Consider the following 56477-nt stretch of genomic DNA (forward strand, 5'->3'; position numbering starts at 1 on the left):
GGGCGGGTAGCGCGACCGCCGCCGCAAGGGTTGAGCCGGGATGGCATGCCCCCGCCACCTGTTTCCGGCCAGGCGGTTTGCCTCTGTTGCCCGATTGTTGCCCGATCTTGGGGAGGCGCCGTCGACGGCCGCCCGTCCGTACAGCCAACCGGATGTGACAGAAGGCCGGTACAAGGGGAAGACTGCTCGACGTGACGTCTCGGAATCCGCGCGACCGTGATGCCCCGCTCCCTCCGACGATCGGTACTGGTGCGACGGTGACCCGTCTCCCCGGTACGGCCCACCGGCCCGCCGCCGGCAAGCCGGGCGGGGCCGGGGTACCCCGCCGACGAGGGCCCGCTGCGGCGCCCGGTCGGGGGAGGGTTCCCGTACCGGAGGGCTTCCCCGCGCCGGCCGAGCTGGCGCCGCTGGCCCGCCGGATGCTGGTGGACGCCGTCCGGATCGCCCGCTGGGCGGGGGACCTGGAAGAGGTCGACAAGCGGGGCGAGCTGCTGCCCGACGACGCCCGTGCGGCGGGTCGGGCGCTGGCCATGACGGTCGGCGCCGCCGCCAAGGCGTGGGGGCAGGCACTGCTGGTCGGCCTGGTGGAGGCCAGGGACGGCGGTGCGGTCCCGGGCTGGCGCCTGCACGCCTGGGAGCACGACGACGAGGCGGTGGTCCGCGGCTGGTCGGCGCTGTTCGACGCCTGGACGCTGCTGGCCCCGGTGCCGCCGGCCGCTCTGCGGGGCGTGTTCGCGGTGCTGGCCGGCCAGGCGGTGGACCAGGCGCCTCAGTTGCTGTCGTTCCTGCACCTGGTGGCCGGTCCGGTGTCGGACGGCGAACTGCTGGAGCTGCTGCGCCGGGGTCTGGACGAGCGCCGGGTGGGTGGCACGGACGGTTCGGGCCTGTCGCCCGTGCCGCACGCCGCCTCGGCGGTGTCGGCGGTCCGCGGCACGTGCCGGGAGCCGCAGATCGACACCCCGCCGTCGCCGGCCGACGTGGCCGCGGTCCTGGACTGGATGCTGGACGGCCTGGCGGCCGTCGGGGCCGTGGTCCGCAGGGACGAGGCCGCCGAGCTGTCGCCGCTGGGCCACTGGGCGGTGCGGGCGAAGCTGGAGGAGATCTGCACGGTCGCGCAGACCGCGGCCGGGCACATCGAGCAGAGTGCCTTCGAGCTGCTGAACGCCTGCGCGGACTATTCGCCGGGCCCGGCGCGGGCCGAGTTCCGCGCCTGGGTGGCGGCCCGTCCGGCCGATCGGGCGGTGGCGGAGCTGCTGGACGCGGCGCAGGGGGACGACGCGCTGGTGCGCGGGCTGGCCTTCGAGGCGCTGCGGGTGGCCGGCGGCCCGGCGGAGCAGGCGGTGCGGGGGTCGGTGGACGAGCCGGTGCTGCGCCCGTACGCGCTGCTGTGGCTGGCGGAGCGCTCGGACGAGGGGGTTTCGCCGGCGGACGTGCTGGGGGCGGAGGACGCGGCCTGGCTGTGGGTGGACACGGCGGCGGCGGTGCTGGACCACGGCGAGACGGAGCTGCTGGTGGGCCACGTCGAGGGCGCCGCGGCGGGCGATCCGGTGCGGCTGTTCGCCCGGGCCCGGCAGTCGGGGCACCCGCGGGCGGCCTCGGTGCTGTCGGCGGTCTCGAGCGTGCATCCGGATCCGGGCGTGGCGCGGGCGGCCCGCCGCTCGGCGTTCAGCGTGCACACCGGCGGTGCCTAGCGGCGCCCGTCGGCGCCTAGGGCGTGTCTTCAAACTCCCGCCTGCGCGCCGGCGTTGGGGCACGCACCTCGCCGCGTTGTCGTCAGTCGCCGATGCTCCGCATGGACTCCCTCCTCCGCCTTGCGATGCACGCACCCCAACGCCGCCACGCCCGCCCTCCGGGCGGACGACGGGAGTTTGAAGACACGCCCTAGCAGCGCCCGCCGAAGAGCGAGCACAACGAAGAGGGGCCCGGATCCGACTGGATCCGGGCCCCTCTCGCGTACGGGAACGACTAGCCGAGGCGGGATTCCGCCCGCCTGGCGCGGACGTCGCCGACCTTCTGTCCGACCTTGCGCCGGATGACCAGCAGTGGGGCCATCGCGGCGAGCGTGATCTGGGCGAAGGCGCCGACGTGCATCAGGGCGTCGCCGCCGGGCAGGCCGGTCGCCCAGGCCGCGAGGCAGCCGATGGAGACGACGATCCAGCACAGCGTGGCGGTGGCCAGCAGCCCCTGGGGCTTGGGGTACTCGATCCGGCTGACCATGAGGTACGCGGCGCCGAAGATGGCGAGCAGACCGGGCAGGAACGGCGGGTCGAGCAGCACGATGGCGATCACCGTCATCGCGCCCATCGGGCAGGGCATGCCCTGGAACACCCCGGGTCGCATCTTGACGGCGGAGAAGCGGGCGAGCCGCAGGACGACCGCGAGCAGGACGGTGATCGCGATGAGCGCCGAGAGCTTGCTGTTGGAGCCCTGGGAGACCATGCCCCAGACGGCGACGAAGTAGGCCGGCGCGATGCCGAAGCTGATCAGGTCGGCCAGGTTGTCCAGTTCCGCTCCGAGGGCGGAGGAGCGGAGCTTGCGCGCCACCAGCCCGTCGAAGAGGTCGCACATGGAGCCGATGAGCAGCAGCGTGACCGCGGTGGCGGCGCTGTGCCGGTCGGGTGCGGCGTCCGGGTTGGTGATGTGCGGGACGAGGACCCCGGTGGTGATCGAGTAGATCGCCAGGAAGCCGCAGACGGCGTTCCCCAGGGTCAGGAAGTCGGCGGTGGACAGGTGCTGGGGAGAGCGCGGGGCGCGCAGCTCGCGGTCGCGCGCCCAGCGGCGACGGCGCAGGGCCGTCTCCTCGTCGTCCAGGCCGACGATTGTCTCAGGATCAGTCACGGTCAAGGCGCGTCACCCCGGCTGTGGTCTTCTGGCCGACCTCGACGCCGACCTCGACGCCGGCCGGCAGGTAGGTGTCGACCCGGGAGCCGAACCGGATCAGACCGATCCGGTCGCCCTGCTCGACCTTGGTACCGGCGGCGATGTACGGCACGATGCGACGGGCCACGGCCCCCGCGATCTGCACCATCTCGATGTCGCCGAGCTCGGTGTCGAAGTGCCAGACGACCCGCTCGTTCTGGTCGCTGTCCTTGTTGAACGCGGGGACGAAGCCGCCCGCGACGTGCTCGACCGACGTCACCGTGCCGGGCAGGGGCGCACGGTTGACGTGGACGTTGAGCGGGCTCATGAAGATCGCGACCCGGGTGCGGCCGTCCGGCCAGGCGTCGATGCTCTGCACCACGCCGTCGGCGGGGGAGATCACTCTGCCCGCGCCGATCTCACGCTCGGGGTCGCGGAAGAACCACAGCATGCCCGCGCTGAGCGCACAGGCGGGTACCGCTGCCAGGGCCCACTTGCCGCTGCGCCGGGTGAGGGCGGTGGTCACGGCGGCCGTGGCGAGGGTGGGGACGAACCAGGGGGTGGCTCCGCGCGCGATGGTCACGCGGGGTCGCCGACCGGCCGTCGTGGCTGCGAGGGCATCGCGGTCCGTGACGGAGGTGTGAGGGGACGGGCTGATGGGCATCGAAGACCTTTGTCGCGGGGGATCATGGCCGCTGGACGGGGGCCACCGCGGGATCGGGTAATAGAGGGACGGCTTGCTGTCCCGGTGGATGCTATCGGGAGCACACGGTGGGTGGGCAACCCGCCTGCTCGTTCACGTGTCCGGTGGAAGCGCGTGTGCGCGTCCCACCTCTACGACCGTAGCTCGCCCCGGTCCGGTTCCCAAGGGACCGGACGGGGCTGGTGACACTTGTCTCAACAGGCCCGTCGGCGGAACCCGGTGGGCGGAACGGGCCGTTCGCGGTCCGCCGGGGGCGCGGGACACGGCCTGTCGAGGGTGTGCGGAAGCGGCCGCGGGGCGTGTCGTTGCAGCTGTACGCCCTGCGGCCGCTCCCGGAGGGCCGTGCCGGACCCAGGCGGACCAGGCCGGGGTCGTGATGGGCACGGCGGGTGGCCGGGACGGGCCCGCACGCCCGTCGACCGGCGGTTCGGAAGGGGTCGTCCAGCCGGCCCGGAGCGCCCCGGGGGCCGCTCGTCGAGCCGGGTGACCCGGTGCTCACTCCGCGATCCGGTACTCCTCCAGGAGCCGGCGTCCGACGATCATCTTCTGGATCTCCGCAGTTCCTTCACCGATGAGCAGCATCGGGGCCTCGCGGTAGAGCCGTTCGATCTCGTACTCCTTGGAGAAGCCGTAGCCGCCGTGGATGCGGAAGGCGTCCTCGACGACCTCCTTGCAGTACTCGGAGGCGAGGTACTTGGCCATGCCGGCTTCGAGGTCGTTGCGCTCGCCGCCGTCCTTCTTGCGGGCGGCCATGACCATCATCTGGTGGGCGGCCTCGACCTTGGTGGCCATCTCGGCGAGCTTGAACTGGATGGCCTGGTGCTCGGCGATCTTCTTGCCGAAGGTGGAGCGCTGCTGGGCGTAGGAGATGCCGAGTTCGAAGGCGCGGCGGGCGACGCCGCAGCCGCGGGCGGCGACGTTGACGCGGCCGACCTCGACGCCGTCCATCATCTGGTAGAAGCCGCGCCCGGGGACGCCGCCGAGGATGCGGTCGGCCGGGATCCGGACGTCCTGGAGGACCAGTTCGGTGGTGTCGACGCCCTTGTAGCCCATCTTCTCGATCTTCCCGGGCACGGTGAGGCCGGGGACGGTCGGGTTCGGGCCGAATCCGGGGGTCTTCTCGATCAGGAAGGTGGTCATGTTCTTGTACGGGGTGCTGCCGCCCTCGTCGGTCTTGCACAGGACCGCGACGAGGGTGGAGGTGCCGCCGTTGGTGAGCCACATCTTCTGGCCGTTGAGGACGTAGAACTCCCCGTCCTTGACGCCCTTGGTGGAGATGGCCGAAACGTCGGAGCCGAGGCCGGGCTCGGACATCGAGAACGCGCCGCGGATTTCCCCGGCGGCCATCTTCGGCAGGAAGTGGTCCTTCTGTTCCTGGGTGCCGTGGGCGTTGATCATGTGCGCCACGATGAAGTGGGTGTTGACGATGCCGGACACGCTCATCCAGCCGCGGGCGATCTCCTCGACCACCAGGGCGTAGGTGAGCAGCGACTCGCCGAGGCCGCCGTACTCCTCGGGGATGGTGAGGCCGAAGAGGCCGAGCTGCTTCATCCCCTCGACGATGGCGGTCGGGTACTCGTCCTTGTGTTCCAGCTCGGTCGCGACCGGAATGATCTCCTTGTCGACGAAATCCCGCACGGTGGCGAGGATGTCCCGCTGGATCTCGGTGAGGCCGTCGGTCTGTGCCAGGCGTCCCATCGTGCGGCTCCGAAAGGTTTGAGGGGGCGGGGGGGGGATTGCCGGGGGCCCTGCCGGCGTGGCTGCGGCAGCAGGGCCCCCGTTCCGGGTGGGGGTCGGCCGATGACGGCGGCCGGCCCCTCCGGGGTCTGGGGAGATCCGGGGTCCCAGGAAAGGGGTCCTAGGAAAGGGGGGTCGGGCGGCCGGGCTGCTCGCCGCCGCGCTCCTTGATGTACGTCTCGGTCGGCACCATCACCTTGCGGCGGAAGATGCAGACGACCGTGCCGTCCTGCTTGTACCCCTTGGTCTCGACGTACACGATGCCGCGGTCGTCCTTGGACTTGGACGGCCACTTGTCGAGCACGGTGGTCTCGCCGTAGAGGGTGTCGCCGTGGAAGGTCGGCGCGACGTGCCGCAGCGACTCGATCTCCAGGTTGGCGATGGCCTTGCCGGAGACGTCCGGGACGGACATGCCCAGCAGCAGCGAGTAGATGTAGTTGCCCACCACCACGTTCCTGCCGAAGTCCGTCGTCCGCTCGGCGTAGTTGGTGTCCAGGTGGAGCGGGTGGTGGTTCATGGTGAGCAGGCAGAAGAGGTGGTCGTCGTACTCGGTGACGGTCTTGCCGGGCCAGTGCTTGTAGACCGCGCCGACCTCGAACTCCTCGTAGGTGCGTCCGAACTGCATCGCGGCGGGCCTCAGCTTTCCGGGATCTCGAACTTGGTGGTGCGCTCCAGGCCGGCGGCCCGGCCCTTGCCGGCGATGACCAGGGCCATCTTGCGGCTGGCCTCGTCGATCATCTCGTCGCCGAGCATCGCGGAGCCCTTGGCGCCGCCCGCCTCGGAGGTGCACCAGTCGTAGGCGTCGAGGATCAGCTCGGCGTGGTCGTAGTCCTCCTGGGAGGGCGAGAAGATCTCGTTCGCGGCGCCGACCTGGTCGGGGTGGAGCACCCACTTGCCGTCGAAGCCGAGGGCGGCGGCGCGCCGGGCGACCTCGCGGTAGCCCTCCTGGTTGCGGATCTGCAGGTACGGGCCGTCGATGGCCTGGAGGTCGTTGGCGCGGGCGGCCATCAGGATGCGCATCAGGATGTAGTGGTAGGCGTCGGCCGGGTAGCCGGCCGGCTGCTCGCCGACCACCAGGGACTTCATGTTGATGGAGGCCATGAAGTCGGCGGGGCCGAAGATGATGGTCTCCAGCCGGGGCGAGGCCTCGGCGATGGCGTCGACGTTGACCAGGCCCTTGGCGTTCTCGATCTGCGCCTCGATGCCGATCCGGCCGACCTCGAAGCCCATGGTCTTCTCGATCTGGGTGAGCAGCAGGTCGAGCGCCTTGACCTGCTCGGCGTCCTGGACCTTGGGCAGCATGATGCAGTCGAGGTTGGGGCCGGCGCCCTCGACGACGGTGATCACGTCGCGGTAGGTCCAGTGGGTGGTCCAGTCGTTGACCCGGACGACGCGGGTCTTGCCGCCCCAGTCGCCGTTGTTGAGCGCGTCGACGATGTGGTGGCGGGCGCCCTCCTTGGCCAGGGGGGCGCAGGCGTCCTCCAGGTCGAGGAAGACCTGGTCGGCGGGGAGGCCCTGGGCCTTCTCCAGGAAGCGCGGGTTGCTGCCGGGCACGGCGAGGCAGGAGCGGCGCGGGCGCAGACGGTTGACGGTAGCCATGAGGGTGGGTCGGTTCCTTCCCAGTGGTCAGCTGGTGGGCGCGGGTGCGGGCGTCCAGGGCTGGAGCTTGTTGGCGAGCCGGATCTCGTCCACGATCCGGCCGATGATGGTGGTGATGCCGAAGTCCTTCGGGGTGAACACGGCGGCGACGCCGGCGGCCTTGAGGGCCTCGCCGTCCGCTGCCGGGATGATGCCACCCACGATCACCGGGACATCCTGCACCCCGGCCCGGCGTAGCCGGCGCAGGACGTCGGGCACCAGCTCGCAGTGGGCGCCGGAGAGGATCGACAGGCCCACGCAGTGCACGTCCTCCGCGACGGCGGCGGAGACGATCTGCTCGGGGGTCAGCCGGATGCCCTGGTAGACCACCTCGAACCCGGCGTCGCGGGCCCGGACGGCGATCTGCTCGGCGCCGTTGGAGTGCCCGTCCAGGCCGGGCTTGCCGACCAGCAGGCGCAGTTTGCCGGAGCCCAGTTCCTCGGCGGTGGCGGCGACGGCGGCGCGCACCGCGGCCAGTTCCCCGCCGGGTTCGGCGGCCACCGCGACCGGGGCGCCGCCGACGCCGGTGGGCGCGCGGTACTCGCCGAAGACCTCGCGCAGGGCGAAGGCCCACTCGCCGGTGGTGACGCCGGCCCGGGCGCAGGCGAGCGTGGCCGGCACCAGGTTGGCGTCGGTGGCCGCGGTGGCCTTGAGCTCGGCCAGCGCGGTCTGGACGGCGGCCTCGTCGCGCTGTCCGCGCCAGGCCTCCAGGGCGGCGAGCACGGACTGCTCGGAGGCCGGGTCGACGACCATGATGGCGGTGTCGAGGTCGGCCGTGAGCGGGCTCTCCTCGGTGGTGTCGAAGCAGTTGACGCCGACGATCTTGTCCTCGCCGGACTCGATCCGGGCCCGCCGGGCGGCGTGCGAGGAGACCAGGTTGGACTTCAGGTAGCCGGACTCCACGGCGGGAATGACCCCGCCCATCGCCAGTACCTTGGCGATCTCCGCCTCGGCGCCGGCCAGCAGGTCGGCGGTCTTGGCCTCGATCACCTCGGAGCCGTTGAAGAGGTCGCCGTACTCCAGCAGGTCCGACTCGTAGGCCAGCACCTGCTGGATCCGCAGCGACCACTGCTGGTCCCAGGGCCGGGGCAGGCCCAGCGCCTCGTTCCAGGCGGGCAGTTGGACGGCGCGGGCGCGGGCGTCCTTGGAGAGGGTGACGGCCAGCATCTCCAGGACGATCCGCTGGACGTTGTTCTCCGGCTGGGCCTCGGTCAGGCCGAGCGAGTTGACCTGGACGCCGTAGCGGAAGCGGCGCTGCTTCGGGTCCTGGACGCCGTAGCGCTCCAGCGTGACCTTCTCCCACAGCTGGGCGAAGGCGCGCATCTTGCACATCTCCTCGACGAAGCGCACGCCGGCGTTGACGAAGAAGGAGATCCGGGCGACCACCTCGCCCATCCGCTCGGCCGGCACCTGGCCGGAGTCGCGGACGGCGTCGAGCACCGAGATGGCGGTGCACATCGCGTAGGCGATCTCCTGGACGGGCGTGGCCCCGGCCTCCTGCAGGTGGTAGCTGCAGATGTTGATCGGGTTCCACTTGGGGATGCGGCCGACGGTGTAGGCGATCATGTCGGTGATCAGGCGCACCGAGGGGCCGGGCGGGAAGACGTGCGTCCCGCGCGACAGGTACTCCTTGACGATGTCGTTCTGGGTGGTGCCGGTGAGCTTGGCGATGTCGGCGCCCTGCTCCTCGGCGACCACCTGGTAGAGCGCCAGCAGCCACATCGCGGTGGCGTTGATCGTCATGGAGGTGTTGGTCTGTTCGAGCGGGATGCCGTCGAACAGGGTGCGCATGTCGCCGACGTGGCCGACCGGGACGCCGACCCGGCCCACCTCGCCGCGGGCGAGGAGGTGGTCGGAGTCGTAGCCGGTCTGGGTCGGCAGGTCGAAGGCGACGGACAGGCCCGTCTGGCCCTTCGCCAGGTTCCGCCGGTAGAGCGCGTTGGAGTCGCTCGCGGTGGAGTGCCCGGCGTAGGTGCGCATCAGCCAGGGGCGGTCGCGCTCGTGCTGATCGGTCATCGGATCTGCCTCAGACGTTCCGGAAGCGGTTGATCGCCGGCAGGTGCAGCTCGCGCAGCGCGTGGTCGCGCACGCCCAGGCCCTCCTCCGGCGCCAGGCAGAGCACGCCGACCTTGCCCTGGTGCTTGTTGTGGTGCACGTCGAGGGCGGCCTGGCCGGTCTCCTCCAGGGAGTAGACCTTGGACAGGGTCGGGTGGATCTTGCCCTTGGCGATCAGGCGGTTGGCCTCGAAGGCCTCGCGGTAGTTGGCGAAGTGCGAGCCGACGATGCGCTTGAGCGACATCCACAGGTAGCGGTTGTCGTACTGGTGCATGAAGCCGGAGGTGGAGGCGCAGGTGACGATGGTGCCGCCCTTGCGGGTGACGTACACCGAGGCGCCGAAGGTCTCCCGGCCCGGGTGCTCGAAGACGATGTCGACGTCCTCGCCGCCGGTGAACTCGCGGATCTTCGCGCCCAGGCGCTTCCACTCGCGCGGGTCCTGGGTGTGCTCGTCCTTCCAGAACTTGTAGCCCTCGGCGGAGCGGTCGATGATCGCCTCGGCGCCCATGGCGCGGCAGATCCCGGCCTTCTGGTCGTTGGAGACCACGCAGATCGGGGTGGCGCCGCCGGCCAGCGCGTACTGGGTGGCGTACGAGCCGAGGCCGCCGCTGGCGCCCCAGATCAGCACGTTGTCGCCCTGCTTCATGCCGGCGCCGTTGCGCGAGACCAGCTGGCGGTACGCGGTGGAGTTGACCAGGCCGGGGGAGGCGGCCTCCTCCCAGGTGAGGTGCTTGGGCTTGGGCAGCAGCTGGTTGGTCTTCACCAGGGCGATCTGGGCCAGCCCGCCGAAGTTGGTCTCGAAGCCCCAGATGCGCTGCTCCGGGTCCATCATCGTGTCGTTGTGGCCGTCCGGGGACTCCAGCTCGACGGAGAGGCAGTGCGCGACGACCTCGTCGCCGGGCTTCCAGGCGTTGACGCCGGCGCCGGTGCGCAGCACCACGCCCGCGAGGTCGGAGCCGAGGACGTGGTACGGCAGGTCGTGGCGCTTGGTGAGCGGCGACAGCCGGCCGTAGCGCTCCAGGAAGGAGAAGGTGGAGACCGGCTCGAAGATCGAGCTCCAGACGGTGTTGTAGTTCACCGCGCTGGCCATGACGGCGACCAGGGCCTCGCCGGGGCCCAGCTCGGGCAGGGCGACCTCGTCGAGGTGAAGGGACTTGCGGGGGTCCTTGTCGCGGCTGTCGAGGCCCGCGAACAGCTGCTCCTCGTCCTTGTGGAGCGTCACCGCTCGGTAGGACTCGGGAAGCTTGACGGCGGCGAAGTCCTCCGACGTGGCGTCGTTGCTGAGGATCGCGTCGAGGATTTCCTGCATGGCTGCCTCCGAAGGCGTACCTGTGTGAGGGCACAGGGCGTCTGGGGTAGCCGGGAGCGGACACCGGCTTCGCTGAGGTGGGTGGTGGGTGGTCGGGCTGGGCGCCCGGGGTGGACCGGGTCGAACGCGCACTGCTCCCGGGGTGTGGGAACGCCGGACGACGGCGCGCCGAGGTGGGGAGCCGCGGCGCCGCGACTGGTGAGTAACAAGGTAGTGGCACCCTGTGCCACTCGTAAAGACACCGGGTGTCACGAATTCCGGCGCCCTGGAGCGGCCCTCGAACGCGCTGCGGCGGACGCCGAAAGGGCCCGCGCCGACTGCTCGACGCGGGCCCTCGATATCGCTCTGACCTGGCTAGATGGTGACCTCAGGACTCCCTGGCGCCACTCAGTGCGGCCCGGATGCTGTCCACCACCACGTCCAGCGGGGCGTCCGTCCGGGCGACTGTGATGAGCACCTCACCTCCAGGGCTGGCACTCAGTGCGCTCTCGGCCAGCACGTCACCGGGAGCCCCATTGGCACCCGGTGCCACCAGGGAGCCGCGGCGTCTGGCACCCGGCGTGCTGGCGGCCCAGAAGGTCCGCCGGATCACCTCGAAGGAGTGGTCCAGCTGCGCCTCCACGTCCCCGCGCCCGCCGGCCCGCAGCCAGCGCCGCAGCACGTGGTTGTGTGCCGCGACGACCGCCGCCGCCGACACCTCGGCCAGCATCGAGTCGTCCTCGCCGCCGCGCTGCCAGCCCGACGGGATGGACTCGCCGGTGTCGAAGCGGCCCAGCAGGTACCGGGTGAACAGCCGCTCGTACCGGGCCACCACGGCGATCTCCCGCTCGCGCAGCGCCGGGACCTGACGGATCAGCTGGTACCGCGCGACCGACACCCCCGGCGTCGAGGCGTACATCCGCAGCACCTCCTTGATGCCGCGGCAGACCACGTCCAGCGGGTGCTCCTCCGGCTCGGCGCTGGCCAGCAGGTCGGCCACCCGGACGAGGGTGTCGTCGTGGTCCGGGAAGATCGCCTCCTCCTTCGACCGGAAGTACCGGAAGAAGGTCCGCCGGGCCACCCCGGCGGCGGCCGCGATCTGGTCGACCGTGGTCTCCTCGTAGCCCTGCGAGGAGAACAGCTCCATCGCGGCGGTGGCCAGGTCCTGACGCATCTGCTGGCGCTGCGCCGCCGCCCGGCGGCTGCCCGGCCCCCCTTCCGGCCCGGTGCCCCCGGTCGAGGGGGTCGTCCGGTCGGCGCCGCGCGGTCCGGCGGAGTGCTGCGGGGTGGCTGACTGAACCCGATCCATGTCCGGAACGCTACACGGCCCCGGCGGTTCGGCCGCGGCCCTTCCCCGACGGACCGGTGCGACCGGGCCGGTGACGGCCGGTCTGGGCCAGCGCGCGGACACCGTCCCCGGGCTCCAGCCCGGTCTGACCGGGCCCGACCCGGTCGCGGACGGCCCGGCCCCGGGCGGCGCCGCCTCGCGCGCGGCGGCGCCCCCGGCAGCTGGCGTGGTCACCGGCGCGCGTGGTCGCGGAAGCCGCGGCCGGTCTTGCGGCCCAGGCAGCCGGCGGCGACCAGGTGCTCCAGCAGCGGTGCGGCCGCCAGGCCCGGCTCGCGGAACTCCTGGTGCAGCACCTGCTCGATGGTCAGCGAGACGTCCAGGCCGACCACGTCCAACAGCTCGAACGGGCCCATCGGGTAGCCGCAGCCCAGCTTCATCGCGGTGTCGATGTCGTCCACCGTCGCGTAGTGCTCCTGGAGCATCCGCACCGCGTCGTTCAGGTAGGGGAAGAGCAGCGCGTTGACGATGAAGCCGGCCCGGTCGCCGCACTCCACCGGGTGCTTGCGGACCGCGGCGGTCAGCTCCAGCACGGTCGCGGTGACGTCCGGAGCGGTCAGCACGGTGGAGACCACCTCGACCAGCTTCATGGCCGGCGCCGGGTTGAAGAAGTGCATGCCGATCACGTCCTGCGGCCGCGAGGTGGCGGTCGCGCAGCTGATCACCGGCAGCGAGGAGGTGGTGGTGGCGAGCACCGCGCCCGGCCTGACGATCTTGTCCAGGGCGGCGAACAGCTCGCGCTTGACCGTCAGGTCCTCGGCCACCGCCTCGATCACCAGGTCCACGTCGGCCAGTTCGGCGTACTGGCCGACCGGGGTGACCAGCGCTAGCGCGGCGTCCCGCGCCTGCGCGCTCAGCCGGCCCCGGTCGACCGCGCGCGCCAGCGACTTCGCCAGCTGCGCCTTGGCCCGGTCGGCCTTCTCCTGGCTGCGGGCGGCCAGCAGCACCGGGCGGCCGGCCTTGGCGAAGACCTCGGCGATGCCGGTCGCCATGGTGCCCGAGCCGCAGACGCCGACCGTGCGGACCTCCCGGCCCGCCACCGCGGCCCGCGCCGGGCCGGTCGCCGCGTCCACGGCCCTGGACGAGCCGGGCGCCTCGTAGGTGTAGAAGCCGCGGCCGGACTTGCGGCCCAGCAGCCCGGCCGCGACCAGCTGGCCGAGGATCGGGGCGGGCGCGTGCAGGCGGTCCCGGGACTGCTCGTACATCGCCTCCAGGACGGTCCGCGCGGTGTCCACGCCGATCAGGTCGAGCAGCGCCAGCGGGCCCATCGGCAGGCCGCAGCCGAGCCGCATCGCGGCGTCGATGTCCTCCCGGGAGGCGTACTTGGACTCGTACATCGCGGCGGCCTGGTTCAGGTACGCGAACAGCAGGCCGTTGACCACGAAGCCGGCCCGGTCGCCGGCCGCCACCGGCTCCTTGCCGAGGTCCCGGGCGAACGCGGCGGCGTCCTCGGCGACCTGCGGGGAGGTCAGCACCGTGCGGACCACCTCGACCAGCTTCATGCTGTGCACCGGGTTGAAGAAGTGCAGGCCCAGCACCCGCTCCGGGCGGGCGGTCGCGGCGGCGATCCGGGTCACCGAGAGCGCGGTGGTGCCGGTGGCCAGCACCGTCCCCGCCGGGCAGATCCGGTCCAGCTCGGCGAAGAGCTCCCGCTTCAGCTCCAGCTGCTCGGGCACCTCCTCGATCACCAGCTCGGCCCCGGCGGCGGCCGACAGCTCGTGGCCGACCGAGATCAGCGCCAGCAGCGCGGTGCGCTCCCCGGCGGTGATCCGCTCCCGGTCGACCGCGTGCGCGGTCGCCTCCTCGATCCGGGCCAGTGCCCGGGCGGCAGAGTCCTCGGTGGCCTCGATGCCGATCACCCGGCGGCCGCTCCTGGCGACGGCCACCGCGACACCGGCACCCATCGTGCCGAGGCCGACGACGGCGACCGTGGAAAAGGGACGCTCCATCTGTCCTGACTCCTAGTCCTGAAGGGCCCGCGCACGCCCCGGCGGGCAGGCCGCCGCGCCCGCGCGTGCGGCGGGGGCGGCCGCCGCCGGGGGAGGGTCCGCGCGCGGGGCTGGGGAGATGACGGGTTCCGGCACACGGCCCCGGCGGCCGGTCCGCTCCGGCCGAACTGAGGGGTGTGCCGTGGTGCTCAGGCGCTCAAGGGTGAAAGGAAGCGGCTCTGATACGAGGAAGGAGACCCGGCCCGCCGCGGTTCGCGGCGCCGGCCGGTGAATGACGCACCGCGCGCCCGCCGTGGACACGGCGACCGCAGGCCCCCGCCGGTGCGGCTCCCGTAGCCCGGCGGTGGTGCGTCCGGCCACTGTAGCGAAGCTACCTGCGAGTAGGAAGGGGTGTGGGCGTCACAAAAGGCATCCGGACGGCGGGGCGGGGTCCGGCGGCGGCCCGAACGGGTGAACGGGCGGACGGGCGTCCACCGGGACCACCCGATAGGGGAGTTACCCGGCCGCGGCGGGCGGGGCAGCATGGGGGCATGACCCTCGGAACCGCCGCCGGCCCCGCCGCGTCCGCCTCCGGCTCCACCGGCCCGGCCGGAGGCCTCGGTGGGCACCTCGCCGCCGTCACGCTGCCCCCGAGCGCCGCGCGCGTCGAACAGGCAGAGGCCGCCGTCGACCGGCTGCGCACCGCCGCCGTCGACGCGGTGGCCGTCACCTGGGTGGACAACGCGGGCATCACCCGGGTCAAGGCCGTCCCGCTGGGCGCCCTGGTGCACGCCGCGCAGTGGGGCGTCGGTACCGCACCCTGCTTCGACGTCTTCCTCGCCGACGACGGCATCACCACCAGCCCGAGCGCCGGCGGCCCCACCGGGGACCTGCGGCTCTACCCCGACCTCGACCGGGTCGTCCCGCTGGCCGCCCAGCCCGGCTGGGCCTGGGCCCCGGGGGACCGGCACACCCAGGCCGGCACCCCGCACCCCGGCTGCCAGCGGCTGTTCGCCCGCCGGATGGAGGCCGCGGCCGCCGAGCGCGGGCTGACCCTGCGGGCCGGCATCGAGGTCGAGTGGGTGGTCGCCCTCGCCGGCGGCCCGCAGGACGAGCCGCAGTACCCGACGCACGGCCCCGCGTACGGGATGCACCGGCTCACCGACCTCACCGACTATCTGCGGGACGTCCTGCGCGCCCTCGGCGAGCAGGGGCTGACCGTCCTGCAGATCCACCCCGAGTACGCCCCGGGCCAGTTCGAGGTCTCGGTGGCCCCCGAGGGTCCGGTCGGCGCCGCCGACACCTCCGTCCTGGTCCGGCACACCGTGCGGGCCGTCTCCGCCCGGCACGGCCTGCGGGTCTCCTTCGCCCCCGTGGTCGAGCCCGGCGCGGTCGGCAACGGCGGGCACCTGCACCTGAGCCTCTGGCGGGACGGCCGCAACCTCGGCCACGGCGGCCCCGGCCCGCACGGCCTGACCGCCGAGGCCGAGGGCTTCCTCGCCGGGGTGCTCGGCGCGCTGCCCGAACTCCTGGTGCTGGGCTGCTCCAGCCCCGCCGGCTACCTGCGGCTGGTGCCCTCGCACTGGGCCGGCGCCTACCAGTGCTGGGGCCTGGAGAACCGCGAGGCCGCGCTGCGCCTGGTGACGGGCTCCACGGGGGAGCGGGCCGACGCCGCCAACGCCGAGGTCAAGTGCTTCGACGCCAGCGCCAATCCGTACCTGGCGGTCGGCGCGGTGCTCGCCGCCGGTCTCGCCGGCCTCGACCAACACCGGGAGCTGCCACCGGAGTTCACCGGCGACCCGGCCGCCGCCGAGCCCGGCGCGGTGCCCCGGCTGCCGACCGGTCCGGCGCAGGCGCTGGCCGCGTACGAGCGCTCGGCGGTGCTGCGCGAGGCGCTCGGCGGGCCGCTGTACGAGGCGGTGCTGGCGGTGCGCCGGGCGGAGGGCGAGCAGTACGCCGCCGCCACCCCCGAGCAGTTGGTCGCCGCCACCCGCTGGCGGTACTGACCGGTGCACGCCGGGGCCCCGGCGGTGCCCGCGCTGGTCGACCACCACTGCCACAGCGTGGTGGCGGCCGACCTCGCCGACGACGCCCTGGCCGGGCTGCTCACCGAGTCCGACCGGCCGCCCGCGCCCGGCTGTTCGCCCTTCGACAGTGCGCTCGGCCTGGCCGTCCGGCGCTGGTGCCCGCCCGTCCTCGGCCTGCCCGCGCACGCCCCGGCCGCCGACTACCTGGCCCGGCGGCGGGAGCTGGGCGGCGCCGAGGCCACCCGCCGGCTGCTGGCCGCGGCCGGGCTGGACACCTGCCTGGTGGACACCGGGCTGACCGCCGCCGCGGGCCTTCCGTTGCTGCCGCTCGGCGAACTGGCCGCGGCCGCCGGGGCGGTGGTGCACGAGGTGGTCCGGCTGGAGTCGGTGGCCGAAACGGTGGCGGGCCAGGCCGAGTCCTGGCCGCAGGCCGTCGGGGAGGCGCTGGCGGCGGCCGCCGCGGATGCGGTCGCGGTCAAGTCGGTGCTCGCCTACCGGCACGGCCTGGCCGCCCCCGCCGAACGGCCCGCGCGGGCGGCCGTGGTGGCCGCGGCCGGCACCTGGCTGCGCGGCGGGCGGGGCCGGCTGGCCGATCCGGTGCTGCTGCACCACCTGCTCTGGACGGCCGTGGACGTCTGTGCCGGGCTGGGCCTGCCGCTCCAACTCCACACCGGCTTCGGCGATCCCGACCTCACCCTGCACCGGGCCGATCCGTCGCTGCTGACCGGTTTCGTGCGCGCCGCCGAGCCGAGCGGCGTCCCGCTGGTGCTGCTGCACTGCTACCCGTACCACCGCCAGGCCGGGTGGCTGGCCCAGGCCTTCCCGACGGTGTACACCGACCTCGGGCTGACCGCCTCCTACACCGGCCCGCGGGTGGCTGCGGTGCTGGGCGAGATGCTGGAACTGACGCCGTTCGGCAAGCTGTTGTTCTCCACCGACGCGTACGGGCTGCCCGAGTTGTACCTGGTGGGCGCCGCCCAGTTCCGGTACGGACTGGGGGCGGTGCTGGCCGACTGGCAGGCGGGTGGCGCCTGTTCGGCGGCGGACGCGCAGCGGCTGGCCCGGTTGGTCGCCGCCGACAACGCCCGGACGCTGTACTCACTGCCCGGCGCACCGTAGCACGTCGACGGACCATCACTTTTTAACACTCTTCAATTCTGTTGACATGTTGGGCCTCCGGACTCCTCGGTTCCGATGTTGGCCAACATGTGACGATTAGATGACTACCTCTTGCGCTTATCAGCGAATATTCATTAGCGTCCCGATCATTCCAGGCGCACCTGCCACACCGCAGCTGCCGCATGACGACTCGGGAGGGCCAACCCCTATGAGAGTTCCTCGGATCAGCCGGACCCGGTTCGCGGCGGTGGGCCTCGTGCTCGCCACCGCCGGCGCCCTCGCGCTCCCGGCCGGCACCGCCGTCGCGGCCCCCTCGGCGGGCTCGACGACCGGTCCGCTGCTCAGCTACGTCGTCAACACCAAGGCCAACCACGGCCAGGTGCAGAAGGTCGAGAAGGCGATCACCGCCCTCGGCGGCTCGGTGGTGTACTCGTACGAGCAGATCGGCGTCGTCATCGCCCGCTCGGACGACACCGCGTTCGCGCAGAAGCTGCGTCAGGCCAAGGGCGTCGACTCCGTCGGTGCCAGCCGCACCAAGGGCATCACCGCCGCCGACCAGGCCAAGGCCGACGTCGCCGCCGAGCCCTCCGCCGCGCCCGCCGCCGGTCAGGAGCCGTACGAGGCCAACCAGTGGGACATGCGCCAGATCGGTGTCGACAAGGCGCACAAGCTCTCGCTCGGCAGCCGCAACGTCACCGTCGGCGTGCTGGACTCCGGCATCGACGCGACGCACGAGGACCTGGCCGCCAACGTGGACGCCTCGCAGTCGGTCTCCTGCATCGACGGCGGCAAGCCGAACACCGACTGGAAGTCCTGGCAGCCCACCACCAGCGACCACGGCACCCACGTGGCCGGCACGATCGGCGCCGCCAAGAACGGCAAGGGCGTCGTCGGCATCGCCCCGAACGTGAAGCTGGCCGCGGTCAAGGTCGTCGACGACGGCGGGTTCATCTACCCCGAGTACGCGATCTGCGGCTTCGTGTGGGCCGGTGAGCACCAGTTCAAGGTGACCAACAACAGCTACTACGTCGACCCGTGGATGTTCAACTGCCCGAACGACAAGGACCAGGCCGCGATCAGCGCCGCCGTCCGCAAGGCGGTCTCGTTCTCGCAGCGCAAGGGCGTCCTCAACGTCGCCGCGGCGGGCAACGAGAACATCGACCTGGCGCACAAGACCGTTGACGTCTCCAGCCCGGACGACACCACCAAGGTGACCCGCCCGGTCACCAACGACTGCCTGTCGCTGCCGACCGAGCTGCCCGGTGTCATCGCCGTCTCCTCGGTGGGCGTCAAGGGCGACAAGGCGTACTACTCCAGCTACGGCAAGGGCGTCGTGACCGTCGCCGCGCCGGGTGGCGACCGCCGCTACCAGCTCCCGGACACCCCGGACAAGGACGGTCGGATCCTCTCCACCATCCCGGGCAACAAGTACGGCTACATGCAGGGCACCTCGATGGCCACCCCGCACGTCGTCGGCGTGGTCGCGCTGCTCGCCAGCACCTTCCCGTGGGCCAACCCGGACGAGCTGACCGAGCTGCTCACCAACCAGGCGGAGTCGCACCCCTGCCCGACCGGCGAGTACAACCCGGGCGGCACCGGCGCGTACAAGGCCACCTGCGAGGGCGGCGCGGACGACAACGGCTTCTACGGCGCGGGCATCATCAACGCCGAGAAGGCGGTCCAGTGGTGGCGCTGACGCGCTGACCACGGCGACACCTGAACACTGAGTCGGGGAGCGGGCCCATCCGGGTCCGCTCCCCGGTCGTTTCCGGGCCACCGTGCCCGGGCCCTGCCCGGCCCGCGCCCGGCCGACTTCCACGGGCGGGCCCCGGCCCACTCACTCGACGTGCTGGTCCCAGCCCGTCTCCACCGACGGCTTGCCGTGCAGGTCCGGGACTTCCTGGAGCCAGGCGGGCCGGCCGGCCCGCGTCCGGGCCTCCCGGCGGCGTTCGGCCTCGCGCAGCTGCTCGGGGGTGGCGAAGCCCTCCGGGAGCCACTGCGCGGAGAGCACCACCCGGGCGGCCAGGTGGGTCACGTAGGCGTGCCGGACGGCGGCCACCGAGTCGAAGCCGGGCTCGTCGGCCAGCCACTCGTCCGGGACGAGCGCCAGCACCTCCTCCAGCAGGCCGACGGTGACCAGCGGGCCGAGCTCCTCGTCGGCCAGCCGGACGTCCGGGGCCGCGCCGCCCAGCGCGTGCGCGCTGAGGTCGTAGCGCTTGCCGACCGCCGCCTCGGCGGTGGCCCAGCGGTGGTGGAAGATCAGCGCGGCGCCGTTGTCGATCAGCCAGAGCCGTCCGTGCCAGACCACCAGGTTGGGGTTGTGGACGGTGCGGTCGACGTTGCCGGTGAGGGCGTCCAGCCAGACCACCCGCCCGGCCTCGGCGGAGTCCACCGGGATCATGCCCGGCCGGTAGTCCCGCGCGCCGGGCAGCAGGTCCATCCCGAGGTTGAGGCCGCCGCTGGCCTTGAGCATGTCCTGGATCTCGGTGTCGGGCTCGTCCGCGGCGACGGCCGGATCGAAGTCCACCAGCCGCAGCTCGGGGACGCGCAGGCCGAGCCGCCGGGCCAGCTCGCCGACGATCACCTCCGCGACCAGCGCCTTGCGGCCCTGCGCGGCGCCGGTGAACTTGACCACGTAGGTTCCCAGGTCGTCGGTCTCCACCACACCGGGGACGGAACCGCCGGACCGCAGCGGGTCGACGTAGCGCACTGCTGTCACCAGATCGAGCACACCGGCCACCCTATCCCGCCGCCCCGCCACCTCTGCGGGCCGTCCGGTAGGCCTGCGCCCCCGGCGCTGTGATTGGCTTGCCGGTGACAATCGGAAGACCAAACGGACGAGGAGAGCAAGGCCATGGGACAGGTGCAGGCCACCACCGAGCGGGACTACGACGCCGCCCCCGAGCGGGTGTACGAGGCGCTGGCCGACTACCAGGTGACCCGCCCGAAGCTGCTGCCCCCGCAGTACAGCGAGTACGAGGTCCGGGTCGGCGGCACCGGCGCCGGCACCCAGGTGCACTGGAAGCTGCAGGCCACCGAGAAGCGCGTGCGGGACTGCCTGTTCACCGTCTCGGCGCCCTCGCCCGACCAACTGGTGGAGAAGGACGCCAACTCCAGCATGGTGATCACCTGGACCGTCTCGGCGGCCGGCGAGGGCCGGTCGAAGGTCACCGTCTCGGCCACCTGGCAGGGCGCGAGCGGCATCGGCGGCTTCTTCGAGCGCACCTTCGCCCCGAAGGGCCTGAACCGGATCCACGACCAGGTGCTGGCCAACCTGGCCGCCGAGGTCCGCTGAGTCCGCGGAGTTCACCGAGTTTACCGGGTTCACCGGGTTCACCGGGTTCACCTTTCCGCGGAAATTCGCCCGGGAATTCGAGCGGCCCGTCCACCCGTACGAGCGGAAAGCCGTACGGGTGGACGGCCCGCCACCTGCGGGTGACGAGGGCCGCCCGGCGCGGGGGAGCCACCCTAGGCTCGCCGCCGTGCATATGACGATCCTTCACATTTCACAGCCCGTGGACGGCGGAGTCGCCCGCGTCGTCGCCGATCTGGTCCGGGGGCAGCGCGAGGCCGGTCACCGGGTGCTGGTCGCCTGCCCGGGCGGCGGCCGGCTGGCCGAGGAGGCCGCCGCCGTGGGCGCGCTGGTCCATGACTGGCCCGCCGGGCGCTCGCCGGGCCCGGGCACCGCCGCCGAGGCGTGGCGGCTGCGCCGGATCGTCCGGGCGGCCGCGCCCGACGTGGTCCACCTGCACAGCGCCAAGGCCGGGCTGGCCGGCCGGCTGGCGGTACGCGGCGCGGTGCCGACCGTCTTCCAGCCGCACGCCTGGTCCTTCGCCGCCGTCGAGGGCCCGCTGGCCACCGCCACCCTGCACTGGGAGCGCTTCGCGAGCCGCTGGGCGCACCGCCTGCTCTGTGTCAGCGTCCAGGAGCGGGCCGACGGCGTCGCCGCCGGGGTGAGCGCGGACTGGGCGGTGGTGCCCAACGGCGTGGACGTCCGCCACTACGCACCCGCCGACCGCCGGGCGGCCCGGATCGCGCTGGGCCTGGACCTGGACGCGCCGCTCGCGGTCTGCGTCGGCCGGCTGTGCCGGCAGAAGGGGCAGGACGTGCTGCTGGCGGCCTGGCCGGAGGTGCTGCGGGCGGTGCCGCAGGCCCGGCTGGCGCTGGTGGGCGGCGGCCCCGAGGAGAACCGGCTGGCGGATCTGGTCCGGGAGTCGGCCGAGCCGTCCCGGGTCCGGCTGGTCGGGGACGTGCCGGATCCGAGGCCGTGGCTGGCGGCGGCCGACCTGGTGGTGCTGCCCTCGCGCTGGGAGGGCATGGCGCTGGCCCCGCTGGAGGCGATGGCGGTGGCCCGTCCGGTGCTGCTGACCGACGTGCCGGGCGCCCGGGAGTGCCTGCCCCAGGCCGAGCGGGAGCGGGCGGTGGTGCCGCCCGAGGACGTGACCGCGCTCGCCACCCGAATGGCGGAAGCGCTGTCCGATTCGATCGAGTGTGAGCGGCGCGGGGCGCGGCTGCGCGATCACGTGGTTGCCCGGCATGACGTCCGCACGGTGGTCGAACAGGTGGACGCGCTGTACCGCCATCTGCTGGGTGCCGGTCCGGCGGCCGGGCGGCGCCGGGCCCGTGTCCCAGAGCGGATCTGATCGTTTCACATGCCGTGAATGCCCGCCGATCCGGCGCCGTCGTATTCGCACCCTCAACCGGATAGGGACGAGGCGTCAAATCCGAAATACCTATTAATGGGCGGCTGGAATGAAACGGCAAGTCAACTTCCAGCCTGCGCAGCCCGGTTATGTATTGTCGGATTTCGCCTGCTTCGTTTCGATTTCACGCCGGGAATTCGCGACTGAGCCCTTCATGGCCGCGCCCCGCGCGGCCGGGCCCGGTGCGAGAGGACCGAAAGCCGCCAGCGGTAGCAGGTGCTGTCAGGACCGCGCCCACCGGGCCGGGACGGCCGCTCCGCGCCATCCGGTGCCGGGGCGCCGTCACCCCGGGCACACAGCAGGGGAGTTCGTGCGCTGATGACCATTGACCACGACAGCGTGCCGCGAGCGGGTCGGTCCCTGTCCGGCCCCCGGCGGCCCGGCACCGGGCTGCTCGACCGTCCGGCCGGATCCGCCCGGACCCGGACGGTGCCGCCGCCCCGCCGGCCCCGCGGGGCGGTCCGTTCCCGGCTCGCCCTGCCGCTCGCGCTGGTCCAGGTCGACGCGATCGCGCTGTGCACCGCCACCGGCCTCGCCAACCGGGCCGTCGACCCGGCCGTCCCGCTCGCGCCGTTGCTCGGTGCCGCCGCCGTCCTGCCCCTGCTGCTCGTGCTCAACCTGGTCGGCGGCCTCTACCGCACCCGGCTCACCCTCTCCGTCCTGGACGAACTGCCCGCGCTGGCCGTCCGGGCCGTCGTCGCCACGGCCTTCGCCGTCACCCTGGCCGGCTGTCTGGACGGCCGCTGGCCCGACTGCGGCCCGGCCACCCCGGCCCGGCTCACCGTCCTGCTCGGCGTCCAGCTGCTGATCGCCGCCGTCGGCCGCGCCGTGCTCTACCACCTGGTCCGGCGGATCCGCCGCAGCCGCCCCAACCCCGTCCTGGTGCTCGGCGCCGGCCGGCTCGGCCGCCGGGTCGCCGCCGCCCTCAGCGAGCGCGGCGAGTACGGGATGCGCCCGGTCGGCTTCCTCGACGCCGACCCGCCGCTGCTCGCCGGCGACACCGACCTGCCCGTCCTCGGCGGCCGCGAGGTGCTGGAGCGCGAGGTCCGCCGGCACCGGATCCACCACGTGGTCGCCACCGCCGGCGCCGCCGACGAGGCCGAGACCGCCGCCGCCCTGCGCGACGCCGCCCGGCTCGGCTGCCAGGTCTGGCTGGTGCCCGCGCTGCGCGAGCACGGCTCGCTGCCCGCCGGCCCGCTGGCCGGAGCCGACCACCTGTGGGGCTTCCCCTGCCTGCGGGTCGGCGGCCCGGCGATGCGCCGCCCCGGCTGGGCCGCCAAGCGCGCCCTGGACGTCACCGCCGCCGGGCTCGGCCTGCTGCTGCTCGCCCCCGTCCTGGTGCTCTGCGCGCTGGCCGTCCGCTTCGACACCGGCCCCGGCGTGCTCTTCCGCCAGCAGCGCACCGGGCTGGACGGCAAGGTCTTCACCGTCCTCAAGTTCCGCACCCTGCGCCCGAGCAACGAACACGAGTCGGCGACCCGTTGGAACATCTCCCAGGACCACCGGATGGGCGCCGTCGGCCGGCTGCTGCGCCGCAGCTCGCTGGACGAGCTGCCGCAGCTGTGGAACGTGCTGTGCGGCGACATGAGCCTGGTCGGCCCGCGCCCGGAACGCCCCTACTTCGTCATGCGGTTCGGCCAGGCCTACCCCGAGTACGCCGACCGCCACCGCGTCCCGGTCGGCCTGACCGGCCTCGCCCAGGTCAACGGGCTGCGCGGGGACACCTCGATCGAGGACCGGGCCCGGTTCGACAACCGCTACATCGAGAGCTGGAGCCTCTGGCAGGACGTCAAGATCCTGTGCCGCACCGCGGTCCTGATGCTCCACCCGGACGGGAGCTGACCCGCGTGGCCCTGACCCTTCCCGCCGTCCCCCGGCTCGCGTTACGCAAGGCGCTGCCCGCGCTCGCGGACCGGCCCAGCCTGCTCGCCGCGGCGACCGTCCTGCTGGTCTGCGTGCCCACCGGCGAGAAGGACGTCGCCGCCGCCGTCCACGTCACCGCCGCCGACGTGGCCTCGCTGGCCCTGGTCGCGCTCACCGCGCTCAACCTGCTGCGCGGGCGGCTGCCCGCCGTCAGCCGCGCCACCTGCGTGCTGTTCGGCGGCATCGTGGCCGCCGCCGCCGTCGCCACCGTCGGCTCGATCGACCCGGCCACCAGCCTCACCGGCTTCGTCCGGCTCACCCAGGTGTTCGTCCTGGTGCCGGCCGGGGTGCTCTGCTCGCTGCGCGACCGCGTCGACCAGCGGCTGGTCCTCGGCTCCTTCGTGCTCGCCGCGCTGATCCAGGGCGTGGTCGGCGCGCACCAGTACCTCACCCGGACCGGCGCCTCCTACACCGGCCAGCCGATCCGGGCCGTCGGCACCTTCGGCGCCCTCGACATCATGGCGATGTCCACGGTCGTCAGCTACGGGCTGCTCGCCGCCCTGGCCCTGGCGCTCGCCGAGCGCCGCCCCGGCGGCGACGTCCGGCTGCGCCGCGCCATGTTCGCGGCCGCCGCCTTCCTGGCCTTCCCGCTCGCCGTCTCGTTCAGCCGCGGCAGCTGGATCGCCACCGCCGCCGCGGCCACCGTGCTGCTGCTGCGCGCCGACGCCCGGCTCGCCGTCCGCGGCGCCGTCCTCGGCCTGGCCGGCGCGGTCGTCCTGGTCGGCGGCCTCGGCCTCGGCGCCTCCGGCGTCACCGCGCGGCTCGGCTCGATCGGCTCCGTCTCCGCGGCCCCCGACCAGTCCGTCTCCGACCGCTACGACCTGTGGTCCACCGCCGGGCGGATCTGGCAGGACCACCCCGTCCACGGCGCCGGCCCCAAGGCCTTCCAGCAACTGCGTGACAGCCACGCCCCGCTGCGGCTCTCCTCCGGCAGCGACGCCGCCGACTCCACCATCGGCTTCCAGCGCGAACCGCTGCTCTCCCCGCACAACATGTACTTCCTGGTGCTCAGCGAGCAGGGTCTGATCGGCATCGTCGCCTACGCCGCGCTCTTCCTCGGCCTGCTGCTCGGCTGCCTGCGCCACTCCCGCGGCCCGGCCCTCGCCGCCCTGGCCCTGCTCACCTGGGTGCTGGTCGACTACCTGTACGCGGACATCGGCGGCACCACCACCGTGCTGACCTCCGTCGTCCTCGGTCTCGCGGCCCGGGCCTGCGTCGCGGAGGCCGACCCGCGATGACCACCGACCAGCCGGCCCTCGCCTCCGCCGTGCCCGCCCCGCGCGGCGTCCGCGCCGGCGGCCGGCCGCCCGGGCCCGATCCGGCCCCCCGGCGCGGCTTCCTCGCCAAGGCCTTCGGCATCACCGCCGTCCTCAGCGCCGCCGGCTCCGGCCTCGGCCTGCTGCGCGACCTCCTGCTGGCCCGCTACTTCGGCGCCAACCAGGGCACCGACGCCTTCCTGGTCGCCTGGACCGTCCCGGAGACGGCCGCGCCGCTGCTGATCGAGGACGCCATGTCCTTCCTCATGGTGCCCGCCTTCGCGCTCGCCCTGGTGCTGCGCGAGGAGGACCCGGACGCCCCCGACCCGGTCCGCCAACTGGTCCGCGCCACCCTGCCCTGGCTGCTGCTCGCGCTCAGCGGGCTCGCGCTGGCCACCGCCCTCGGTGCCCCGCAGCTGGTCGAGCTGCTCGCCCCCGGCCTGGCCAACCCCGGCCTCGCCGTCACCTGCACCCGGATCACCGCGATCACCGTGCTGCCGTTCGGCGTGGCCGGCTACCTCGCCGCCGCGCTGCGCGCCCACCACTGCTTCACCGCGCCGGCCGGCATCTACGTCGCCTACAACGTCGGCATCCTCGCCGTGCTGCTCGGCTGCCAGTCCTTCCTGGGCGTGCGCTCCGCCGCCCTCGGCGTCGCGCTCGGCAGCCTGCTGATGGCCGGCCTGCTGGTCGCCCCGTTCCTGCGCCGGCTGCGCCAGGGTGCGGGCCCGGGATCGCACCCGGGCGCGGGCCGCTCCCGCCGCTCCCGCAAGGCGCTGGTGCTGATGCCGTTCGCCCTGCTGCCGGTGGCCGCGTTCACCCTGACCCGGCAGTCGCAGGTCTTCGTCGAGCGCTACCTCGGCTCGGCGCTGCCGCCCGGCACCATCTCGCACCTCAACTACGCCGCCAAGGTCTCCCAACTGGCCATGACGGCAGGCATCCTGATCTGCACCGTCACCTTCCCGCTGGTCGCCCGGGCGCTGGCGGCCGGGGACCTCACCGCCGCCCGGGACCGGGTCGAGAAGGACCTCGGCCAGGCCGCGGCGGTCGTCCTGGTCGGCACCGCCTTCCTGATGGCCTGCGCCCCCTCGGTGGTCTCGCTGCTCTTCCAGCGCGGTGCCTTCGGCCCGCGGGATACCGCCGCCACCGCCGCCGTCATCCGGGTCTACAGCTTCGGCCTGCCCGCCCAGGCGCTGATCGGCGTGATGATCCGCCCGTACTTCTCGCTGCGCCCGGTGGTCCGCCGGGCCGACGATCCGGGCACCGAGGACGGCGGCCGCCGGCTGCTGGACTGGTTCCCGGTCGCCGCGATGCTGCTCGGCCTCGGCGTCACCGTCGTGGTCAGCCTGCTCGCCACCCCCCGCTTCGGCGCACTCGGGCTCGCCGCCGGGAACGCGGCCGGCATCACCGCCGCCGCCGCGCTGCTGCTGCACGGCCTGGTGCTGCGCGGCATCCCGCTGCGGCTGCGCCGGGTGCTCGGCGGCCACGCCCGGCTGCTGGCCGCCGCCGGTGGCGCCACCGCCCTCGGCGCCGCCGTCGCCGGGCTGGCCACCGGCCCCCTGCTCTCGACCCTCCTCGGGGGCCTCACCGTGGCGTTGGCCTTCGCCGTCCTCGGCACCGGCCTCGGCGCGCGTGAGGTGCGCGGTCCGGTCCTCGCCGTGGCCCGGGCCCTGAACCCGCCAACCGTCGCCGATGAAGGGAAGCTTCCCCATGGACAATGAACGGGGAACCGTCCGTTCGACCCAGGCGGGCGTCCGCCGCCAGGCCGTACCGGCCGCAGCCGCACCACGTGGCGACCTCCCGTACACCGACTCCGCCGGACCGAAGGCGCGGCTGTCCAGGAGCCGCCGCCCGCTCGGCGAACCGTCCGGCCCCGGTTCCTCCTCGCCGTGGATCCTGATGTACCACTCGGTGGCGGTCGAGAAGGAGGACCCGTACCAGCTGACCGTCAGCCCCGAGCGGTTCGCCGAGCAGGTCGCCTGGCTGCACCGGCGCGGGCGGCGCGGCGTCTCCGTGCGCGAGCTGATGCGGGCCCGGGCCGCCGGCCGGGACGACAAACTGGTCGGGCTGAGCTTCGACGACGGCTACGCGGACTTCGCGCGCCACGCCGTGCCGATCCTCCAGGCGTACGGCTTCACCGCCACCGCGTACGTGGTCGCCGACCTGCTCGGCCGGGACAACGGCTGGGACGCCGAGGGGCCGCGCAAGCAGCTGCTCACCGTCCAGGAGGTCACCGAACTCGCCGCCGCCGGTTGGGAGATCGGCTCGCACGGCCTCGGCCACCAGGCGCTGCCCGGCCTGCCGGCCGACGTCCTGGCGGTGCAGACCCGGGAGAGCCGGCGCCTCCTGGAAGAGGTGGTCGGCGGCCCGGTCACCGGCTTCTGCTACCCGTACGGCGCCGTCGACCTGCCCGCCACCGAGGCCGTGCGCGACGCCGGCTACGACTACGCCTGCGCCATCGCGCACTCCCCGCTCACCGGCCGCTTCGCGCTGCCCCGCTGCTACGTCGGCGACCGCGACGGCGCCTGGCGGCTGCGCGCCAAACGCGGCCGGCAGCGGCTGCGCGACACCGTCACCGAGCTGCGCCGAAGCCCCCTGGTCGCCCGGCGGGGGGCCCGGCCGTGAGGGTTCTGCACATCGTCACCGGCCTCGCCTCGGGCGGCGCCGAGCGCCAACTCCAGTTGCTGCTGCGGCACTTGCCCGCACACCAGCAGTGCGAGGTGGTCGCACTGACCAACCCCGGCACGGTCGCCGCCGCGCTGCGCGGCGACGGGGTGACCGTCCACCACCTCGGCATGCGCGGCAACCGCGACCTGGGCGCGCTGCCCCGGCTGGTCCGGCTGGTCCGCTCCGGCCGCTACGACCTGGTGCACACCCACCTGTACCGGGCGCAACTGTACGGCCGGCTGGCGGCCCGGCTCGCCGGGGTCCGCGCGGTGGTCTCCACCGAGCACTCGCTGCACGCCGGGGTGATCGAGGGCCGCCCGGTCACCCGCGGCGTCAAGGGCCTCTACCTGGCGGCCGAACGGCTCGGCAGCACCACCGTCGCGGTCTCCCGGCAGGTCGCCCAGACGCTGCACTCCTGGGGCGTCCCACCGGCCCGGGTCGAGCTGATCCCCAACGGCATCGACACCGCCCGCTACCGCCGCCCGGCCGCCGACCGGGCCGCCACCCGCCGCCGGCTGCGGGCCGAACTCGGCCTGCCGGAGGGGAGCTGGGTGGTCGGCGGAGTCGGCCGGCTGGTCCCCGGCAAGCGCTTCGAGGTGCTGCTGGAGGCCCTCGCCGCACTCGACCCGGCCGCCCGGTTGGTGCTTGTCGGCGCGGGCCCGGAGCGCGCCGCGCTGGAGCACCGGGCCGCCGAACTCGGCGTCCGGGAACGGCTGGTGCTCACCGGCGAGCGCGACGACGTGCCCGACCTGCTGACCGCCCTGGACGTGCTGGCCGCCCCCTCCACCGCGGAGACCTTCGGCCTCGGCATCCTGGAGGGCCTCGCGGCCGGCCTGCCGGTGCGGCACAGTGCCTGCCCGGCGCTCGACGAACTGCCGCCCAGTGCCGCCCCGCAGGCCCGCCGGATCCCCTCCGAGGGCGCCGCGTACGCCGCCGCGCTGCGCGACCTGCGGCACCTGAACGACCACAACGCCGACCCGCTGCCGCACCCCCCGGCGGTCGGTCACTACGACATCGCCCGGGTCGCCGCCGACCTGGGCGCCCTCTACGACCGGCTGGCCCGCGCTTGACCGCCCGCCGCCACCGGAACCGCCGTCACATACCCAAGGAGTCAAACCCATGACCACACCGCGCCGAAGGGCCCGCCACCTGGTCCGCCGCTGGTGGCCGGTGGCGCTCGCGGTGCCGCTGGGCGCCGCGGCCGGCGCCGGGTACGCCGTCGTCTCGCACCCCTCGTACGCCGCCAGCGCCTACGTCCTCGTGGTGCCGCAGAATCCGGGGGAGGCCGCCACCGCGACCAACTTCGCGCAGGCGTACGGGCGGTTGGCGGGCCAGCCGCAGGTGCTCGCGGTGGCGGCCGTCGAGACCGGCCACACCCGTGCCCAGCTGGAGTCCCTGGTGCACGGGACCACCTCCCCGGACGCCCCGATGATCGAGATCACCGGCACCGGGACGCGCCCCCAGGAGGCGGCCCAGACCGCCGACGCGGTGGCCCGCTCGCTGGTCTCCTTCGCCAACACGAGCAGCAAGGACACCAGCGTCCGGCTGGTGACGCTGGCGCCGGCCGCCGAGCCGGACAAGCCGACCACCCCGTCCGCCGCGCTGGACGTCGCGGTCGGCGGCGCGGCCGGGCTGCTGGTGGGGGCCCTGGTGATGATGACCCGCCGCCGGGGCGAGGCCGCCCCGCCGGAGGCCGCCGAGGCCGCCGAGCCCGCCGAACCCGTCGAGGCCGCCGAGGCCCCGGTGGAGCCGACGGTGCCGGCCACCCCCCGCCCGCGCGGCGAGGAGCCGCCCGCCGCCGACCGGGCCGGGCAGGCCGACGAGGCCGGCAGGACCGGCCAGGCGGAGGAGACGGAGAAGATGGAGAAGGCCGAGGAGACGGAGAAGGTCGAGGAGGCGGAAGGGCAGCCCGGGAAGGCCGCCGCCGCGAAGAAGAGCGCCGAGGAGCCCCCGGCCAAGGAGAAGGCCACGGCCGGGAGCGGGCGATGAGCACTGAGACCCGGCACACCGGCCTCCCGGCCCAGCCGGCGGCGCCGGGCTGGACCACCGAGCTGCGCCGCGAGGACGACGCCCTGGACACCCTCGCCGAGGAGTGGGACGACCTGGCCGCCCGCTGCCGGACCGCCACCTTCTTCCAGGCCGCCGACTGGCAGCGCTCCTGGTGGCGCCACTACGGCAGTCCGGGCGACCTGCTGGTGGTGCTCGTCCGCCGGGACGGCCTGCTGGTCGGCGCGGGTGCCTTCAGACGCCGCGGCGGCCCGCTCGGCGGGCTGACCGCCCTGGGCGCCGGGCTGGTCGACTACTCGGACGTGCTGCTCGACGACGACTGCGCCGACCGGGCCGCCGCCGAGTTCGCCGCCGCCCTCCCGCTCACCCGCCCGTGGCACTCCCTGGAGCTGCGCGAGGTGCACCCCGAGGCGGCGGTGCAGCGGGTGTACGAGCACTGGCACGGCCGGCGCCGCCGCTACCAGGACTCGCTCTGCCAGTACCTGCCGGCCGTCCCGATGGACCGGCTGCTCAAGCGGGTGCCCGGCAAGACCGCGCAACGCAGCCGGGTGAAGCTGCGCAAGATCGCCGAGGCCGGGGTGCAGGTCAGCTCGACGCCGGCGGCCGAGGTGCCGGCGGCGCTGGAGGGCCTGCTGCGGCTGCACTTCCTGCAGTGGCAGCAGCGCGGCGTCACCCCGGAGCACCGCACCGAGCGCTTCGCCCGCCACCTGACCGAGTCCACCGTCGGCCTGGTCGCCACCGGCAGGGCGACCGTCCACCAGTTCCGGCTGAACGGCGAACTGGTCGCGGTGAACCTGCTGCTGCTCTGCCCCTCCTTCGGAGGCCTGTACATGTACGGCGCGCACCCGGTGCTGCGCGAGCGGCTGGACATCGCGGGGCTGCTGTTCAGCGCCGCCCTGGACGAGACGGTCGGCGCGGGCGTCCCGCTGCTCGGCCTGCTGCGCGGCCAGGAGCCGTACAAGCAGCGCTGGCGGCCGGACCAGCTGTCCAACCAGCGCCTGCTGTTCGGTCCGCCCGGTCCGGCGCCGGCGGCCATCGCCCGGTCCGGCGCGGTGCGCGTCCGCCAGCAGGCGGCGCACGTGCTGCGGACCCGCTTCCCGCGGCTCAAGGAGGCCCTGCTGGCCCGCCGCCGCGGCTGACCGCCCCCGCCCCCGCCCGGGCTCAGCGCCGGGCGGGTGTCCGGGCCGCCGAGGGGCTCGCGAAGGGGCTCGGGGAGGGGCTCGGGGAGGGGCTCGCCGACGCGGTGGCCGAGTGGCCCGGCGACGGGCTCGCGGACGGGCCGGGCACCACGTTCGGGGCCCCGGGCCCGGTCGGCGGCGCGGGCGGGCGCGGCGCCACCGGCGGGACGATCGGCTGGACGGGGGCCTGGGGCGCCGCCGGCGCCCCCTTCGACCCGGACATCAGCTGCTTGAACCGGGCGGCGGAGCGCGGGTTGCGGTCGCACTCGAAGAAGCCGTGCGGGCAGTAGTCGGTGACGGTCTGGTAGGCGGTGTCGTGGGTGCGCATCCACTCGACCATCCGCTGCACGAACTCCGGGTTGTCGCCGTTGCGGAACAGCCCCCACTCCGGGTAGGAGACCGGCTTGCCGCGCTTGGCGGCGAACTCCACCTGGTCCTGCAGCCCGTACGGCTCGCGCACGTAGTCGTCGAAGGTGCCCCCGGCGGGCTGGTCGTAGTTATCCATGCCGATGATGTCGACCACGTCGTCGCCGGGGTAGCACTTGGTCCACGGGATGGCGTCCAGGCCCCGGTTCGGGGTGAAGTCGAAGCGGAACCGCTGCCCCGGCACCGAGCGCATCACACCGACGATCCGTCGCCAGTACGCCTTCCACGCGGACGGGTCGGGCTTGCAGCGGTGCGTGTAGGTGACGCCGTTCATCTCCCAGCCGAGGGTGAGCACGGTGTCCGCGCCGCCGAGGGCGACCAGCCGGTGGGCGAGCCGCAGGAAGTGCCGGTCGAAGTCCCCGCGCGCGCCCTGGGCGAGCAGCTTGGCGACCTCGCCGTCCGGCACGTTCGCCTCGTTGGGCACCAGCATCGGCACGCCGAGGACGAGCGTCCGGGACGGGTCGGCCAGCCGCCACTGCGACCACATGCCGAGCACCATCAGCTCGCCCTCGACGTCGGCCCAGCCGTTGCCCGCCAGGTAGGTGTGGCCGACTTGCAGGTTGGCGTCGCCCAGCCACCGCGCGTACCGGCCGATCTGCGGGATGTAGTCGTCCCAGGAGCCGACGAAGGCACCGAACGGCGGCTCGTGCTTGGGCCGCTGGACGGGCGGGCGGGGGGCGGCGCCGCGCGGCTCGAAGGCGTCCGAGGAGAGGGAGTGCCGTTCGGTCTGGCTGAGCGGCGACCCGGCCGGGACACTGGCCGTGGCCATCAGCAGCAGGGCGGCGGCGGCCAGCGTCAGGCGGCCGATTCGCATGGTCTCTCCTCCGGGCGTCGAGGGGCGGGGGCGCGCTGGACGGACCGTGGCGCTCCGCTCGCCGACAGTAGGCCCGGCGGGCGTCGGAAAAGCCGAATGTCACCCTAAAGTGGGCGGTATTCGAACGCCGTCTGCCGCAACGCCCGGCCGGGTCTCGCCGCGTGTATCAGCTCTGTAACGGTCCGGCCGGGCCCCGGCGCCCGGCCCCGGAGCGGGCGGCGGCCCGGCCTCGGCACCGACGGTGCAGGTGGGCGGGCGGGTGCGCGGGGAGGGCGCGCGCGGCCGGACGCGCGGTCCGAGGGGTGGGGCGGGGGCAATTCCAGGCTGACTCGCGTGCCCGGTGAAAGGTACGCTCCGGCCGTGTCCTGGAAGCCGCTGCGTGTACTGACCCCCCGCTCGATCCTGCCTGCCCTGGCGGTGATGCTGGTCCTTGCGGCCGGTGCGGCGGCGCACGCCAACAAGCCGGTGCCGTTCGGCGACCGGGTGGCGGGGCCGGGCGAGGCGGAGGCCACGCCGGTCAGCACACAGTCGCTGAGCACGGCCGACCTGGACCTGAAGGTCGGCCCCGGACTGGAGGCCTTCCACCGGCAGAGCGGCGAGCAGGCCTGGTCCTACCGCCGCGAGGGCGCCACCGCGCTGTACCTGTCGATGGCGGGGGACAACGCCATCGTGGTCTGGGACGACGGCCTGGTCACCTCGGTGCGCCCGGGCGACCACGAGGTGCGCTGGCACCGGGCGGTGCCCGGCCTGGCGGACTGGCTGCGCGGCGACGGCGAGCCCGGCGCCGACAAGCGCACCGACGCGCAGCGCAAGGAGCTGGCCCAGGAGCGGGCCGCGGCGGCTCTGCACACCGTCCCGCAGGGAGCCTCCGCCTGGGTGGCCGTGGTGACCCCGAACCTGACCATGGGCCTGCGCGACGCCGACGGCGACCTGCGCTACAACTCCAAGCCGCCCGGCGGCTGCGTCTACGACCCGCTGCGCACGGTCGGCACCGAGTACGCCGTGCTCGTCCCGCGCAGCTGCACCAACAGCGCCGGGCAGGCCGTCTCCGGCGGCATCAACGGGTACCGGCTGGACAGCACCGGCTGGCAGCTGAACACCGGCCCGAGCGCCTCGATCAAGGCGCTGGACGGCAGCCGGGTGCTGATCACCGACGGCCCGATCGTTCCGGCCCGGGTGTTCGACACCAAGGCGGCCGCCCCCGAGGCGGCCTGCGGCAGCCCGTCCGCGCCGTTCGCGGCGGTCCGTCCGCAGGGCGGCTGCACCGACCCGGCGGCGAGCCCGGCCCAGGACGCCCCGGTGGGTCAGGACGCCCCGACGGGCGACCAGCCGCCCGCGCAGCCCGAGGCGCAGCAGCCTCAGCAGTCCCAGCAGTCCCAGCAGTCCCAGCAGTAACGCCGGACCGCCGGTACCCCCGGGCGGTAGCCCCGGGGGTTCTCGCGCGGCCCGGTAGACTTGCCGTCATGGCTGACTTCTCCGGGCAATAGCGGGCGCGCGGCACCGCCCCGTGCGCTGTGCCGACCACCGACGACGCCCCTTCCCGCTGCCCGGCCCCGGGCCCCGTCCGGCCGCCCGCCCACGTCCCAGGAGTAGTTTCCGCCATGATTTCCGCCAACGCCCTTGAGCTGCGCGCCGGTGCCCGGATCCTGATCGAGTCCGCGAACTTCAAGGTCGCCGCCGGCGACCGGATCGGTCTGGTCGGGCGCAACGGCGCCGGCAAGACCACACTGACCAAGGTGCTGGCCGGCGAGGGCATGCCGGCCTCGGGCACGGTGACCCGCTCCGGCGAGGTCGGCTACCTCCCGCAGGACCCGCGCACCGGCGACCTGGACGTCCTCGCCAAGGACCGCATCCTCTCCGCCCGCGGCCTCGACACCGTGCTCAGGAAGATGCGCGAGAACGAGGACCGGATGGCCAACGGCCAGGGCGCCACCCGGGACAACGCGATGAAGAAGTACGCGCGCCTGGAGACCGAGTTCCTCACCAAGGGCGGGTACGCCGCCGAGGCCGAGGCCGCCACCATCGCGGCCGCCCTGGGCCTGCCGGACCGCATCCTGAACCAGGAGCTGCACACCCTCTCCGGTGGTCAGCGCCGCCGCGTCGAGCTGGCCCGGATCCTGTTCTCGGACTCCGACGTGCTGCTGCTCGACGAGCCCACCAACCACCTCGACGCCGACTCGATCGTCTGGCTGCGGGACTTCCTGAAGACCTACAAGGGTGGCTTCATCGTCATCTCGCACGACGTCGACCTGGTCGAGACGGTCGTCAACAAGGTCTTCTACCTGGACGCCAACCGCTCCGCCATCGACGTCTACAACATGGGCTGGAAGCAGTACCAGCAGCAGCGCGAGGACGACGAGAAGCGCCGCAAGCGCGAGCGGGCCAACGCCGAGAAGAAGGCCGCGACCCTCAACTCCCAGGCCGACAAGATGCGGGCCAAGGCGACCAAGACGGTCGCCGCGCAGAACATGGCCCGCCGCGCCGAGAAGCTGCTCTCCGGTCTGGAGCAGGTGCGCCAGAACGACAAGGTCGCCAAGCTGCGCTTCCCGGACCCGGCGCCCTGCGGCAAGACCCCGCTGACGGCCAGCGGGCTCTCCAAGTCCTACGGTTCGCTGGAGATCTTCACCGACGTCGGCCTGGCCATCGACCGCGGTTCGCGGGTCGTCATCCTCGGCTTCAACGGCGCGGGCAAGACCACCCTGCTGCGGATGCTCGCCGGGGTGGAGCAGCCGGACACCGGCGAGGTGATCCCGGGCCACGGCCTGAAGATCGGCTACTACGCCCAGGAGCACGAGACCCTGGACCCGGACCGCACGGTGCTGGAGAACATGCGTTCCTCCGCGCCGGACACCGACCTGGTGCAGATCCGCAAGATCCTCGGTTCCTTCCTGTTCTCCGGCGACGACGTCGACAAGCCGGCCGGGGTGCTCTCCGGCGGTGAGAAGACCCGGCTCGCGCTGGCCTCGCTGGTGGTCTCCAGCGCCAACGTGCTGCTGCTCGACGAGCCCACCAACAACCTCGACCCGGCCAGCCGTGAGGAGATCCTCGGTGCGCTGCGCGAGTTCAGCGGCGCGGTCGTGCTGGTCACCCACGACGAGGGCGCCGTCGAGGCGCTCCAGCCGGAGCGGATCATCCTGCTGCCGGACGGGGTCGAGGACCTCTGGAGCCCGGCGTACGCCGATCTGGTCTCGCTGGCCTGACCGGGTGTAGACGCGATCTCCGCTTTTAGGACCAGAAAAACTAGTACTTACGGCGTGTCCGGGAATGAAGAAAGCCTGGATTCCGTTTAAGGACTTCCTGTCGGCCCGCCACTCGATCGTGGTCGGGCCGACACTGCTGATCAGCCCTTTCTCGGCGGACGGCGGAATCCGCCTGGGGGCGCGCACTCTACGTGAGCGCCCTGATGCGCTCGGATCACCACCGCAGGACCACGCATTCCCGACATCGACCTTGCCGAATGGGTGGCCAGGACGCGGTGGATGGGTGATCATGGGAATCTGACCGAGCAACGCTACGAGGAGGCACGGGTGGCCGAGACTCTGAAAAAGGGCAGCCGGGTAACCGGTGCCGCGCGTGAGAAGCTCGCGGCCGATCTCAAGAAGAAGTACGACTCCGGGGCGAGCATTCGCGCTCTCGCGGAGGAGACCGGTCGTTCGTACGGCTTTGTGCACCGGATGCTGAGCGAGTCCGGAGTCATTCTCCGGGGCCGCGGTGGTGCCACGCGTGGCAAGAACAAGGCGACCGCCGGGGCCGGTTCCTGACGGTCCGTCAGCTTATGGCTGAATGGCGCGGCGGCAGGGCGCCGACCGGGGAGACGAGAACCGATCGTCCGCCCTCGGGTCGAGTGGACCGGCCGCCGATCGTCATGTCCGGGGTGTCGTCCGCCCCCGGGCGCCCCCCTTCCGTCGATCTTTCCGGGCCGGTGCCCTGCCGCCGCGCGCCCAGGTTTGTTACTCTCCGGTAGCCAAGCCCCTCGCCACCGGAGGTCCCCGCATGACCGCCCCCGCCACCGACCCGCAGGCCCCGAGCTGGGAGCAGGACGGCGTCCGCCTGGAGATCGACGGTGAGCTCGCCGTCGTCACCCTGTGTCAGCCCAAGCGGCGCAACGCCCAGTCGCCCGCCCTGTGGCGCGCCCTCGCCGCCGCCGGCCGCGACCTGCCCGGCGGCGTCCGGGTGGTCCTGCTGCGCGCGGAGGGCGTCTCCTTCTCGGCGGGCCTGGACCGGGCCATGTTCACCCCCGAGGGCATCCCCGGCGAGCCCACCTTCCTCCAGCTCGCCGGCGCCCCCGACCAGGAGCTCGACGACACCATCGCCTCCTACCAGCAGGCCTTCACCTGGTGGCGCCGCCCCGACCTGGTCTCCATCGCCGCCGTCCAGGGCCATGCCGTCGGCGCCGGCTTCCAGCTCGCCCTCGGCTGCGACCTGCGCGTCGTCGCCGACGACGTCCAGTTCGCCATGAAGGAGACCTCGCTCGGCCTCGTCCCCGACCTGGCCGGCACCAAGCCGCTCACCGAACTCGTCGGCTACGCCCGGGCGCTGGAGATCTGCGCCACCGGCCGCTGGGTCGGCGCCGAGGAGGCCGCCGCCATCGGGCTGGCCAACCTGGCCGTCCCCGGTGCGGAACTGGACGCCGCCGCCCGCGACCTCGCCGCCGCCCTGCTGGCCGCGCCGCGCAACGCCGTCATCGAGACCAAGGCCCTGCTCCAGGGCGCCGCCGGCCGCTCCTTCGACGAGCAGCGCTCGGCCGAACGGGCGGCGCAGGCCCGCCGCCTGCGGGACCTCGCCGGGATCGGCGACTAGCCGGGTTGCGTCGTGTGAACGGGCCCGGCCCGGGGTGTGCTCCCCGGGTCGGGCCCTCGGCGTTCCCGGAAGCGTCCCGGTGGCGTCCCGGCGGCCCTCCCCGGCGGGCGCGGAACGTGGCGCAATGCCAGAGTTATGGGGATTTGCGATATAGCTGGAGCCGTACGACGGGAGATGCGCCCCCATGCCTGACACTCCGACCCCCGCCACCATGCACAAGAACCCCGGCCACGTCGCGGCCGCCGGCTCCGCCGTCCACGCGCCGTCCTCGCCGTCCGCCGCCTCCGCCGCGACCGACGCCGGCAAGCCGACCGGCGAGCGCGGCCGCACGGCGCTGGCCGTCGGCGTGGTCGAGAAGATCGCCGGGATGGCCGCCCGCGAGGTCAACGGCATCCACGCCCTCGGCTCCGGCCTCGCCCGCACCTTCGGTGCGATGCGCGACCGGGTGCCGGGCGGCAAGTCCGGCGTCGGGCGCGGCATCAAGGCCGAGGTCGGCGAGAAGCAGACCGCCATCGACATCGCCCTGGTCGTCGAGTACGGCGTGGTCATCCCCGAACTCGCCCGGCAGGTACGGGAGAACATCATCGACGCGGTCGAGCGGATGACCGGCCTGGAAGTCGTCGAGGTCAACATCGCGGTCAACGACGTCCACCTCCCCGACGAGCCCGACGTCGAGGAGGAGGAAGAGGAGACGGTCGTCGCGGGGCAGCGGCCCAAGCTCAAGTAGCGAGCCCACGAAGCGCCCGGCGGCGGGCGGCAGCGAGGACGAGGAGTAGCGGATGAACCTGGCCATCGTCGGCCTGGTGGTGGGCATGGCCCTCGGCTTCGCCGGGTACTTCGGCGGCTTCGCGGCGTTCCTGCTGGTCGCCGCGCTCGGGCTGGTCGGCTTCGTGGCCGGCCGCCTGCTGGAGGGCGACATCGAGCTGGGCGACCTCGGCGACCTGCTCCGCGGCCGCGACCGGCGCCGTTGATGGCGGCTCCCACCACCAGTGCCCGCCGCGAACCCGCCGCCCGGGGCCGACTCCGGATCGCCGACCGCGTCTACGCCCGCATCGCGGCCCGGGCCGCCCGCGAGGCCCTCGCCGACGTCTGGACCGGCCGCACCGCCAAGGGCGCACCGCCCGCCGTCTCGGTGGCCACGCCCGGCAGCACCGTGACCGTCCGGGTCGCCGTCGCACTGCCCTTCCCCGCCGACCTCGCGGCGCTCGCCCGGGCCGTCCGCGAACGCGTCGCCGCGCAGGTCGCCGGGTTCACCGGGACCAGGGTGTCCGAGGTGGTCGTCGTCGTGGAGCGGCTGGTGACCGGGGGAGTGTCATGAGTGCGGGGGGCGAACCGGTGCCCGGCGAGGAGGCGACGGCGGCCGGGGACGGGCCCCCGCCGGAGAAGGTACGGCGGCCGCGGGCGCCGCGGGCCGTCGTCGCGGCGCTCGTCGCCACCGTGCTGATGGTGCTCGCGGGCGCGCTGCTGTACGACGTGATCGCCGTCCGCGCCGGGTACCCGACCCGCCGGTGGCGCGCCCGGATCGCCGACGAACTGGCCACCCGTCACCTCGACTACCTGTGGGCGCTGGTGGGTGCCGGCGCCGCCGTCCTCCTCGGCGGGGTGTTGTTCTGGCTGGCCCTCGCCCCCGGTCTCGGCCGCTGGCTCCCGCTGCGCCGGCACGGCGACACCGGCGCCGTCATCGACCGGGCCGGCATCGGGCACCTGCTCGCCGACCGCGCCGCCGGACTCCAGGGCATCGACCAGCTGCGGATCCGGATCAGCCGCCGGCGCGTCCGGGTCACCCTCATCGGGGCGGCGGACCCGGTGTCGGTCCAGCGCCAACTGCGCGATGAGCTGGCACGGGTGACGCTGGCCCGGCCGCTGCGCCTGGACGTGCGGGCGGCGCCCGGGGCGGGGCCCGGGGTGGGGGCGGCGGGATGAGGCGGACGGCCGTCAACCGGGTGCTGCTGGGCGTGGTCGGGGCGGTGCTGCTGGCCGCCGGCGTGCTGGTGCTGGCCGGCGGGCTCGACCTGTACCGGCGGCTCGGCGCCGACCCGCCGGGCTGGTGGCCGCTCACCTCCCCGGACCAGCCGGTGCTCAGTGCCCGCTCGCGCACCCGCTGGGCGGATTCGGCCTGGTGGTGGCCCACCGTCATCGGCGGGCTGGCCGTGGTGGTCGCGGGCACCGCCTGGTGGCTGGTGGCGCAGCTGCGGCGCAGCGGCCCGGCCGGCCTCGTCGTGCCGACGCCCGGCGCCACCGGACTCCGGCTGCGGGTCCGCACCCGGGCGCTGGAAGAGGCGCTGGAGACCGGGACGGCCACGCTCCCCGAAGTCGAGCGCGCGGGCGTACGCCTGGTGCGCGCACCCGGGCACCCGCGGCTGCGGGGCGCCGTCCGGCTCACCCCCGGCGGCGATCCGGCGGCCCTGGTGGAGCACTTCGACACCGGCCCGCGAACCGACGCCCGGACCAGCCTGGGCCTCCCGGAACTCCCCGCCGATCTGCGGATCCGGATCCTCCGGGCCGCCCGGCCCGAGTCGCGACGGCGCCGCGGGCGGCGCAGACCCCCGCGGGTGGAGTGAACCGGGGGCGGGCGGAGCCGGGCGCCCGCCCCCGTGGTCAGTACACCTAGAGGGGCCGCAGGGCGCCGCCGTCGACGGGGATCATCACACCGGTCAGGTAGGAGGCGGCGGGGGAGAGCAGGAAGGCCGCGACCTTGCCGAACTCCTCCGGGGTGCCGTAGCGGCCGAGCGGGATGGTCGCGGCGGCCTGGGCGCGGGCGGCGTCCGGGTCGCCGCCCAGGGAGTCCAGCTCGCGCACCCGGTCGGTGTCGATCCGGGCCGGGAGCAGGCCCACCACCCGGATGCCGCGCGGGCCGAGCTCGTCGGCGAGGGACTTGGCGGCCATCGCCAGCCCCGGGCGCAGGCCGTTGGAGATGCCCAGGCCGGGGATCGGCTGGCGCACCGAGCCGGAGAGCACGAAGCCGATCACGCCGCCCTCGCCGAGGGCTGCGGCGGCGGCGCGGGCGAGCCGCAGCGCGCCGAGGAAGACCGACTCGAACGCGTCGCGCCAGGCCTCCTCGGGGGCGGTGGCCACCGGGCCGGCCTGGGGGCCGCCGACGCTGATCAGCACGCCGTCGAGCCGGCCGAAGTGCCCGGTCGCCTCGGCGATCAGCCGTTCGGCGGTCGCCGGGTCGGCGTTGTCGGCGGCCAGGCCGTGGGCCGTCCCGGCGCCGCCGATGGCGTCCAGCTCGGCGACGGCGGCGGCCACGGACTCCTTGCCGCGTCCGCTGACCAGCACCCGTGCTCCGTCGGCGGCCAGCTCCCGGGCGGCGGCGAAGCCGAGGCCCCGGGTGGCGCCGGTGGCCACGTACACCTTGTCCTTCAGTCCAAGATCCATGGGGCCCATCCTGCCGGGTGGCGGGCGCGAGGGGGAGGGCCGGGGGCTGGGGGGCGGTCGGAGCCGGGCTGGCGTTGACGTCCGGGTCAAGGTCTACCGTCGGTCCCGGCGGCGTGCGGAGGCGGGCCGGGAGAGCGGGTGCGGGGATGCGGATCGGGGAGCTGGCGGAGCGGGCGGGGACGACCACCCGAGCGCTGCGGTACTACGAGCAGCTCGGCCTGCTGCCGGCCCGCCGGGCGGGCAACGGCTACCGGGCGTACGACGAGGAGGACCTGCGGCTGCTGCGGCAGATCCGGACGCTGCAGGACTTCGGGTTCGGCCTGGAGGAGACCCGCCCGTTCGTGGAGTGCCTCCAGGCGGGCCACCCCGAGGGCGACTCCTGCCCGGCCTCGCTGGAGGTGTACCGGCGCAAGCTCGCCGAACTGGACGAGTGCATCGCCCGGCTGCAGGACGTCCGGGCCCAGGTGGCCGGGCAGTTCGACCGGGCGGTACGGGCCCGGGACGGGCTGGCGGCCGAGCCCTCCGGACAGCCGCCGCGCTGTGAACTGGCGAACGAATGGGCGAAGGAGTAGACGATGGTGCAGATCCCAGGGGTGCCCGCGGTGACGGACGACACGTTCGCCGCGGAGGTGCTGGCGGCCGAAGGGCCGGTGCTGGTGGACTTCACGGCGGACTGGTGCCCGCCGTGCCGGATGATGGCGCCGGTGCTGGCGGACGTCGCCCGTGAGGAGGCGCACCGGCTGCGGGTGGTCAGCGTGGACGTGGACCGCAATCCGCGCACCCAGGCGGCGTACGGGGTGCTGTCGATGCCGACGCTGATGGTGTTCCGCGGCGGCGAGCCGGTGCGTTCGGTGGTCGGCGCCCGGGCCAAGGCGCGGCTGCTGCGCGAGCTGGAGGACGTGCTGTAGGCGGTTCTCCGGGGCGTTCCCCCGGGTAGGGGCCTCGGGCCGGGGCCTCAGGCCGCCGGTACGGCCTCGACCGGCACCTCGGCCTCGGCGGCCTGCTTGGCCCGGTCCTTGGCCTCGCGGCGGGCCAGCACCCCGACCCCGACCGGGATCATCGCGGTGAACAGCCACCACTGGATCGCGTACGCCATGTGCGGGCCGATGTCGGAGTGGTTGGGCTCGGGGATCAGCTCGGGCTGGTCGGCGGGGGCCGGGGTGGTGGCGGTGAGCTCCAGGTAGCCGCCGAGCACGGTGGTGACGCCGGTCTCCTTGGCCTGCTGCTCGGTGTTGATCAGGTTGAACTGCCGGTCGGGCAGGCCGGCGCGGTCCTTGATGCCGCTGCTGCCCGTGGTCTCGTCGGCGCGCATCCGACCGGTGAGGGAGACCTCGCCGGTCGGGGCGGCCGGGACGGTCGGGTAGGCGGTGGCGCCGCCGTCGCCGGCCACCCAGCCGCGGTTGACCAGGATGCTGCCCCTGCCGTCGGAGAGCTTGAGCGGGGTGATGACGAAGTAGCCGATCGTGTCCCCGCTGGAGTCGGTCCGCTTGCGGACGACGAACTCGTGCGCCGTGTCGTACTGCCCGGTGGCCGTCACCGGGTGCCAGATGAGGTCCTTGGGCACCGCGAAGCCGGGGGCCGACGACACCGTGTCGAACGGCACGGGGGCGACGGTGAGGGCCTTGCCGATCAGGTCGTTCCGGGCCACCCGCGACTCGTGGCGGTGCAGCTGCCAGAAGCCCAGCTCGATCGTCGCGGGGATCAGCAGCAGCGCGATCAGCATGGTGATCAGCCACTGGCGGGTCAGCAGAAAACGGTACACATGGGCACGGTACGCCGACTTCACATCCGGCTCACGCACCGGGGTGCGGGGCGACCTCGCGGAGCAGTTGGAGGAAGGCGTCCTCGCCGACCACCGGCGTGCCGACCTCGCGGGCCCGGCGGGCCTTGCCGCTCCAGCTGCCCGGCTCGTTGGTGACCAGCAGGCTGGTGAGCCGGCTCACCGAGGTGGCGATGTGCAGGCCGGCCTCGGCGGCGCGGTCCTCCAGCAGCTCCCGGTCGGTGGCGGTGTCGCCGGTGAAGGCCACCCGCATGCCCTGCACCAGCGGCTTGCCGTCCTCCCAGCGTCCCGGGTTGGGGTACGGGCAGGGCGGGCGCTTCTTGGCCTGGCGGTAGGCGGCGCCGGTCCAGGAGGCGCGGCCGAGGGTGGCGGGCTCGTCCTCGCCGAGGTCGGTGACGGCCACGCAGGCCTGCACCGGCAGCGGGACGCCGCCCTGGCGGGCCAGGTGCAGGCTGGGGCGGAACGCCTCGGCGAGCACCCGGGCGTCGTCCAGGGCGTTGTGGGCGTGCTGCTGGCGGACGCCGAAGTGGGCGGCGAGCGAGGACAGCTTGCCGTTGGGCAGCGGCAGCCGCAGGTCGCGGGAGAGCACCATGGTGCAGATCCGCTGTTCGACCGGGGCGCGCAGGCCGGCCCGGGAGAACTCGCGCGAGATCATGTTCCAGTCGAAGAGCGCGTTGTGGGCGACCAGGACCCGGCCGTTCAGCCGGTCGGCGAATTCGTCGGCGATCTGCGGGAAGGTCGGGGCGCCGGAGAGCAGCTCCGACGTGAGGCCGTGGATCCAGACCGGGCCCGGGTCCCGCTGGGGGTTGACCAGGGTGTACCAGTGGTCGGTGACCTCGCCGTCCGGGTCCAGCTGGTAGACGCCCGCCGAGATGACGCGGTCCGAGCGGCCGAGGCCGGTGGTCTCGACGTCGACCACCGCGAAGCCCTCGGCGGGGGCGGCGGTGCGCTGGGCGGGGACCTGGACGGTCCGCGGCGCGCCGTACGTCTCGGGCTGGATCGGGTGCATGGTCCAACAGGATAAGCGCCGTCGGGCCCGCGTCCGGTCGAAATGTTCCGGCCGAGCGACCGGAATAGAGTATTCCGTATGGGCGTCGCCTATCCGGTCGACGCCGTCAACCGGCCGCCGACACCCCCCGACGGCCGACTCCGTAAGGACGAACTCCCATGCGCGCCACCGTGATCCACGGCCCCAATGACATCCGGATCGAAGAGGTCCCGGACCCGGTGATCCAGCACCCGACGGACGTCGTGGTGCGGGTGGTGAACGCCTGCATCTGCGGCAGCGACCTGTGGGCGTACCGCGGGGTGGCCCAGCGGGTGGCCGGGCAGCGGATCGGGCACGAGTTCCTGGGCGTGGTCGAGGAGGCGGGCGCCGAGGTGCGCGGCTTCGCGCCGGGCGACCTGGTGGTGGCGCCGTTCGTCTGGTCGGACGGCAGCTGCGACTTCTGCCGGGAGGGCCTGCAGACCTCCTGCCCGCACGGCGGGTTCTGGGGCGAGGTCGGCTCCGACGGCGGCCAGGGCGAGGCGGTGCGGGTGCCGTTCGCGGACGGCACGCTGGTGAAGCTGCCGAAGGAGGCCGCGGGCGACGAGAAGCTGCTGCCGGGGCTGCTGGCGCTGTCCGACGTGATGGCCACCGGGCACCACGCCGCCGTGTCGGCGCGGGTGCGCCCGGGCGTGACGGTCGCCGTGGTCGGCGACGGCGCGGTGGGCCTGTGCGGCGTGCTGGCGGCGCACCGGCTGGGCGCGGACCGCATCATCGCGCTGGGCCGGCACACCGCCCGCACCGACCTGGCCCGGCGCTTCGGCGCGACCGACGTGGTGGCCGAGCGCGGCGAGGCCGCGATCGAGGCGGTGAAGGAGCTGACCGGCGGCCAGGGTGCGCACGCGGTCCTGGAGGCGGTCGGGACCGAGGAGTCGATGCGTACGGCCGTCTCGATCGCCCGGGACGGCGGCGCGGTGGGCTACGTCGGCGTTCCGCACGGCGGCAGTGCGGGCGTCGACATCGGTCAGATGTTCGGCCGAAACGTTTCGCTCAACGGCGGCGTCGCCCCGGCCCGCGCCTACATCCCCGACCTGCTGCCGGACGTCCTCTCCGGGGCCATCGAGCCGGGTCTGGTGTTCGACCGCACGGTGGGCCTGGACGGTGTCCCGGACGGGTACCGGGCGATGGACGACCGCTCGGCGCTGAAGGTCCGGATCACTTTCTGACGATGCGTCAGAAGGGGCGGCACTGCTGGACGGTGCCGCCCCTTCGGCATGTGGCGGCGGTGTTGTGAAGTGGCGCGAGTGGTGGTTTTCGGCCAATTGGATAGTGCGAGAGGGTGAACGACTGGCTGATCGCGGTCAACCCCTTTCGGGGCGGGCGCGACGCTCCTAGCATTGCGCGGCGCGCACACGGATTGTGACGCCCCTCACGTCCGATCGTTCCCCGTGTGCGACCGCTACGCCGAAGGAGCGAGGAGAGACAGAGTGGATTCGCCGCCGATCACCACTACCCCTACGGAAGTCCAACTCATCGATGAGAGCGAGGAGTTCCGTACCCTGAGGCGCTCGTTCCGGAGCTTCGCCTTCCCGGTCACCATCGGCTTCGTGCTCTGGTACCTGCTCTACGTGCTGCTCTCCTGCTACGCGCCCGGCCTGATGGGCGCCAAGGTCGTCGGGCACATCAACGTGGCCCTGGTGCTGGGGCTGCTGCAGTTCGTCACCACCTTCGCCATCGCCGCCTGGTACGCCCGCTACGCCGACCGGCGGATCGACCCGACCGCCGCCGCGATCCGCGAGGCCCACGGCGCCGTCGTCCACGCTCCCCGGGAGTCCGCCGAATGACCCTGCTCGCCAGCTCCGCCACGGAGCACCGCGGCATCACGATGACCCTCTTCGGGTTGTTCGTGCTGGCCACCCTCGCGATCACCGTCTGGGCCGGGCGGCAGACCAAGGACGCGGCCGACTTCTACGCCGGCGGCCGCGGCTTCACCGGATTCCAGAACGGCCTGGCCATCTCCGGCGACTACATGTCCGCCGCGTCCTTCCTCGGCATCGCCGGCGCCATCGCGCTCTCCGGCTACGACGGCTTCCTCTACTCGATCGGCTTCCTGGTCGCCTGGCTGGTCGCGCTGCTGCTGATCGCCGAACCGCTGCGCAACTCCGGCCGCTTCACCATGGCGGACGTCCTCGCGTTCCGGATGCGCCAGCGCCCGGTGCGCACCGCGGCGGGCGTCTCCACCATCGTGGTGTCGATCTTCTACCTGCTCGCCCAGATGGTCGGCGCCGGGACGCTGGTCGCCCTGCTGCTGGGGGTCAACGGGGACGCCGCCAAGCGCTGGACCATCGTCGCGGTCGGCGCGCTGATGGTCGTCTACGTGGTGATAGGGGGCATGAAGGGCACCACCTGGGTGCAGATCGTCAAGGCCGTGCTGCTGATCGCCGGCACCGCGCTGATGACCGTCCTGGTGCTCGCCAAGTACCACTTCAACCCCTCGGAACTGCTCGGCGCCGCCGCCAGCGCGAGCGGCAAGGGCGCGGCCTTCCTCGAACCGGGGCTGAAGTACGGGGCCAGCGACACCAGCAAACTCGACTTCATCAGCCTCGGGATCGCGCTGGTGCTCGGCACCGCCGGCCTGCCGCACATCCTGGTCCGCTTCTACACCGTGCCCACCGCCAAGGCGGCCCGGAAGTCGGTGCTCTGGGCGATCGGCATCATCGGCGTCTTCTACCTGATGACCCTGGCGCTCGGCTTCGGCGCGGCGGCGCTGGTCGGCCCCAAGGCGATCAAGGCGGCCAACGCCTCCGGCAACACGGCGGCCCCGCAGCTGGCCGAGGTGCTCGGCGGAGGCTCCGGCACCACCGGCGGCGCGATCCTGCTCGCGGTGATCTCCGCCGTCGCCTTCGCCACCATCCTGGCCGTGGTCGCCGGACTCACCCTGGCGTCCTCCGCCTCCTTCGCGCACGACCTGTACGCCAACGTGATCCGGCGCGGCAAGGCCACCGAGAAGCAGGAGGTGCTCTCGGCGAAGTGGGCCGCCGTCGCGATCGGCGCGGTGGCCATCGTGCTCAGCCTCTTCGCGGGCAAGCTCAACACCGCCGCCCTGGTCGCCCTGGCCTTCGCGGTGGCCGCCTCGGCGAACCTGCCCACCCTGCTCTACTCGCTGTTCTGGAAGCGCTTCACCACCTCCGGCGCGGTCAGCTCGGTCTACGCCGGCCTGATCAGCTCGGTGGTGCTGGTGGTCTTCTCCCCGGTGGTCTCCGGCGCGAAGACCTCGCTGTTCCCGGACACCGACTTCCACTGGTTCCCGCTGGAGAACCCGGGCCTGGTCTCCATCCCGATCGGCTTCCTGGCCGGGTGGATCGCCACCCTGCTGTCCAAGGACCGACCCGACCCGGCGAAGTACGCTGAACTGGAGGTTCGGGCGCTGACCGGGCTGGGCGCCCACTGACCGGGCGCCCACCGACCGACCGGCGATGACTATGCTGGCCCGGCCCGCCGTGACGGTGGCCGGGCCGGCCGCATTCTCGGGAAGGGACGCACGTGCTGCTCGACACCTTCGGACGCCAGGCCGTCGACCTGCGGGTATCCCTCACCGACCGGTGCAACCTCCGCTGCACCTACTGCATGCCGGAAGAGGGCCTGCGCTGGCTGGCCAAGCCCGAGCTGCTGACCGACGAGGAGATCGTCCGGCTGGTCACCCTCGCGGTGCGCGACCTGGGCGTCCGGGAGGTCCGCTTCACCGGCGGCGAGCCGCTGCTGCGCCCCGGCCTGGTCGCCATCGTCGCCGCCTGCTCGGAGCTGGAGCCGCGCCCCGAGCTGTCCCTCACCACCAACGGCATCGGGCTGGCCCGTACCGCGACGGCGCTGCGCGAGGCCGGGCTCGACCGGGTCAACGTCTCGCTGGACACCCTCGACCCCGAGGTGTTCCACACCCTCACCCGCCGCCACCGCCACCAGGACGTGCTGGCCGGGCTGGCCGCCGCCGAGGCCGCCGGGCTGACGCCGGTCAAGCTGAACGCGGTGCTGATGCGCGGGGTCAACGACCACGAGGCGCCCGACCTGCTGGCCTGGTGCCTGGAGCACGGCTACGAGCTGCGCTTCATCGAGCAGATGCCGCTGGACGCCCAGCACGGCTGGGACCGCTCCGCGATGGTCACCGCCGAGGAGATCCTCGACCTGCTCGGTGCGCGGTTCACGCTCACCCCGGAGCCGTCCGCCCGCCGGGGCGCTGCGCCCGCCGAACGCTGGCTGGTGGACGGCGGCCCGGCCCAGGTGGGCGTGATCGCCTCCGTCACCCGCCCGTTCTGCCGGGCCTGCGACCGGACCAGGCTGACCGCCGACGGGCAGGTGCGCAACTGCCTGTTCGCGACCGGGGAGACGGACCTGCGCACCGCCCTGCGCTCGGGCGCGGACGACGCCGAGCTGGGCGCGCTGTGGCGGGCGGCGATGTGGGGCAAGAAGGCCGGGGCCGGGATCGACGACCCGGAGTTCCACCAGCCCGAGCGGCCGATGTCGGCGATCGGCGGCTAGCGGGCCTCGGGCGGCGTGGGAGGCCAGGAGCGCCCCGGGCGGTCAGGGCGTTTCGGACGACTCGGACGTCTCCGGGGTCCAGTCGGCGAAGGCGACGACCTCCTTGAGGAAGCCGCGCACGCCGAGGAACTGGGACAGGTGCTCACGGTGCTCGTCGCAGGCGAGCCAGGTCTTGCGGCGGTCCGGGGTGTGCAGCTTGGGGTTGTTCCACACCAGCACCCAACGGGCGTCCGCCCGGCAGCCCTTGGCGGAGCAGATCGGCGTCTGCGAGGTGTCCATCGGGTCGTCCTCAGCGCTAGGCGGGTGGTCTGCACCGCCAGTGTTTCACGCGCTCCGCGCGGCCCGGAGGGAGCCCGCCCGGATCCGGGCATGGCGACGCCGGGCAGCCACGGGGGGAGCCGCCCGGCGTCGGTCCGTCGCTCCGACGGGGGATGCGGAGCGCGTACGCAGTATGTCACGCCAGGGGCCTCGGATGGGGAGGTCTTGCATGATTAATCTGAGCTTCTTCTGAGCTTTCTTCGAGCCTGATTCTCTCGAAACGTCGCGAAACGGACGGTCAGTTCGGGCCCTGTGAAGGATCGGTGGCAGCGGACTTTGCCCCATCTGTACCGGGGGCCCCAGCTGCCCCACCCCTCCCACCCGTCCCACCGGGGCCGAGCATCAGCGGGGTGTCCAGCGGGATGTCGAAGGTGCTCGGCAGTCCCGGCGCCCGCTCCCGGCCCGCGTTGGCGATCAGGACGGCGAAGTACGGCAGCAGCACGGCGCCGGCCAGCGCCGCGAACGCCAGCCACCGCTGGACGTCCCACAGCACCACGGCGAGCAGCACGCAGACCGTCCGGAGCAGCATCGAGACCACGTAGCGGCGCTGCCGCCCGCGGACGTCCTCGGTGAGGCTGCTCCGCGCTCCCGTGATCCGGTGGACCTGTTGTCCACCGTCGGCGCTCTTGCCCATGTCCTACCGCCCTCGTCCACGCTCCCGCGCGACTCGCCGCGCGGCCTCCTCACGGTACGCCTGGGCAGCGGGGACGACGAGACCGGGTGGGGCGGACCCACCCGGTCGGGTGTGCGAAGGGACTGTCCGGCCGATCGGGACGGCCGATCGGGACGGCAACAGGGATAGTGAGGGGCCTCACGACCGCCGGGAGAGGAACTGCGGCGGGACGGCGTCGGTGAGCCAGACGCCGTTGTCGCTGATCCGGAACTCGTGGCCGGCCGCCGCCATCGCGGCCGCGTTCACGGTGAGCACCACCGGGCGGCCGTGCCGGGCGCCGACCCGGACCGCGGTCTCGGTGTCCGCGGACAGGTGGACGTCCTGCCGGGCCATCGGGCGCAGGCCCTCCCGGAAGATCGACGCCAGGTGGCGGTCGGCGGTGCCGTGGTAGAGCACCGGGGGCGGCACGGTGGCGGCCAGGCCGAGGTCGACCGCCACCGTGTGGCCCTGGTTGGCGCGGATCGAGAGACCGTCCGCGGAGTAGCCGAAGCGGCGCTTGTTGTTGGTCGCCACCACGTGGTCCAGATCGGCCCTGGTCAGCCGGTTGCCCTTCGCCGCGAGGGCGGTGAGGAGCACGTCGATCCGGATCCAGCCGGACTCGTCCAGCGTGACGCCCACCCGCTCCGGTTCGTGCCGCAGGATGCGCGACAGCATCTTGCTCGTCTTGACCAGCCGCTTCTCGTCCATCATGTCTCTCGTATCCCCCCGTTGGTCAGTGGCTATGAGGCCTGGCTGACCGAACTCATGTTGAAGTCCGCGACACGCACGGGTGGCATCGCGGTGCGGGTGAAGTAGTCGCTCCACTCGCGGGGCAGGCAGCGCTCGGTGCGGCCCGCCTCGGTGATCCGGTCCAGCAGGTCCACCGGGGACTCGTTGAACCGGAAGTTGTTGACCGCGCCGACGACTTCGCCGTTCTCGACCAGGTAGACGCCGTCCCGGGTCAGACCGGTGAGCAGCAGCGTCGCCGGGTCCACCTCGCGGATGTACCAGAGGCAGGTGAGCAGCAGGCCGCGCTCGGTGCGGGCGATCATCTCGTCCAGGGTCGGCGCGCTGTCCTGGTCGGCCGTCTCCAGCACCAGGTTGTCGCCGAACGGGCGCAGCGGCAGACCGGTGAGGCCGGCGGAGTGGCGGCTGGTGACCAGGTCGGCCAGCACGCCCTCGCGGATCCACTCGGTGGCCTCGATCGGCAGGCCGTTGTCGAAGACCGAGATGTCCCCGCCGGTCGAGTGCGCGAGGACGAACGGCTCCGACTCCAGGCCGGGTTCGGCCGGGTCCGTGCGCAGCGTGAGCGGCAGCCCGGCGAGCTTGTCGCCGATCCGGGTGCCGCCGCCGGGCTTGGAGAAGACGGTGCGGCCCTCGTGGGCGTCGCGGCCGACGGCGGACCAGGCGAGGCAGAGCATCAGGTCGGCGACGGCCGAGGGCGGCAGCAGCGTCTCGTACCGGCCGGCCGGCAGGTCCACCTTGCGGGCGCCCCAGCCGAGGCGCTTGGTCAGCTCGGTGTGCAGGGCGGTGACGTCCACGTCGGAGAAGTCCCGGGTGGCGGCGCCGGCCCACGCGGAGCCGGACAGGTCGGCGGTCTTGGCGTTGATCTCGACCATGCCGGTCGGCTGGTCGTGGCGCAGCCGCAGGCCGGTGGAGGTGCCCAGGTAGCTGCTGACCACCTCGTGCCGGGCGAAGCCGTACAGCAGTTCGCCCTGCGCGGCGGCCCGGGCGAAGGCCTCGCCGAGGGCCGGGCCGAAGGCGTCGAACACCGCGATCGAGGTCTCGGCGGGCGGCCGGGTGAAGTCCGGGGAGGACGGCCGGTCGGCCACCAGCGGCTGGGCGTCCTCGGCCGGGCCGGCCGCGCGGGCGGCCTCCTCGGCGGCGCGGACCAGGCCCTCCACCTCGTCCGGGGTGACGGCCTCGCGGGAGACCACGCCGGAGGCGGTGCCCTCGGCCCCGGCCACGGTGGCGATCACGGTGAGGCGGCGGCCGCGGGTGACGCCGTTGGTGGTCAGTGAGTTGCCGGCCCAGCGCAGGTTGGCGGTGGACTCCTCGTCGGCGATCACCACGCAGCCGTCGGCGCGGGCGAGGCCGAGTGCCAGCTCGACCAGTTCGTGGGGCTGCATCGCGGTCATCAGTGACCCGCCTCCTGCTGGGTGTTGAGCACGTTGACGTTGCGGAACAGCGCCGACGGGCAGCCGTGGCTGACCGCCGCGATCTGGCCGGGCTGCGCCTTGCCGCAGTTGAAGGCGCCGCCGAGGACGTAGGTCTGCGGGCCGCCGACCGCCGTCATCGAGCCCCAGAAGTCGGTGGTGGTCGCCTGGTAGGCGAAGTCCTTGACCTGGCCGGCGAGTTCGCCGTTCTTGATGGCGTAGGCGCGCTGGCCGGTGAACTGGAAGTTGTAGCGCTGCATGTCGATCGACCAGGAGCGGTCGCCGACGATGTACAGGCCGTTCTCCACCCCGGCGAACAGGCCCTCGGTGTCCGGGCCGTCGGCGGCGGGCTGGAGCGAGACGTTGGCCATCCGCTGCACCGGCACGTGGGCCGGGGAGTCCGCGAAGGCGCAGCCGTTGGAGCGCTCGAAGCCCTTCAGCTTGGCCATGCCGCGGTCGAGTTGGTACCCGACCAGGGTGCCGTCCTTGACCAGGTCCCAGGACTGGGTGGCGACGCCCTCGTCGTCGTAGCCGATCGTGGACAGGCCGTGCTCGGCGGTGCGGTCGCCGGTGACGTGCATCAGCTCGGAGCCGTACCTGAGCGAGCCGAGCCGGTCGAAGGTGGCGAAGGAGGTGCCGGCGTAGGCGGCCTCGTAGCCGAGGGCGCGGTCCAGCTCGGTGGCGTGGCCGATCGACTCGTGGATGGTCAGCCAGAGGTTGGACGGGTCGATGACCAGGTCGTAGCGGCCGGCCCGGACGCTCGGCGCCTTCATCTTCTCGGCGAGCAGGGTGGGCAGTTCGGCGAGTTCGGCGTCCCAGTCCCAGCCCGTTGCGGTCAGGCCCCGGCCGTCGGGGGACGGCCCCCGGACCCCCGTGAGGTACTCGAAGCCGCGCCCGACCGGCGGGGCCAGCGTGCGCATCGAGTCGAAGGCCCCGGTGCGCTCGTCCACCGAGGTGGCCTCCAGCGTGGGGTGCAGCCGGATCCGCTGCTGGGTGGTGACGGTGCCCGCGGTGTCCGCGTAGAACTTGTTCTCCTGGACGGTCAGCAGGCTCGCCTGGACGTGCGAGACGCCCTCGGCGGCCAGCAGCCGCGAACTCCACTCGGCGAGCAGTGCGGTCTTCTCCGCGTCCGGCACCTCGAAGGGGTTCACCTCGTAGGAGGAGACCCAGGTGGCGTCCCGGTACACCGGCTCGTCGGCCAGCTCGACCCGTTCGGCGGAGCCGGCGGCCCGGCTGATCCCGCCGGACAGGCGGGCCACCGCGACGGCCTGCTCGGCGACCCGCGCCGCCGCGTCGGCGGTGAGGTCCACCCCGGCGGCGAAGCCCCAGGCGCCGTCCAGCAGCACCCGGACGGCGAAGCCGAGTTGCACGCTGTCGGAGGTGCCGGCCGGGCGGGCGTCGCGCAGCCGCCAGGAGGCGCTGCGGACCCGCTCCAGGCGGAAGTCGGCGTGGGCGGCGCCGAGTTCGCGGGCCCGGGTGAGGGCGGCGTCGGCGAGGGTGCGCAGCGGGAAGGCGAGGAACAGCGGGTCGACGGCGCGCCCGTGCGGGGCGCCGACGCTGTCGGCCGGAGGGATCGGAGGCAATCGTGCTCCCTGGTCGCGGAGGGTGGCGGTGCGGCGCCACACAGGGGCGCCCGCACCGCATCATGGCCGGTCCAGGGGGTTTCGGCCAGCGCATTTCGGCCGGTGCGCCGCCGTGGTGGCCGGTCGGTCAGCCGACGATCTCCCACCAGCCGTCCAGCTCCGGCGGGTTGTCCACGTCGACCCGCTCGCCGGGGCGTGGCACGGCCAGCGGGACGGCCTGCGCCTTGGCCTCGGCCAGCAGCCGCTCGATCGGCTCGGCCCACGGGTGCAGGCCCAGGTTGAAGGTGCACCAGTGCACCGGCACCAGCAGGCCCGCCTGGAGGTCGCGGTGGGCGCGCACGGCGTCCTCGGGGGTCATGTGGATGTCGGCCCAGGCGGCGTCGTAGGCGCCGATCTGCACCAGCGCGGCGTCGAAGGGGCCGTGCCGGTCGCCGATCCGGGCGTAGCCCTCGAAGTAGCCGGAGTCGCCGGTGTAGAAGACCTTGCGGTCGGGGCCGGCGATCACCCAGGAGCCCCACAGGGTGGTGTTGCGGGTCAGGCCGCGGCCGGAGAAGTGGTGCGCCGAGGTGAGGGTGAGCACCAGGTCGCCGAGGGTGCAGGTCTCGTCCCAGTCCAGCTCGATGATGCGGTGCTCCGGGACGCCCCAGCGGCGCAGGTGGCCGCCGATGCCCAGCGGCACCGCGAACGGCGCGGACTGGCTGCGCACCAGGCGCTTGACCGTCGCCATGTCCAGGTGGTCGTAGTGGTCGTGCGAGATCAGTACGGCGTCGACCTGCGGCAGCTCCTCCAGTTCCACCGGCACGGGGTGCAGCCGCTTGGGGCCGACGTGCGCGGCGGGGGAGCAGCGCTCGCTCCAGATCGGGTCGAGCAGCACCCGGGAGCCCTCGATCTCCACCAGCGCGGAGGCGTGCCCGTACCAGGTGATCGCCACGCCCTCGGCTGCCGGGCCGGGGCCGCCGGCGGGGCGGACGGTCGGCACGGGGTGGGCGGGGACGCGGCCCTCGCGCTCGAACAGCATCCGGCGGATGGTGCCGCGGTCGATGTCCGGGGCGGTGGTGGCCCGGGCCAGGGTGGAGGGGGCGTTGTGGAAGACGCCGTCGCGGTACTGCGGCGAGTCGCGCACCCGCTCCTCGTGCTCGCCGTCCGGCCGCCGGCCGAACGCCGCCGGCAGGTCGCGCAGCGACCAGGCGGCCGCTCCCAGGCCGGCCGCGAGGGCGGTCAGGGCCAGCAGCCGTCCGTTCCGGTGGGTGCTCCTGGGCCGTGCCTTGGTCATGCGCCCTGCCTTCGTTCCTCGCGGGACCCTTCGGGGGATCGGTACGGCCGGTCCCGGGTCGGCCCACACCACGGGGGCAACGGGTGCGCGGGGCCGTGTTGTTCCCGTACGGCGGCGCCGGCTGGGCTCCGGCCGTGGTTCGGTCAGGGCGGCTGAGCAGGTGCGGGGCGCTGCGGGTACGGATTGTCGGATTGCGACAGTTCCTCCGGTGCGGCGCTGTGGGAGCCCGATGCGCCGACACCGCCGACCGCCCGATAGCGTCACACTGCGTACGCGTTCCGACGTACGTCCGCACACACGGAGAGAGGTGGATCGTTGAGCCGCTCGGTTCTCGTCACCGGAGGAAACCGGGGCATCGGCCTCGCGATCGCCCAGGCCTTCGCCGAGGCGGGTGACAAGGTCGCCATCACCAGCCGCTCGGGCGAGGTGCCGGAGGCCCTGCAGAAGTACGACGTCCTCGCGGTGCGCTGCGACATCACGGACGCCGCGCAGGTCGACGCCGCCTTCACCGAGATCGAGGAGAAGCACGGCGCGGTCCAGGTGCTGGTCGCCAACGCGGGCATCACCAACGACACCCTGCTGCTGCGCATGTCCGAGGAGGACTTCACCTCCGTCCTGGACACCAACCTGACCGGGGCCTTCCGGGTGGTCAAGCGCGCCTCGAAGCTGATGATGCGCGCCCGCAAGGGCCGCGTCGTGCTGATCTCGTCCGTGGTGGGCCTGTCCGGCTCGCCGGGCCAGTCGAACTACGCCGCGTCCAAGGCGGGCCTGGTCGGCTTCGCCCGGTCGCTGGCGCGCGAGCTGGGCCCGCGCAACATCACCGTCAACGTGGTCGCCCCCGGCTTCGTCGACACCGACATGACCGCTGTGCTCAGCGACGAGCGCCGCGCGGACATCGTCTCGGGCGTGCCGCTGGGCCGCTACGCGTCGCCCGCCGAGGTCGCGTCCACCGTGCGGTTCCTCGGTTCGGACGAGGCCGCGTACATCACCGGAGCCGTCATTCCCGTGGACGGCGGATTGGGCATGGGTCACTGAGCATGACTGGAATCCTTGAGGGCAAGCGCATCCTGATCACGGGTGTGCTGATGGAGTCCTCCATCGCCTTCCACGCCGCCAAGCTCGCCCAGGAGCAGGGTGCGGAGATCATCCTCACCGCGTTCCCGCGTCCGAGCCTGACCGAGCGGATCGCCAAGAAGCTGCCGAAGCCGGTCACCGTGCTGCCGCTGGACGTCTCCAGCGAGGAGGAGCTGGCGGGCATCGCCGACACGGTCCGCGAGCACCTGCCGACCCTGGACGGCATCGTCCACTCGATCGGCTTCGCCCCGCAGGACGCCCTGGGCGGCAACTTCCTGGACACCCCGTGGGAGTCCGTGGCCACCGCGATGAACGTCTCGGCCTTCTCGCTGAAGTCGCTGACCATGGCGCTGCTGCCGCTGATGCAGGACGGCGGCTCGGTCGTCGGCCTCACCTTCGACGCGCAGTTCGCCTGGCCGCAGTACGACTGGATGGGCCCGGCCAAGGCCGCCCTGGAGTCGACCAACCGCTACCTGGCGCGCTACCTGGGCGAGCGGGACATCCGCTGCAACCTGATCTCGGCCGGCCCGCTCGGCTCGATGGCCGCCAAGTCCATCCCGGGCTTCGGCGACCTCGCGGACACCTGGAACCACCGCTCCCCGCTGAAGTGGGACCTGACCGACCCGGAGCCGGCCGGCCGCGGCATCGTCGCGCTGCTCTCGGACTGGTTCCCGAAGACCACCGGCGAGATCATCCACGTCGACGGCGGTCTGCACGCCATCGGCGCCTGACCGCTTCGCCGCACACCGCTGCCCGGCACCCTCGTGGGGGTGCCGGGCAGCGGCGTTCCAGGACGTGCCAGGACGCCTCAGACGTCGGCGGGGGTGCACGCGCCGATGGCGCGGCCGGCCTCGACGGAGGCGCGCTGGGCGTCGCCGGCCCGGATGGCGTCGAGGATGGTGGCGTGGCCGATGTAGCGCTCGGCGATCAGCTCGGGGCCGACGTCGTGCCGCAGGTGGGCGCGGGTGACCTCGCCGAGGTCGGCGTAGACGGCGGCCAGCACGTCGTTGTGGGCGGCGGCGACGACGGCCTGGTGGAACGCGGCGTCGGCCTGGATGAAGTCCTCGGCGTCGCCGGAGTGCCAGGCGCTCTCGCGGCGGCCCAGTGCGGCGTCCAGCAGGCCGAGGTCGCGGTCGGTGCGGCGGGCCGCGGCGAGGCCGGCCGCGGAGGTCTCCAGGGCGGCCCGCAGCTCGGCGACCTGCGCCTGGTCGGCGTCGGCGAAGCGGCGGTGCATGACCCCGGCCAGCTCGCTGGTGGCGAGCACGTAGGTGCCGGAGCCCTGGCGGATGTCGAGCAGCCCGTTGTGGGCGAGGGCGCGGACGGCCTCGCGGACGGTGTTGCGGGCGACGCCGAGCTGTTCGACGAGTGCGGCCTCGGTGGGGATGCGTGAGCCGACGGGCCACTCTCCGGAGGTGATCTGGGCGCGCAGCTGCGCGATCACCTGGTCGGACAGCGGGGTGCGCCTCGGCGAGGACAGCGCCACGGGTACTCCTTGCGGCTACGGTTCGATGGACGGGGCCGGCGGGTGGGAGGGCCGGCGTCCGGTGGGGGTGCGGGTCGGCACATCATGCCAATTCGAAGGTGCGCCAATTCATCCCATCATTCTATGATGGTGCCCATGCCTCCCGCAGCAGACACCACCGCCTCCCCACGAACCGAGGCCCGGCCGCAGACCGAGCGGCCCTCCACGCCCTCCTCCGGCAAGCACCTGGTCTGGCTGTTCGCCATCGCGATCGCCGCCGCCGCCTTCAACCTGCGCCCCGTGGTCACCAGCCTCGGACCGCTGCTCGACCAGGTCCGCGCCGACCTCGGGATGAACCCGACGCTCGCCGGGCTGCTCACCGCCGTCCCGTCGCTCTGCTTCGGCCTGTTCGGCTTCGCCGCGCCCTCGATGGCCCGGCGGATCGGCCCGATCGCCGTGATCACCGCCGGCATGGGCGCGATCACCCTGGGCGTGCTGTCCCGCTCCTTCGCCGGCGGCACCGCGGTGTTCCTGCTGCTGACCGCGCTCGCGCTGGCCGGCGTGGCGGTCTCCAACGTGCTGATCCCGGTGGTGATCAAGCGCTACTTCCCGGACAAGGTCGGTCCGATGATCGGCCTGTACTCGATGGCGCTGTCGGCCGGCACCGCGCTGGCCGCCGCCGTCACCGTGCCGATGACCAGCGCGCTCGGCGGCGACTGGCGCTACGGCCTGGGCGTCTGGGCCGGTCTCGCCGCGCTGGCCCTGCTGCTCTGGCTCCCGGTGCTGCTGACCAAGCGCGAGCGCGGCGAGCGC

Annotated in this window: 52 protein-coding genes (1 of these 52 cut by a window edge); 31 read left to right on the top strand and 21 right to left on the bottom strand. The window is 73.6% G+C overall.

Features of this window, described 5'->3' with window-relative positions; all coding sequences use genetic code 11:
• The first annotated feature begins 257 nt into the window (after positions 1–257).
• Positions 258–1691: a hypothetical protein gene (locus A6F73_RS23410; RefSeq protein ID WP_244293475.1), complete on the top strand. Its 1434-nt coding sequence runs from the start codon at positions 258–260 to the stop codon at positions 1689–1691.
• Positions 1692–1965: 274 nt separating this feature from the next.
• Here A6F73_RS23410 and A6F73_RS23415 read toward each other — a convergent pair whose 3' ends face one another.
• From A6F73_RS23415 to A6F73_RS23455, 9 genes are all read right to left on the bottom strand, one after another.
• A complete protein-coding gene (locus A6F73_RS23415) occupies positions 1966–2790 on the bottom strand; it encodes a CDP-alcohol phosphatidyltransferase family protein (RefSeq protein ID WP_051710986.1) in 825 nt (274 codons plus the stop codon).
• A 40-nt stretch (positions 2791–2830) separates the two neighbouring features.
• Positions 2831–3523, bottom strand: a complete 693-nt coding sequence (locus tag A6F73_RS23420) for a phosphatidylserine decarboxylase (protein WP_063349590.1) — start codon at positions 3521–3523, stop codon at positions 2831–2833.
• 534 nt (positions 3524–4057) lie between these two features.
• Positions 4058–5260, bottom strand: a complete 1203-nt coding sequence (locus A6F73_RS23425; protein ID WP_063349591.1) for an acyl-CoA dehydrogenase family protein — start codon at positions 5258–5260, stop codon at positions 4058–4060.
• 160 nt (positions 5261–5420) lie between these two features.
• Complete coding sequence (locus A6F73_RS23430) at positions 5421–5924, bottom strand: MaoC family dehydratase (RefSeq protein WP_063349592.1); 504 nt, start codon at positions 5922–5924, stop codon at positions 5421–5423.
• Between the two features lie 11 nt (positions 5925–5935).
• Positions 5936–6898, bottom strand: coding sequence for a CoA ester lyase (locus A6F73_RS23435; protein WP_063349593.1), 963 nt, complete (start codon positions 6896–6898; stop codon positions 5936–5938).
• A 27-nt stretch (positions 6899–6925) separates the two neighbouring features.
• On the bottom strand, positions 6926–8953 hold the full coding sequence (locus tag A6F73_RS23440; RefSeq protein WP_063349594.1) for a protein meaA: 2028 nt from the start codon (positions 8951–8953) through the stop codon (positions 6926–6928).
• A 10-nt stretch (positions 8954–8963) separates the two neighbouring features.
• Positions 8964–10301: a crotonyl-CoA carboxylase/reductase gene (gene ccrA, locus A6F73_RS23445; RefSeq protein ID WP_063349595.1), complete on the bottom strand. Its 1338-nt coding sequence runs from the start codon at positions 10299–10301 to the stop codon at positions 8964–8966.
• Positions 10302–10668: 367 nt separating this feature from the next.
• A complete protein-coding gene (locus A6F73_RS23450) occupies positions 10669–11589 on the bottom strand; it encodes a TetR family transcriptional regulator (RefSeq protein WP_063349596.1) in 921 nt (306 codons plus the stop codon).
• Positions 11590–11798: 209 nt separating this feature from the next.
• Positions 11799–13574 (bottom strand): 3-hydroxybutyryl-CoA dehydrogenase, encoded by a 1776-nt coding sequence (locus A6F73_RS23455; protein WP_063349597.1) that lies wholly within the window; start codon positions 13572–13574, stop codon positions 11799–11801.
• A gap of 530 nt (positions 13575–14104) precedes the next feature.
• Here A6F73_RS23455 and A6F73_RS23460 point away from each other — a divergent pair.
• The 3 genes from A6F73_RS23460 to A6F73_RS23470 all read left to right on the top strand — a co-directional run bounded on the left by A6F73_RS23460 (position 14105) and on the right by A6F73_RS23470 (position 18395).
• A complete protein-coding gene (locus tag A6F73_RS23460) occupies positions 14105–15559 on the top strand; it encodes a glutamine synthetase family protein (protein WP_079135930.1) in 1455 nt (484 codons plus the stop codon).
• A 3-nt stretch (positions 15560–15562) separates the two neighbouring features.
• Positions 15563–16699, top strand: a complete 1137-nt coding sequence (locus A6F73_RS23465; RefSeq protein ID WP_063349598.1) for an amidohydrolase family protein — start codon at positions 15563–15565, stop codon at positions 16697–16699.
• A gap of 208 nt (positions 16700–16907) precedes the next feature.
• Positions 16908–18395 (top strand): S8 family serine peptidase, encoded by a 1488-nt coding sequence (locus tag A6F73_RS23470; RefSeq protein WP_063349599.1) that lies wholly within the window; start codon positions 16908–16910, stop codon positions 18393–18395.
• 141 nt (positions 18396–18536) lie between these two features.
• Here A6F73_RS23470 and A6F73_RS23475 read toward each other — a convergent pair whose 3' ends face one another.
• The gene (locus A6F73_RS23475) at positions 18537–19430 is read right to left on the bottom strand and encodes a HipA family kinase (RefSeq protein ID WP_063351455.1); all 894 of its coding nucleotides are present in this window, start codon (positions 19428–19430) and stop codon (positions 18537–18539) included.
• Positions 19431–19553: 123 nt separating this feature from the next.
• On the opposite strand from A6F73_RS23475, the gene A6F73_RS23480 reads away from it, so the two are divergent.
• The 9 genes from A6F73_RS23480 to A6F73_RS23520 all read left to right on the top strand — a co-directional run bounded on the left by A6F73_RS23480 (position 19554) and on the right by A6F73_RS23520 (position 30391).
• Entirely contained in the window at positions 19554–19994 is a 441-nt protein-coding gene (locus A6F73_RS23480) for an SRPBCC family protein (RefSeq protein WP_063349600.1), read from the top strand.
• 193 nt (positions 19995–20187) lie between these two features.
• Complete coding sequence (locus tag A6F73_RS23485; RefSeq protein ID WP_063349601.1) at positions 20188–21342, top strand: glycosyltransferase; 1155 nt, start codon at positions 20188–20190, stop codon at positions 21340–21342.
• A gap of 378 nt (positions 21343–21720) precedes the next feature.
• Complete coding sequence (locus A6F73_RS23490) at positions 21721–23244, top strand: sugar transferase (RefSeq protein ID WP_063349602.1); 1524 nt, start codon at positions 21721–21723, stop codon at positions 23242–23244.
• Positions 23245–23249: 5 nt separating this feature from the next.
• Entirely contained in the window at positions 23250–24563 is a 1314-nt protein-coding gene (locus A6F73_RS23495) for an O-antigen ligase family protein (protein WP_063349603.1), read from the top strand.
• Positions 24560–26299 (top strand): lipid II flippase MurJ, encoded by a 1740-nt coding sequence (locus A6F73_RS23500; protein WP_063349604.1) that lies wholly within the window; start codon positions 24560–24562, stop codon positions 26297–26299. The genes A6F73_RS23495 and A6F73_RS23500 overlap by 4 nt, the downstream gene beginning before the upstream one ends.
• Entirely contained in the window at positions 26289–27203 is a 915-nt protein-coding gene (locus tag A6F73_RS23505; protein ID WP_079135931.1) for a polysaccharide deacetylase family protein, read from the top strand. The genes A6F73_RS23500 and A6F73_RS23505 overlap by 11 nt, the downstream gene beginning before the upstream one ends.
• Positions 27200–28315, top strand: coding sequence for a glycosyltransferase (locus A6F73_RS23510; RefSeq protein ID WP_063349605.1), 1116 nt, complete (start codon positions 27200–27202; stop codon positions 28313–28315). The genes A6F73_RS23505 and A6F73_RS23510 overlap by 4 nt, the downstream gene beginning before the upstream one ends.
• A gap of 49 nt (positions 28316–28364) precedes the next feature.
• A complete protein-coding gene (locus A6F73_RS23515; RefSeq protein ID WP_063349606.1) occupies positions 28365–29234 on the top strand; it encodes a Wzz/FepE/Etk N-terminal domain-containing protein in 870 nt (289 codons plus the stop codon).
• Positions 29231–30391, top strand: coding sequence for a GNAT family N-acetyltransferase (locus A6F73_RS23520; RefSeq protein WP_063349607.1), 1161 nt, complete (start codon positions 29231–29233; stop codon positions 30389–30391). Before A6F73_RS23515 ends, A6F73_RS23520 begins: the two co-directional genes overlap by 4 nt.
• Positions 30392–30413: 22 nt before the next feature.
• Here A6F73_RS23520 and A6F73_RS23525 read toward each other — a convergent pair whose 3' ends face one another.
• Positions 30414–31670, bottom strand: a complete 1257-nt coding sequence (locus A6F73_RS23525) for a glycosyl hydrolase (protein ID WP_244293476.1) — start codon at positions 31668–31670, stop codon at positions 30414–30416.
• 360 nt (positions 31671–32030) lie between these two features.
• On the opposite strand from A6F73_RS23525, the gene A6F73_RS23530 reads away from it, so the two are divergent.
• The 9 genes from A6F73_RS23530 (at position 32031) to A6F73_RS23570 (ending at position 39031) form a co-directional block, all read left to right on the top strand.
• Entirely contained in the window at positions 32031–33065 is a 1035-nt protein-coding gene (locus A6F73_RS23530) for a hypothetical protein (protein WP_063349608.1), read from the top strand.
• Positions 33066–33271: 206 nt separating this feature from the next.
• The gene (abc-f, locus tag A6F73_RS23535) at positions 33272–34870 is read left to right on the top strand and encodes a ribosomal protection-like ABC-F family protein (protein ID WP_063349609.1); all 1599 of its coding nucleotides are present in this window, start codon (positions 33272–33274) and stop codon (positions 34868–34870) included.
• Between the two features lie 327 nt (positions 34871–35197).
• Positions 35198–35431 (top strand): helix-turn-helix domain-containing protein, encoded by a 234-nt coding sequence (locus A6F73_RS23540; protein ID WP_030059940.1) that lies wholly within the window; start codon positions 35198–35200, stop codon positions 35429–35431.
• A gap of 232 nt (positions 35432–35663) precedes the next feature.
• Positions 35664–36470: an enoyl-CoA hydratase/isomerase family protein gene (locus A6F73_RS23545; protein ID WP_063349610.1), complete on the top strand. Its 807-nt coding sequence runs from the start codon at positions 35664–35666 to the stop codon at positions 36468–36470.
• A 184-nt stretch (positions 36471–36654) separates the two neighbouring features.
• The gene (locus tag A6F73_RS23550; RefSeq protein ID WP_244293477.1) at positions 36655–37197 is read left to right on the top strand and encodes an Asp23/Gls24 family envelope stress response protein; all 543 of its coding nucleotides are present in this window, start codon (positions 36655–36657) and stop codon (positions 37195–37197) included.
• A 52-nt stretch (positions 37198–37249) separates the two neighbouring features.
• Positions 37250–37441 carry a hypothetical protein gene (locus A6F73_RS23555; RefSeq protein ID WP_063349611.1) on the top strand — a complete coding sequence of 64 codons (192 nt, stop codon included), beginning with the start codon at positions 37250–37252 and terminating at the stop codon, positions 37439–37441.
• Positions 37441–37788, top strand: coding sequence for an Asp23/Gls24 family envelope stress response protein (locus A6F73_RS40585; RefSeq protein ID WP_063349612.1), 348 nt, complete (start codon positions 37441–37443; stop codon positions 37786–37788). Before A6F73_RS23555 ends, A6F73_RS40585 begins: the two co-directional genes overlap by 1 nt.
• On the top strand, positions 37785–38393 hold the full coding sequence (locus A6F73_RS23565; RefSeq protein WP_063349613.1) for a DUF6286 domain-containing protein: 609 nt from the start codon (positions 37785–37787) through the stop codon (positions 38391–38393). Before A6F73_RS40585 ends, A6F73_RS23565 begins: the two co-directional genes overlap by 4 nt.
• The gene (locus A6F73_RS23570) at positions 38390–39031 is read left to right on the top strand and encodes a hypothetical protein (RefSeq protein ID WP_063349614.1); all 642 of its coding nucleotides are present in this window, start codon (positions 38390–38392) and stop codon (positions 39029–39031) included. Before A6F73_RS23565 ends, A6F73_RS23570 begins: the two co-directional genes overlap by 4 nt.
• 46 nt (positions 39032–39077) lie before the next feature.
• Here the strand turns inward: A6F73_RS23570 and A6F73_RS23575 are convergent, their stop codons facing one another.
• Positions 39078–39848: an SDR family oxidoreductase gene (locus A6F73_RS23575; RefSeq protein ID WP_063349615.1), complete on the bottom strand. Its 771-nt coding sequence runs from the start codon at positions 39846–39848 to the stop codon at positions 39078–39080.
• Between the two features lie 146 nt (positions 39849–39994).
• Between A6F73_RS23575 and A6F73_RS23580 the strand changes: the two genes are divergently transcribed.
• On the top strand, positions 39995–40420 hold the full coding sequence (locus A6F73_RS23580; RefSeq protein WP_063349616.1) for a MerR family transcriptional regulator: 426 nt from the start codon (positions 39995–39997) through the stop codon (positions 40418–40420).
• Between the two features lie 3 nt (positions 40421–40423).
• Positions 40424–40756, top strand: coding sequence for a thioredoxin (trxA, locus tag A6F73_RS23585; protein ID WP_063349617.1), 333 nt, complete (start codon positions 40424–40426; stop codon positions 40754–40756).
• Positions 40757–40803: 47 nt separating this feature from the next.
• Here trxA and A6F73_RS23590 read toward each other — a convergent pair whose 3' ends face one another.
• Together A6F73_RS23590 and A6F73_RS23595 are read right to left on the bottom strand one after the other, a co-directional pair.
• Entirely contained in the window at positions 40804–41610 is an 807-nt protein-coding gene (locus tag A6F73_RS23590) for an SURF1 family cytochrome oxidase biogenesis protein (RefSeq protein ID WP_063349618.1), read from the bottom strand.
• 31 nt (positions 41611–41641) lie between these two features.
• On the bottom strand, positions 41642–42637 hold the full coding sequence (locus A6F73_RS23595; RefSeq protein WP_079135933.1) for a DEDDh family exonuclease: 996 nt from the start codon (positions 42635–42637) through the stop codon (positions 41642–41644).
• A gap of 158 nt (positions 42638–42795) precedes the next feature.
• Between A6F73_RS23595 and A6F73_RS23600 the strand changes: the two genes are divergently transcribed.
• The 4 genes from A6F73_RS23600 (at position 42796) to moaA (ending at position 47146) form a co-directional block, all read left to right on the top strand.
• The gene (locus A6F73_RS23600; RefSeq protein ID WP_063349619.1) at positions 42796–43839 is read left to right on the top strand and encodes a zinc-dependent alcohol dehydrogenase family protein; all 1044 of its coding nucleotides are present in this window, start codon (positions 42796–42798) and stop codon (positions 43837–43839) included.
• Positions 43840–44100: 261 nt separating this feature from the next.
• Positions 44101–44457 carry a DUF485 domain-containing protein gene (locus tag A6F73_RS23605; protein ID WP_063349620.1) on the top strand — a complete coding sequence of 119 codons (357 nt, stop codon included), beginning with the start codon at positions 44101–44103 and terminating at the stop codon, positions 44455–44457.
• Positions 44454–46064: a cation acetate symporter gene (locus tag A6F73_RS23610; RefSeq protein WP_063349621.1), complete on the top strand. Its 1611-nt coding sequence runs from the start codon at positions 44454–44456 to the stop codon at positions 46062–46064. The genes A6F73_RS23605 and A6F73_RS23610 overlap by 4 nt, the downstream gene beginning before the upstream one ends.
• A gap of 92 nt (positions 46065–46156) precedes the next feature.
• Positions 46157–47146, top strand: a complete 990-nt coding sequence (moaA, locus tag A6F73_RS23615; protein WP_063349622.1) for a GTP 3',8-cyclase MoaA — start codon at positions 46157–46159, stop codon at positions 47144–47146.
• A gap of 42 nt (positions 47147–47188) precedes the next feature.
• Here moaA and A6F73_RS23620 read toward each other — a convergent pair whose 3' ends face one another.
• The 6 genes from A6F73_RS23620 to A6F73_RS23645 all read right to left on the bottom strand — a co-directional run bounded on the left by A6F73_RS23620 (position 47189) and on the right by A6F73_RS23645 (position 53128).
• A complete protein-coding gene (locus A6F73_RS23620) occupies positions 47189–47425 on the bottom strand; it encodes a hypothetical protein (RefSeq protein ID WP_063349623.1) in 237 nt (78 codons plus the stop codon).
• 277 nt (positions 47426–47702) lie between these two features.
• Positions 47703–48098: a DUF3099 domain-containing protein gene (locus A6F73_RS23625; protein ID WP_063349624.1), complete on the bottom strand. Its 396-nt coding sequence runs from the start codon at positions 48096–48098 to the stop codon at positions 47703–47705.
• A 177-nt stretch (positions 48099–48275) separates the two neighbouring features.
• Positions 48276–48824 (bottom strand): RNA 2'-phosphotransferase, encoded by a 549-nt coding sequence (locus A6F73_RS23630; protein ID WP_063351459.1) that lies wholly within the window; start codon positions 48822–48824, stop codon positions 48276–48278.
• 32 nt (positions 48825–48856) lie between these two features.
• A complete protein-coding gene (locus A6F73_RS23635; RefSeq protein ID WP_063349625.1) occupies positions 48857–50254 on the bottom strand; it encodes a metallopeptidase TldD-related protein in 1398 nt (465 codons plus the stop codon).
• Positions 50254–51855: a TldD/PmbA family protein gene (locus A6F73_RS23640; protein WP_244293478.1), complete on the bottom strand. Its 1602-nt coding sequence runs from the start codon at positions 51853–51855 to the stop codon at positions 50254–50256. Before A6F73_RS23640 ends, A6F73_RS23635 begins: the two co-directional genes overlap by 1 nt.
• A gap of 127 nt (positions 51856–51982) precedes the next feature.
• Entirely contained in the window at positions 51983–53128 is a 1146-nt protein-coding gene (locus tag A6F73_RS23645) for an MBL fold metallo-hydrolase (RefSeq protein WP_063349626.1), read from the bottom strand.
• Between the two features lie 315 nt (positions 53129–53443).
• Between A6F73_RS23645 and fabG the strand changes: the two genes are divergently transcribed.
• Positions 53444–54163, top strand: a complete 720-nt coding sequence (fabG, locus tag A6F73_RS23650) for a 3-oxoacyl-[acyl-carrier-protein] reductase (RefSeq protein WP_063349627.1) — start codon at positions 53444–53446, stop codon at positions 54161–54163.
• Between the two features lie 2 nt (positions 54164–54165).
• Positions 54166–54933: an enoyl-ACP reductase FabI gene (gene fabI, locus A6F73_RS23655; RefSeq protein WP_063349628.1), complete on the top strand. Its 768-nt coding sequence runs from the start codon at positions 54166–54168 to the stop codon at positions 54931–54933.
• A 77-nt stretch (positions 54934–55010) separates the two neighbouring features.
• On the opposite strand, the gene A6F73_RS23660 is transcribed toward fabI, so the two are convergent.
• Positions 55011–55685 (bottom strand): FadR/GntR family transcriptional regulator, encoded by a 675-nt coding sequence (locus A6F73_RS23660; RefSeq protein WP_063349629.1) that lies wholly within the window; start codon positions 55683–55685, stop codon positions 55011–55013.
• A 135-nt stretch (positions 55686–55820) separates the two neighbouring features.
• On the opposite strand from A6F73_RS23660, the gene A6F73_RS23665 reads away from it, so the two are divergent.
• Positions 55821–56477, top strand: partial view of an MFS transporter gene (locus A6F73_RS23665; RefSeq protein WP_079135934.1) — the 5' portion only. It continues 630 nt past the right edge of the window; the window shows 657 of its 1287 coding nt (coding positions 1–657); its start codon is at positions 55821–55823; its stop codon lies beyond the right edge, outside the window.

The sequence above is a fragment of the Streptomyces sp. MJM8645 genome, assembly GCF_001625365.1.
In the GTDB taxonomy this organism is placed as follows: Bacteria; Actinomycetota; Actinomycetes; order Streptomycetales; family Streptomycetaceae; genus Kitasatospora.

Coding starts and splice junctions, on each gene's coding strand:
- A6F73_RS23555 (WP_063349611.1), top strand. CDS start 37,250: ATGAACCTGGCCATCGTCGGCCTGGTGGTGGGCATGGCCCTCGGCTTC.
- A6F73_RS40585 (WP_063349612.1), top strand. CDS start 37,441: ATGGCGGCTCCCACCACCAGTGCCCGCCGCGAACCCGCCGCCCGGGGC.
- A6F73_RS23500 (WP_063349604.1), top strand. CDS start 24,560: ATGACCACCGACCAGCCGGCCCTCGCCTCCGCCGTGCCCGCCCCGCGC.
- A6F73_RS23570 (WP_063349614.1), top strand. CDS start 38,390: ATGAGGCGGACGGCCGTCAACCGGGTGCTGCTGGGCGTGGTCGGGGCG.
- A6F73_RS23455 (WP_063349597.1), bottom strand. CDS start 13,574: ATGGAGCGTCCCTTTTCCACGGTCGCCGTCGTCGGCCTCGGCACGATG.
- A6F73_RS23460 (WP_079135930.1), top strand. CDS start 14,105: ATGACCCTCGGAACCGCCGCCGGCCCCGCCGCGTCCGCCTCCGGCTCC.
- A6F73_RS23490 (WP_063349602.1), top strand. CDS start 21,721: ATGACCATTGACCACGACAGCGTGCCGCGAGCGGGTCGGTCCCTGTCC.
- A6F73_RS23595 (WP_079135933.1), bottom strand. CDS start 42,637: ATGCACCCGATCCAGCCCGAGACGTACGGCGCGCCGCGGACCGTCCAG.
- A6F73_RS23645 (WP_063349626.1), bottom strand. CDS start 53,128: ATGACCAAGGCACGGCCCAGGAGCACCCACCGGAACGGACGGCTGCTG.
- trxA (WP_063349617.1), top strand. CDS start 40,424: ATGGTGCAGATCCCAGGGGTGCCCGCGGTGACGGACGACACGTTCGCC.
- A6F73_RS23420 (WP_063349590.1), bottom strand. CDS start 3,523: ATGCCCATCAGCCCGTCCCCTCACACCTCCGTCACGGACCGCGATGCC.
- A6F73_RS23450 (WP_063349596.1), bottom strand. CDS start 11,589: ATGGATCGGGTTCAGTCAGCCACCCCGCAGCACTCCGCCGGACCGCGC.
- A6F73_RS23425 (WP_063349591.1), bottom strand. CDS start 5,260: ATGGGACGCCTGGCACAGACCGACGGCCTCACCGAGATCCAGCGGGAC.
- A6F73_RS23575 (WP_063349615.1), bottom strand. CDS start 39,848: ATGGATCTTGGACTGAAGGACAAGGTGTACGTGGCCACCGGCGCCACC.
- A6F73_RS23525 (WP_244293476.1), bottom strand. CDS start 31,670: ATGCGAATCGGCCGCCTGACGCTGGCCGCCGCCGCCCTGCTGCTGATG.
- A6F73_RS23430 (WP_063349592.1), bottom strand. CDS start 5,924: ATGCAGTTCGGACGCACCTACGAGGAGTTCGAGGTCGGCGCGGTCTAC.
- A6F73_RS23520 (WP_063349607.1), top strand. CDS start 29,231: ATGAGCACTGAGACCCGGCACACCGGCCTCCCGGCCCAGCCGGCGGCG.
- A6F73_RS23610 (WP_063349621.1), top strand. CDS start 44,454: ATGACCCTGCTCGCCAGCTCCGCCACGGAGCACCGCGGCATCACGATG.
- A6F73_RS23435 (WP_063349593.1), bottom strand. CDS start 6,898: ATGGCTACCGTCAACCGTCTGCGCCCGCGCCGCTCCTGCCTCGCCGTG.
- A6F73_RS23580 (WP_063349616.1), top strand. CDS start 39,995: ATGCGGATCGGGGAGCTGGCGGAGCGGGCGGGGACGACCACCCGAGCG.
- A6F73_RS23505 (WP_079135931.1), top strand. CDS start 26,289: ATGGACAATGAACGGGGAACCGTCCGTTCGACCCAGGCGGGCGTCCGC.
- A6F73_RS23485 (WP_063349601.1), top strand. CDS start 20,188: ATGACGATCCTTCACATTTCACAGCCCGTGGACGGCGGAGTCGCCCGC.
- A6F73_RS23545 (WP_063349610.1), top strand. CDS start 35,664: ATGACCGCCCCCGCCACCGACCCGCAGGCCCCGAGCTGGGAGCAGGAC.
- ccrA (WP_063349595.1), bottom strand. CDS start 10,301: ATGCAGGAAATCCTCGACGCGATCCTCAGCAACGACGCCACGTCGGAG.
- A6F73_RS23565 (WP_063349613.1), top strand. CDS start 37,785: ATGAGTGCGGGGGGCGAACCGGTGCCCGGCGAGGAGGCGACGGCGGCC.
- A6F73_RS23600 (WP_063349619.1), top strand. CDS start 42,796: ATGCGCGCCACCGTGATCCACGGCCCCAATGACATCCGGATCGAAGAG.
- A6F73_RS23515 (WP_063349606.1), top strand. CDS start 28,365: ATGACCACACCGCGCCGAAGGGCCCGCCACCTGGTCCGCCGCTGGTGG.
- A6F73_RS23480 (WP_063349600.1), top strand. CDS start 19,554: ATGGGACAGGTGCAGGCCACCACCGAGCGGGACTACGACGCCGCCCCC.
- A6F73_RS23620 (WP_063349623.1), bottom strand. CDS start 47,425: ATGGACACCTCGCAGACGCCGATCTGCTCCGCCAAGGGCTGCCGGGCG.
- A6F73_RS23470 (WP_063349599.1), top strand. CDS start 16,908: ATGAGAGTTCCTCGGATCAGCCGGACCCGGTTCGCGGCGGTGGGCCTC.
- A6F73_RS23625 (WP_063349624.1), bottom strand. CDS start 48,098: ATGGGCAAGAGCGCCGACGGTGGACAACAGGTCCACCGGATCACGGGA.
- A6F73_RS23635 (WP_063349625.1), bottom strand. CDS start 50,254: ATGACCGCGATGCAGCCCCACGAACTGGTCGAGCTGGCACTCGGCCTC.
- A6F73_RS23550 (WP_244293477.1), top strand. CDS start 36,655: ATGCCTGACACTCCGACCCCCGCCACCATGCACAAGAACCCCGGCCAC.
- abc-f (WP_063349609.1), top strand. CDS start 33,272: ATGATTTCCGCCAACGCCCTTGAGCTGCGCGCCGGTGCCCGGATCCTG.
- fabI (WP_063349628.1), top strand. CDS start 54,166: ATGACTGGAATCCTTGAGGGCAAGCGCATCCTGATCACGGGTGTGCTG.
- A6F73_RS23440 (WP_063349594.1), bottom strand. CDS start 8,953: ATGACCGATCAGCACGAGCGCGACCGCCCCTGGCTGATGCGCACCTAC.
- A6F73_RS23630 (WP_063351459.1), bottom strand. CDS start 48,824: ATGGACGAGAAGCGGCTGGTCAAGACGAGCAAGATGCTGTCGCGCATC.